This is a genomic window from Sagittula sp. P11 (genome assembly GCF_002814095.1).
Taxonomy (GTDB): Bacteria; Pseudomonadota; Alphaproteobacteria; order Rhodobacterales; family Rhodobacteraceae; genus Sagittula.
Genome location: NZ_CP021915.1, coordinates 170,946 through 227,724, shown reverse-complemented (window position 1 = coordinate 227,724; position 56,779 = coordinate 170,946). Strand labels below are relative to the sequence as shown.

General features: G+C 60.8%; 55 protein-coding genes (2 of these 55 only partly in view). 36 read left to right on the top strand and 19 right to left on the bottom strand.

The genetic code is table 11. The annotated features are described in order from the left end of the window. From CDO87_RS24745 to CDO87_RS24695, 11 genes are all read left to right on the top strand, one after another. Positions 1 to 1,300 carry the 3' portion of a long-chain fatty acid--CoA ligase gene (locus CDO87_RS24745; protein ID WP_100931417.1) on the top strand. Its footprint begins 620 nt before the window's first position, so the window shows 1,300 of its 1,920 coding nt (coding positions 621–1,920); the start codon falls outside the window, past its left edge; its stop codon occupies positions 1,298 to 1,300. After that, positions 1,301 to 2,188, top strand: a complete 888-nt coding sequence (locus CDO87_RS24740; RefSeq protein ID WP_100931416.1) for a branched-chain amino acid ABC transporter permease — start codon at positions 1,301 to 1,303, stop codon at positions 2,186 to 2,188. It begins immediately after the preceding gene. Positions 2,189 to 2,191: 3 nt separating this feature from the next. Beyond that, positions 2,192 to 3,265: a branched-chain amino acid ABC transporter permease gene (locus CDO87_RS24735; protein ID WP_100931415.1), complete on the top strand. Its 1,074-nt coding sequence runs from the start codon at positions 2,192 to 2,194 to the stop codon at positions 3,263 to 3,265. A gap of 10 nt (positions 3,266 to 3,275) precedes the next feature. Further along, positions 3,276 to 4,085: an ABC transporter ATP-binding protein gene (locus CDO87_RS24730; protein WP_100931425.1), complete on the top strand. Its 810-nt coding sequence runs from the start codon at positions 3,276 to 3,278 to the stop codon at positions 4,083 to 4,085. A gap of 33 nt (positions 4,086 to 4,118) precedes the next feature. Beyond that, positions 4,119 to 5,357: an ABC transporter substrate-binding protein gene (locus CDO87_RS24725; protein ID WP_338054574.1), complete on the top strand. Its 1,239-nt coding sequence runs from the start codon at positions 4,119 to 4,121 to the stop codon at positions 5,355 to 5,357. 97 nt (positions 5,358 to 5,454) lie between these two features. Further along, positions 5,455 to 6,705 carry an ABC transporter substrate-binding protein gene (locus CDO87_RS24720; protein WP_088652428.1) on the top strand — a complete coding sequence of 417 codons (1,251 nt, stop codon included), beginning with the start codon at positions 5,455 to 5,457 and terminating at the stop codon, positions 6,703 to 6,705. Positions 6,706 to 6,783: 78 nt separating this feature from the next. Further along, positions 6,784 to 7,560: an enoyl-CoA hydratase/isomerase family protein gene (locus CDO87_RS24715; RefSeq protein WP_088652427.1), complete on the top strand. Its 777-nt coding sequence runs from the start codon at positions 6,784 to 6,786 to the stop codon at positions 7,558 to 7,560. An 11-nt stretch (positions 7,561 to 7,571) separates the two neighbouring features. Then, entirely contained in the window at positions 7,572 to 8,354 is a 783-nt protein-coding gene (locus CDO87_RS24710) for an enoyl-CoA hydratase/isomerase family protein (RefSeq protein ID WP_100931413.1), read from the top strand. A 42-nt stretch (positions 8,355 to 8,396) separates the two neighbouring features. Then, complete coding sequence (locus CDO87_RS24705; RefSeq protein WP_100931412.1) at positions 8,397 to 9,155, top strand: electron transfer flavoprotein subunit beta/FixA family protein; 759 nt, start codon at positions 8,397 to 8,399, stop codon at positions 9,153 to 9,155. Then, positions 9,155 to 10,081 carry an electron transfer flavoprotein subunit alpha/FixB family protein gene (locus tag CDO87_RS24700; protein ID WP_100931411.1) on the top strand — a complete coding sequence of 309 codons (927 nt, stop codon included), beginning with the start codon at positions 9,155 to 9,157 and terminating at the stop codon, positions 10,079 to 10,081. Before CDO87_RS24705 ends, CDO87_RS24700 begins: the two co-directional genes overlap by 1 nt. A 207-nt stretch (positions 10,082 to 10,288) precedes the next feature. Next, positions 10,289 to 11,446 (top strand): acyl-CoA dehydrogenase family protein, encoded by a 1,158-nt coding sequence (locus CDO87_RS24695; protein WP_027264312.1) that lies wholly within the window; start codon positions 10,289 to 10,291, stop codon positions 11,444 to 11,446. 23 nt (positions 11,447 to 11,469) lie between these two features. Here the strand turns inward: CDO87_RS24695 and CDO87_RS24690 are convergent, their stop codons facing one another. Continuing rightward, entirely contained in the window at positions 11,470 to 12,636 is a 1,167-nt protein-coding gene (locus tag CDO87_RS24690; protein ID WP_027264313.1) for a CaiB/BaiF CoA-transferase family protein, read from the bottom strand. A gap of 16 nt (positions 12,637 to 12,652) precedes the next feature. Continuing rightward, positions 12,653 to 13,798: a CaiB/BaiF CoA-transferase family protein gene (locus CDO87_RS24685; protein WP_027264314.1), complete on the bottom strand. Its 1,146-nt coding sequence runs from the start codon at positions 13,796 to 13,798 to the stop codon at positions 12,653 to 12,655. A gap of 104 nt (positions 13,799 to 13,902) precedes the next feature. Here CDO87_RS24685 and CDO87_RS24680 point away from each other — a divergent pair, with 104 nt between their 5' ends. The 10 genes from CDO87_RS24680 (at position 13,903) to CDO87_RS24635 (ending at position 23,011) form a co-directional block, all read left to right on the top strand. Beyond that, entirely contained in the window at positions 13,903 to 14,280 is a 378-nt protein-coding gene (locus tag CDO87_RS24680; protein ID WP_027264315.1) for a Zn-ribbon domain-containing OB-fold protein, read from the top strand. 3 nt (positions 14,281 to 14,283) lie between these two features. After that, positions 14,284 to 15,435 carry a thiolase gene (locus CDO87_RS24675; RefSeq protein ID WP_027264316.1) on the top strand — a complete coding sequence of 384 codons (1,152 nt, stop codon included), beginning with the start codon at positions 14,284 to 14,286 and terminating at the stop codon, positions 15,433 to 15,435. 23 nt (positions 15,436 to 15,458) lie between these two features. After that, on the top strand, positions 15,459 to 16,316 hold the full coding sequence (locus CDO87_RS24670) for a MaoC/PaaZ C-terminal domain-containing protein (RefSeq protein WP_027264317.1): 858 nt from the start codon (positions 15,459 to 15,461) through the stop codon (positions 16,314 to 16,316). A 10-nt stretch (positions 16,317 to 16,326) separates the two neighbouring features. Continuing rightward, positions 16,327 to 17,463 (top strand): CaiB/BaiF CoA-transferase family protein, encoded by a 1,137-nt coding sequence (locus tag CDO87_RS24665; protein WP_027264318.1) that lies wholly within the window; start codon positions 16,327 to 16,329, stop codon positions 17,461 to 17,463. Between the two features lie 62 nt (positions 17,464 to 17,525). After that, on the top strand, positions 17,526 to 18,245 hold the full coding sequence (locus CDO87_RS24660; protein ID WP_027264319.1) for a transglutaminase family protein: 720 nt from the start codon (positions 17,526 to 17,528) through the stop codon (positions 18,243 to 18,245). Beyond that, positions 18,242 to 18,691 carry a MaoC family dehydratase gene (locus CDO87_RS24655; RefSeq protein ID WP_027264320.1) on the top strand — a complete coding sequence of 150 codons (450 nt, stop codon included), beginning with the start codon at positions 18,242 to 18,244 and terminating at the stop codon, positions 18,689 to 18,691. Before CDO87_RS24660 ends, CDO87_RS24655 begins: the two co-directional genes overlap by 4 nt. Further along, positions 18,678 to 19,802, top strand: a complete 1,125-nt coding sequence (locus tag CDO87_RS24650) for an acyl-CoA dehydrogenase family protein (RefSeq protein WP_027264321.1) — start codon at positions 18,678 to 18,680, stop codon at positions 19,800 to 19,802. The genes CDO87_RS24655 and CDO87_RS24650 overlap by 14 nt, the downstream gene beginning before the upstream one ends. After that, positions 19,799 to 20,950: an acyl-CoA dehydrogenase family protein gene (locus tag CDO87_RS24645; RefSeq protein WP_027264322.1), complete on the top strand. Its 1,152-nt coding sequence runs from the start codon at positions 19,799 to 19,801 to the stop codon at positions 20,948 to 20,950. Before CDO87_RS24650 ends, CDO87_RS24645 begins: the two co-directional genes overlap by 4 nt. A gap of 27 nt (positions 20,951 to 20,977) precedes the next feature. Further along, positions 20,978 to 21,787, top strand: a complete 810-nt coding sequence (locus CDO87_RS24640) for an enoyl-CoA hydratase/isomerase family protein (protein ID WP_027264323.1) — start codon at positions 20,978 to 20,980, stop codon at positions 21,785 to 21,787. A 27-nt stretch (positions 21,788 to 21,814) separates the two neighbouring features. Next, positions 21,815 to 23,011 (top strand): phenylacetate--CoA ligase family protein, encoded by a 1,197-nt coding sequence (locus CDO87_RS24635; RefSeq protein WP_223228105.1) that lies wholly within the window; start codon positions 21,815 to 21,817, stop codon positions 23,009 to 23,011. Between the two features lie 71 nt (positions 23,012 to 23,082). Here CDO87_RS24635 and CDO87_RS24630 read toward each other — a convergent pair whose 3' ends face one another. Continuing rightward, a complete protein-coding gene (locus tag CDO87_RS24630; RefSeq protein ID WP_027264325.1) occupies positions 23,083 to 24,048 on the bottom strand; it encodes a nitronate monooxygenase family protein in 966 nt (321 codons plus the stop codon). Between the two features lie 229 nt (positions 24,049 to 24,277). On the opposite strand from CDO87_RS24630, the gene CDO87_RS24625 reads away from it, so the two are divergent. The 8 genes from CDO87_RS24625 to CDO87_RS24590 all read left to right on the top strand — a co-directional run bounded on the left by CDO87_RS24625 (position 24,278) and on the right by CDO87_RS24590 (position 32,452). Then, positions 24,278 to 25,042, top strand: coding sequence for an enoyl-CoA hydratase/isomerase family protein (locus CDO87_RS24625; RefSeq protein WP_027264326.1), 765 nt, complete (start codon positions 24,278 to 24,280; stop codon positions 25,040 to 25,042). Then, entirely contained in the window at positions 25,039 to 26,229 is a 1,191-nt protein-coding gene (locus tag CDO87_RS24620; protein WP_027264327.1) for a CaiB/BaiF CoA-transferase family protein, read from the top strand. Before CDO87_RS24625 ends, CDO87_RS24620 begins: the two co-directional genes overlap by 4 nt. 1 nt (position 26,230) lies before the next feature. Then, the gene (locus CDO87_RS24615) at positions 26,231 to 27,406 is read left to right on the top strand and encodes an acyl-CoA dehydrogenase family protein (protein WP_027264328.1); all 1,176 of its coding nucleotides are present in this window, start codon (positions 26,231 to 26,233) and stop codon (positions 27,404 to 27,406) included. A gap of 17 nt (positions 27,407 to 27,423) precedes the next feature. Further along, positions 27,424 to 28,566, top strand: coding sequence for an acyl-CoA dehydrogenase family protein (locus CDO87_RS24610; protein WP_027264329.1), 1,143 nt, complete (start codon positions 27,424 to 27,426; stop codon positions 28,564 to 28,566). 28 nt (positions 28,567 to 28,594) lie between these two features. After that, positions 28,595 to 29,371 carry an enoyl-CoA hydratase/isomerase family protein gene (locus CDO87_RS24605; RefSeq protein ID WP_027264330.1) on the top strand — a complete coding sequence of 259 codons (777 nt, stop codon included), beginning with the start codon at positions 28,595 to 28,597 and terminating at the stop codon, positions 29,369 to 29,371. Positions 29,372 to 29,487: 116 nt separating this feature from the next. After that, the gene (locus tag CDO87_RS24600; RefSeq protein ID WP_254698503.1) at positions 29,488 to 29,934 is read left to right on the top strand and encodes a TRAP transporter small permease; all 447 of its coding nucleotides are present in this window, start codon (positions 29,488 to 29,490) and stop codon (positions 29,932 to 29,934) included. Between the two features lie 10 nt (positions 29,935 to 29,944). Further along, on the top strand, positions 29,945 to 31,252 hold the full coding sequence (locus CDO87_RS24595; RefSeq protein WP_027264332.1) for a TRAP transporter large permease: 1,308 nt from the start codon (positions 29,945 to 29,947) through the stop codon (positions 31,250 to 31,252). 66 nt (positions 31,253 to 31,318) lie between these two features. Further along, a complete protein-coding gene (locus CDO87_RS24590) occupies positions 31,319 to 32,452 on the top strand; it encodes a C4-dicarboxylate TRAP transporter substrate-binding protein (RefSeq protein ID WP_027264333.1) in 1,134 nt (377 codons plus the stop codon). Between the two features lie 68 nt (positions 32,453 to 32,520). On the opposite strand, the gene CDO87_RS24585 is transcribed toward CDO87_RS24590, so the two are convergent. The 8 genes from CDO87_RS24585 to CDO87_RS24550 form a co-directional block, all read right to left on the bottom strand. Then, entirely contained in the window at positions 32,521 to 33,666 is a 1,146-nt protein-coding gene (locus CDO87_RS24585) for a thiolase (RefSeq protein ID WP_027264334.1), read from the bottom strand. After that, complete coding sequence (locus tag CDO87_RS24580; protein WP_027264335.1) at positions 33,663 to 34,058, bottom strand: Zn-ribbon domain-containing OB-fold protein; 396 nt, start codon at positions 34,056 to 34,058, stop codon at positions 33,663 to 33,665. Before CDO87_RS24580 ends, CDO87_RS24585 begins: the two co-directional genes overlap by 4 nt. Position 34,059: 1 nt before the next feature. Beyond that, positions 34,060 to 34,836 (bottom strand): SDR family NAD(P)-dependent oxidoreductase, encoded by a 777-nt coding sequence (locus tag CDO87_RS24575; RefSeq protein WP_027264336.1) that lies wholly within the window; start codon positions 34,834 to 34,836, stop codon positions 34,060 to 34,062. 60 nt (positions 34,837 to 34,896) lie between these two features. After that, positions 34,897 to 35,310, bottom strand: coding sequence for a PaaI family thioesterase (locus tag CDO87_RS24570; RefSeq protein ID WP_036051569.1), 414 nt, complete (start codon positions 35,308 to 35,310; stop codon positions 34,897 to 34,899). A gap of 1 nt (position 35,311) precedes the next feature. Further along, entirely contained in the window at positions 35,312 to 37,279 is a 1,968-nt protein-coding gene (locus tag CDO87_RS24565; protein WP_027264338.1) for a TRAP transporter fused permease subunit, read from the bottom strand. Between the two features lie 68 nt (positions 37,280 to 37,347). Then, entirely contained in the window at positions 37,348 to 38,493 is a 1,146-nt protein-coding gene (locus tag CDO87_RS24560; protein ID WP_027264339.1) for a TAXI family TRAP transporter solute-binding subunit, read from the bottom strand. A gap of 49 nt (positions 38,494 to 38,542) precedes the next feature. Then, a complete protein-coding gene (locus CDO87_RS24555) occupies positions 38,543 to 39,769 on the bottom strand; it encodes an acyl-CoA dehydrogenase family protein (protein WP_027264340.1) in 1,227 nt (408 codons plus the stop codon). A 16-nt stretch (positions 39,770 to 39,785) separates the two neighbouring features. Continuing rightward, complete coding sequence (locus tag CDO87_RS24550) at positions 39,786 to 40,898, bottom strand: acyl-CoA dehydrogenase family protein (RefSeq protein ID WP_027264341.1); 1,113 nt, start codon at positions 40,896 to 40,898, stop codon at positions 39,786 to 39,788. A gap of 320 nt (positions 40,899 to 41,218) precedes the next feature. On the opposite strand from CDO87_RS24550, the gene CDO87_RS24545 reads away from it, so the two are divergent. After that, a complete protein-coding gene (locus CDO87_RS24545; protein WP_036051571.1) occupies positions 41,219 to 41,701 on the top strand; it encodes a MaoC family dehydratase in 483 nt (160 codons plus the stop codon). Between the two features lie 34 nt (positions 41,702 to 41,735). Further along, entirely contained in the window at positions 41,736 to 42,554 is an 819-nt protein-coding gene (locus CDO87_RS24540; RefSeq protein ID WP_071974435.1) for an IclR family transcriptional regulator, read from the top strand. 40 nt (positions 42,555 to 42,594) lie between these two features. Here the strand turns inward: CDO87_RS24540 and CDO87_RS24535 are convergent, their stop codons facing one another. The 3 genes from CDO87_RS24535 to CDO87_RS24525 are packed head-to-tail and all read right to left on the bottom strand — an operon-like array spanning position 42,595 to position 46,228. After that, entirely contained in the window at positions 42,595 to 43,743 is a 1,149-nt protein-coding gene (locus CDO87_RS24535) for an acyl-CoA dehydrogenase family protein (RefSeq protein WP_027264344.1), read from the bottom strand. Next, positions 43,740 to 44,738: an acyl-CoA dehydrogenase family protein gene (locus CDO87_RS24530; RefSeq protein WP_238367134.1), complete on the bottom strand. Its 999-nt coding sequence runs from the start codon at positions 44,736 to 44,738 to the stop codon at positions 43,740 to 43,742. Before CDO87_RS24530 ends, CDO87_RS24535 begins: the two co-directional genes overlap by 4 nt. A gap of 59 nt (positions 44,739 to 44,797) precedes the next feature. Beyond that, positions 44,798 to 46,228: an MmgE/PrpD family protein gene (locus CDO87_RS24525; protein WP_027264346.1), complete on the bottom strand. Its 1,431-nt coding sequence runs from the start codon at positions 46,226 to 46,228 to the stop codon at positions 44,798 to 44,800. A 509-nt stretch (positions 46,229 to 46,737) separates the two neighbouring features. Here CDO87_RS24525 and CDO87_RS24520 point away from each other — a divergent pair. From CDO87_RS24520 to CDO87_RS24500, 5 genes are all read left to right on the top strand, one after another. Then, the gene (locus CDO87_RS24520; protein WP_027264347.1) at positions 46,738 to 48,165 is read left to right on the top strand and encodes a hypothetical protein; all 1,428 of its coding nucleotides are present in this window, start codon (positions 46,738 to 46,740) and stop codon (positions 48,163 to 48,165) included. 146 nt (positions 48,166 to 48,311) lie between these two features. Beyond that, on the top strand, positions 48,312 to 49,250 hold the full coding sequence (locus tag CDO87_RS24515) for a CoA transferase subunit A (RefSeq protein WP_027264348.1): 939 nt from the start codon (positions 48,312 to 48,314) through the stop codon (positions 49,248 to 49,250). Further along, on the top strand, positions 49,247 to 50,014 hold the full coding sequence (locus CDO87_RS24510; RefSeq protein WP_027264349.1) for a CoA-transferase: 768 nt from the start codon (positions 49,247 to 49,249) through the stop codon (positions 50,012 to 50,014). The genes CDO87_RS24515 and CDO87_RS24510 overlap by 4 nt, the downstream gene beginning before the upstream one ends. Positions 50,015 to 50,059: 45 nt before the next feature. Next, positions 50,060 to 51,031: a TAXI family TRAP transporter solute-binding subunit gene (locus CDO87_RS24505; protein ID WP_027264350.1), complete on the top strand. Its 972-nt coding sequence runs from the start codon at positions 50,060 to 50,062 to the stop codon at positions 51,029 to 51,031. 89 nt (positions 51,032 to 51,120) lie between these two features. Then, positions 51,121 to 53,064 (top strand): TRAP transporter fused permease subunit, encoded by a 1,944-nt coding sequence (locus CDO87_RS24500; RefSeq protein ID WP_223228103.1) that lies wholly within the window; start codon positions 51,121 to 51,123, stop codon positions 53,062 to 53,064. 83 nt (positions 53,065 to 53,147) lie between these two features. Here CDO87_RS24500 and CDO87_RS24495 read toward each other — a convergent pair whose 3' ends face one another. The 5 genes in view from CDO87_RS24495 to CDO87_RS24475 are tightly spaced (at most 59 nt apart) and all read right to left on the bottom strand, a layout consistent with a single transcriptional unit that may run on beyond the window. Next, positions 53,148 to 53,552 (bottom strand): Zn-ribbon domain-containing OB-fold protein, encoded by a 405-nt coding sequence (locus tag CDO87_RS24495; RefSeq protein WP_027264352.1) that lies wholly within the window; start codon positions 53,550 to 53,552, stop codon positions 53,148 to 53,150. 4 nt (positions 53,553 to 53,556) lie between these two features. Beyond that, positions 53,557 to 54,729, bottom strand: a complete 1,173-nt coding sequence (locus tag CDO87_RS24490) for an acetyl-CoA acetyltransferase (protein ID WP_027264353.1) — start codon at positions 54,727 to 54,729, stop codon at positions 53,557 to 53,559. A 47-nt stretch (positions 54,730 to 54,776) separates the two neighbouring features. Then, positions 54,777 to 55,919: an acyl-CoA dehydrogenase family protein gene (locus CDO87_RS24485; RefSeq protein WP_027264354.1), complete on the bottom strand. Its 1,143-nt coding sequence runs from the start codon at positions 55,917 to 55,919 to the stop codon at positions 54,777 to 54,779. Continuing rightward, on the bottom strand, positions 55,916 to 56,353 hold the full coding sequence (locus CDO87_RS24480) for a MaoC/PaaZ C-terminal domain-containing protein (RefSeq protein WP_051372686.1): 438 nt from the start codon (positions 56,351 to 56,353) through the stop codon (positions 55,916 to 55,918). Before CDO87_RS24480 ends, CDO87_RS24485 begins: the two co-directional genes overlap by 4 nt. A gap of 59 nt (positions 56,354 to 56,412) precedes the next feature. Next, positions 56,413 to 56,779, bottom strand: the 3' portion of a protein-coding gene (locus tag CDO87_RS24475) for an acetate--CoA ligase family protein (protein ID WP_027264356.1). 305 nt of this gene lie beyond the right edge of the window; the window shows 367 of its 672 coding nt (coding positions 306–672); its start codon lies off the right edge, out of view; its stop codon occupies positions 56,413 to 56,415.

Sequence of the window (56,779 nt, the reverse complement as noted above, 5' to 3'; positions counted from 1 at the left end):
CATCGTACTGAGTCAGAAGAACGTTCTTGCTGCTGCTCGGAATGGACATGCGGCGGGTGCCTTCGACGAAAATGAGGAGATCCTCGCGTACTTGCCGATGGCCTGGGTGGGAGACTACGCCATAACCGTTGCCGCGGCACTCCTTTGGCGTTTCACCGTGAATGTGCCTGAGCGCCAGGAAACGGTCGTGCGCGACATGCGCGAGATCGCTCCGACCTTCTATCTGGCGGCGCCGAGAAGCTGGGACCAAATGCTGACGACAATCCAGGTGGGTATCGAGAATTCGACCCCTTTCAAGAAATGGCTGTATCATTTCTTCATGGATCGGGCCATCGCCGCTGAGACACGCAAGCTGAACGGAAAAAGCGGTGGTATATTGGAGCCTTTGGGCCGACTTTTGGGTGAGGCAATTGTTTTCGGTCCGATCAAGGACCAGTTCGGAATGAGCCGCCTCAAGAACGCGTTCACCGGCGGCGAAGCGATCGGCGAAGACACCTTTGTTTTCTACCGAGCCTTGGGAATCAAATTGCGCCAACTCTACGGCCAAACCGAAAACAGCGCGATCAATGCAATTCAGTCTCCGGGTGAAGTGCGCCTTCATACGGTTGGCAAACCCGCGCCCGGCGTCGAGGTGACCATCGCCGAGGACGGGGAGATCTTGGTGCGCTCGGACAGCGTGTTCGAAGGGTATTTCAACAAACCCGAAGCGACCGCCGAAGCGCTTGAGGGCGGGTGGCTGCATACCGGCGATGCCGGCTATCTGGAAGACGACGGACACCTGGTTGTTCTGGGCCGTGTCTCCGAGGTCATGCACACCGCCGACGGTGAACGTTACGTTCCAAACTACATCGAGAACCGGTTGAAATTCAGCCCGTATATCAAGGATGCGGCCGTGATTGGCGCCGGGCTGAAGGAACTGACGGCGATGGTCTGCGTGGATTTCGAGGCCGTGGGGCACTGGGCCGAAGTGAACGGCGTACCTTACGTGTCATATGCCGATCTTTCTCAGCGTGAAGAGGTCGCGACGTTGCTTCGCGAGGCGTTCCAACGGGTCAACAAGGCCGTCACCGAGCCATTGCGCCTGCAACGCTTTGTCAGTCTGCCGAAAGAATTCGACCCGGACGATGGTGAAATCACACGGACACGAAAACTGCGGAGGAAGGTCGTTCAGGAACGCTATGCCGACGTGATCGCGGCGCTCTACGACGGTTCAAAAGAGGTCCATGTAAGCGCGCAGGTGACTTACGAGACCGGGGAAGTAGGGAAGGTCGAAAGAAGCCTTCCCATCAGGGAGGTATAAATGGACTGGGTCTTTCTATCAGAGCTTGCGATCAACGGAGCCTTGACGGGTCTGCTGTATTCGCTATTCGCCATCGGCCTTGTGCTGATTTACAAGGCATCTTCGGTGCCCAATCTGGCGCAGGGCGGGTTGACCATGGTCGGGGCCTATGTGGTCTTGGCGCTGGCGCGCGATGTGGGTTTACCCTTGTGGCTGGCCATCCCTCTGGCTGCGGTTGTCATGTTCGGCCTTGGGTTCGGCATTGAGCGTGTTGCTCTGCGCCGTCTCGCAGGTCGGCCGGTCGTCATGATCTTGATGCTGACACTCGGCCTCGACATTTTCCTGCGGGGTACAACGCTTGCGATTTGGGGCGGGACGTCACGTTCGATGGAGTTGGGCGTCAGCTATGATCCACTGTTTTTGGGCGACATCTTCATCAGCCGCATCCATCTGGTTGGTGCCGGTGTTGCGCTCGCCTTGTTTGTCGCATTCATGCTGTTTTTCCGAACCCGGACCGGGATCAAGTTGCGGGCGATCGCGGATGATTACATGGCTTCGTGGTCGGTAGGTATCTCGGTTGAGCGCGGCGTTGGGTTGTCCTGGGCATTGGCATCCGTTGTTGCCGTCGCCGCTGGCGTCATCTGGGGTGAGATTCAGGGTGTCGATCAGGCGCTGTCGCTGTTGCTTCTCAAAGGACTGACGGTTGCCGTTCTCGGTGGTCTCGACAGTATCCTTGGCGCCGTAATCGCAGGCATCATCCTAGGTGTCGTCGAAAACATTGGCGCTGATTTCCTCGATCCGCTTGTCGGAGGCGGAAGCCGTGAGCTTATCGTCGCTGCCGTGCTCATTCTCACGGTCATGATCCGTCCGCACGGACTATTCGGTCGTCACGACATCGAAAGGGTGTAAGGGATGTTTTACAGACTTTCCGGCGTCCATCACGCCGACTACGTTTCGGACAGCCGTATCTTCAAGGTGCCTGCCGACAGAAATCTGACAGCATTCATCTTTCTGATCGGTCTTGCCGCGCCGTTCATCATTCCGTCGCTTTACCTGAACAGCTACTTGCTTCCCTGGCTGATCTGGACGGCCGCCGCTTTGGGGCTGAACCTGGTGACAGGTTGGGCGGGGCAGCTTCACCTGGGCTATGCCGCGGTCATGGCTGTCGGCGCCTATTCGGCGATCCATGCCGCGCGTTTCGGGGTGCCGTGGGAATTCGCCCTGATCATCGGCGGGTTGACGTCATCCGTGATCGGCAGCCTGTTTGCTTTTGCCGCTTTGCGGGTCAAGGGACTGTATCTCGCCCTTACCACTCTTGCGATGCAATTCGTGATGGACTGGGTTCTGACCCACTCTCCGGCGATCTCGGGGGGCTCACACGCGTCGCTCCAGTCACCGACATTGGCGCTGCTCGGGCAAGAGATTACCACTGATACTGGCTTCTACTATGTCGCCTTCGGCTGGTGTGTGTTGGTGACGATCTTCATGCTTAATCTCAAGCGTACTGGACTCGGTCGCGCCTTGGTCGCTGTCCGGGAAAAAGACTTTGCGGCCGCGATCCTGGGTGTGAACAGTTTCTACTACAAAATCCTCGCATTCGCGACTTCTTCGTTCATCGCAGGCGTCAGCGGTGCGTTGCTTGTTGCCACCTTTTTCTTTCTCGCCGCACCCGAGCAATTCTCGGTTGCCGTTTCGATCCAGGTTCTTGCGATGGTGATTGTTGGCGGCCTTGGCAGCATTATCGGTTCCTATTTCGGTGTTGCCCTGATCCTTCTTGTTCCGGGTATCGTGAATGGTCTCGTCGTCACGCTGAGTGACGGGCTTGGCATGCAGATCGATGTTGAAACACTCGCTCACATCCCGAACGCAGTCTATGGCGCACTGATCGTCATTATCCTTCTGATCGAACCACTCGGTTTGGGAAAACTCTACGGCAACATCAGAGACTATCTGATGGTTTGGCCCTTCGATCAGTTCAAGAAATAGGGGAATGCCGATGCAAGAAAAAGTTGAAGCCCAGAACATTCTATCCATGAACAGCGTCGAAGTACTGTACGACAATGTAATACTGGCGATCAAAGGTGTTTCGGTCCAAGTCCCAAAGGGCGAGATGATCGCACTCTTGGGATCGAACGGAGCTGGAAAAAGTACCACGTTGAAAGCGATCAGCGGTCTTTTGAAGGCCGAGCGCGGACGCATCAGCCGAGGTGAGATAACGTTCCAGGGAACGGACATTACCGAAGCGCCCGCGCAAAAACGCGTCGAGATGGGCATCTGTCATGTCATCGAAGGGCGGCGGGTCTTTGAACATCTGACCCCCGACGAGAACCTGACCGCCGCCGCGCCGCGCGGAATGTCCCGATCGACGCTGAATGCGGAAAAGGACAAGATTTACGCCTATTTTCCACGGCTTGCCGAACGCAAAAATTCCCAAGCAGGCTATTTGTCGGGTGGTGAGCAACAGATGCTTGCCATTGGGCGGGCCCTCGTGACCCAGCCGAAGCTTTTGATGCTTGATGAACCAAGCCTCGGGCTTGCTCCGTTCCTGGTCGAGGAAATCTTCGGCATCCTGCAAAAGATCAATAAGGATGAGGGCCTGTCCGTCCTGCTGGTGGAACAGAACGCCCTGGCAGCTCTGGAGATCGTTTCGCAAGGGTATCTTATCGAAAACGGCCGCGTCGTTATGCACGGCACGGCCGAGGCGCTCAAATCCAACTCCGACATTCAGGAGTTCTATCTAGGCGGCGGAGAGACCGATTTTCACAACGTCAAGCACTACAGCCGACGCAAACGTTGGCTGAGCTAACGTACTATTCGAAAACTGTTCAGGGAGGAAAAAATGAAGAGACTTACCAAAGCGCTGGCAGTATTTTCAATGGTTGGCGGGGCGCTGTTCGGCACCCAGGCGCTGGCCGAGCCATTCAAGATCGGCATCTGCTACGATCTCAGCAAGGCCTATACCTTTGCCACGCCGCAGGTTTCGCAGGCCGCGATGGACCTTGCCAAGCTCATCAACATGAAGGGCGGCATCGGTGGGGAACCGGTCGAAGTCATCGTGCGTGACCACGGGAACGAACCGCAGCGCGGAATCGAGTGCTACTCGAAACTCAGCCGCGAGGGCGTCTTTGTTTTCGATACCCTGTCCACTCCGGTCTCTCTGGCTATCCTGCCGCGGGCCATGGAAGACGGGCGTATCCTGATGCAGTCGCTTGTCGGCCGAGGCGATGCCGTCGACGGCACCGTTTTCGAATGGGTCTATCCGATCGGACCGACCTATTGGGGACAGGCGGCCAATGATGTTGCCTACATAAAGCAATTGCATGATGGCGACTTGTCGGACGTGAAGGTGGGGTTTGTGTATTTCGATTATCCTTTCGGACAGGAGCCGATCGAGATTCTCAAAACCTTGTCCGAAAAAGAGGGTTTCAAGCTTGAGCTTTACCCTGTGCCACTGCCTGGCAGTGACCAGGCCGGTGTGTGGTCCAAGGTGCGCCGGGACAACCCAGATCATGTGATTGTCTGGATGCTTGGCGGTGCGCATGTGGTTGCGTCGAAGGAAATGCAGCGCAATCGCATCCCGATGGACAAATACATTTCCGTCAACTGGCTGAACGAAGTCGATATCGCCAATATTGGCGACGAGGCCGCCAAGGGTATCAAGCGCGGTACCAATGTTGTGGGCGGTCAGGACGTCGCGCTGTATCAGGAGATCATGACCGAGCTCTACGACAAGGGCGAGGGTTCGGGCCCGATTGAGAAGACCCAGGACGTTTTCTACAACACCGGTCTGGCCATGTATTCAATCATGTTCGAAGCCGCGCGCAAGGCGGCAGAACTCGAAGGCCTTCCGATTACCGCAAAGTCCTACAAAGCGGGACTGGAGTCGCTTGAGGGATTCGACGCGAACGGGCTGATGGCCCCCATTACGGTGACGGCCGAAGATCATGGCGGCGGTGGCAAGACCCGGATCGAGATGTGGGACGGGGAGACTTGGGTGCCGCAAACCGACTGGATCTCTGAGTACACGGACGTCGTGTGGGACGTGGTGAAAGAAAGTTCGTCACAATACGAGCAGTGAAAGACTGGTAGCAGGAAGGGCGACGCTACGCGGGGCGGCAGCGGCGTTTACGAAACGGTATCACCGCCCCAAACCAAACCAACGGGAGAGAGAAAACATGAAAGTCAAACAGCACATTAAGGCAGTAGTCCTTGCTACTGCGCTGGCAGCAAGCGCGACTGTGGCCGCAGCGCAGGACAAGGAGCCGATCCGCTTCGGACTCTGCTTCGACCTTAGCAAATCCTACACTTTCATTTCGCCGCAGGTGGCTCAGGCCGCCCAGGATCTGGCGATGTACACCAACGAAAATGGCGGTATCGAAGGGCATCCGGTAGAAATCATCGTTCGCGATCACGGCAACGAACCGCAGCGCGGTGTGGAATGCTATGAGCAGCTCAAGCGCGAAGGTGTGTTCCTATTCAATTTTCTGTCCACGCCGGTCACGAACGCGGTTCTGCCGCGTGCCATGAAGGACGGCAACGTTCTGATGCAGTCCTTCGTTGGCCGTGGCGATGCAGTTGACGGGGAAGTGTTCGAATGGGTTTTCCCGGTCGGTCCGACGTACTGGCAGCAGGCGGCAAATAACGTTGCCTTCATCAAGGGCCAGATGGGCGGTGACCTGAGCAAGGCGAAGATCGGGTTCATCTATCTGGATTATCCCTTCGGTCAGGAACCAATCGAGATCCTGAAAACGCTTTCCGAGAAGGAAGGGTTCGAACTGGAGCTTTATCCCGTGCCGCTTCCCGGTTCGGATCAGGCCGGTGCCTGGAGCAATATCCGCCGTGATAAGCCAGATTACGTGATCAGCTGGCTTCTGGCTGGCGGGCATGTGGTTGCCTCGAAGGAAATGCGCCGCAACCGGTTCCCGATCGACCGTTACCTGTCGGTCAACTGGCTCAACGAGGTCGATATCGCCAACATTGGCGCACAAGAGGCAAAAGGCATTTTGCGCGGAACCAACGTGGCCGGTGGCCAGGAAGTTCCGATCGTCAAGACGATGCTGGAAACCTACTATGCCAATGGCAAGGGCAGCGGACCCGAGAATCTGGTGCGAGACGTGTACTATAACATGGGTATGGCGATTTATTCGGTCGGTTTTGAAGCCGCGCGTATCGCGATTGCCGAAAACGGTTGGCCGATCACACCGGAAAGCATGAAGAATGCCTATGAATCGATCGAGAACTTCGATGGAAACGGCACCATGGCCCCGGTTACAGTGACCGACAAAGATCATGGTGGTGGTGGCAAGACTCGGGTCGAGCAGTGGAATGGCGAAACCTGGGTTCCGCAGACCGACTGGAGCGCCGACTATCTCGACGTTGTGTGGGATGTCATCAAGCACAGCTCCGCGACTTTCAAAGTCGAGTAGGACACAGCTTCCCCGCGGTAAACATATCGCGGGGAAGCTTTACGCACCCAAGTTGTTCAGAGAAACGAAGCAGGTATCATGAGTCCCATTAACGTGAAGATTGAAGATGGCATTGCGACCGTCTGTATCAACCGGCCAGAACGCAAGAACGCGCTTTCTGTGGCGGCGACGAACGGGCTGACCGACGCCTGGGAGAAGATCGAGGCGGACGACAGCGTTCGCGTGGCCATTCTGACGTCGGCCGATTGCGGCGTTTTCAGCGCCGGATTGGATCTGAAGGAAGCTACACAAATCGCACGCGACGAGGGCGTCGATATTCTGACCAAGATGCGCGACCCGTTTCACGAGACCATGCGCGCCTGCAAAAAACCGATCATCGCGGCGATGACGGGGTCGCTGATGGCGGGCGGAATGATGCTGACGCTGAATTGCGATCTGAGGGTCGGTCTCAAGGGAACCAAGGTCGGCATTACCGAAGTAAAGATCGGTCGTGGATCGCCTTGGGCATCGCCAGCATTGTCCATGCTGCCGCAGCCCATCCTTATGGAAATTGTTCTGACCGGCGATTTGATGCCGATCGAGCGCCTGCACGAATACGGGTTCACCAACTATATCGAAGACACTCCCGATGCTGTCCGCGCACGGGCCTTCGACCTTGCCAAACGCATTGCCAGCGCGGCCCCGCTTTCGGTGATTGCGGCCAAAGGCGGCGTTCGCGCGACCATGGACCTGGGCTGTGCGGGTGGCCTGAAAGAGGGCAAGCGCCTGCACGAGGTGGTTTACGCCAGCAACGACGCGATTGAAGGCCCAAAGGCCTTTGCTGAAAAGCGAGCACCCGTCTGGACCGGGACCTGATGGAGACTTGAATGACTGAGCTTATTCGCCTGGACAGGGAAGGCCCTGTCGGAATCCTGCGTTTTCTTCAGCCGACAAAACGCAACCCTTACAGCATCGGGTTCGTCGAAGAACTGGTGGCGCTCCTGCGCGAAGCCGAACGGGACGCTACGATCCGTGCCGTTGTCATGACCGGCGGCGATCATTTCAGCAGCGGCGGCGATCTTGTCGGGTTTCAGTCCGAGATCGCCAAAGGCGCGCGGGCGACGTCGGAAATGGTGGACCTGGTTCACGATGGCGGACGCGCGGCCTATCTGTTTCGCAAACCTCTGATTTCTGCGGTATGCGGCGTGGCTTTTGGCGCGGGCCTCAGCCTGGCCTTGTCGGCGGACATTGTCGTTGCCGCCGAAGATGCCCGGCTGTGCGAAGTATTTGCACGCGTCGGCGGTTGTCCCGACACGGGATCAAGCTGGCTGCTTCAGCAGCGCGCCGGTGCGGGCGTGGCCCGGATGCTTGTGCTCACGGGCCGTGAAATCGACGGGCGCACCGCTAGGGACCTGCGCGTTGTCGAAGAATGCGTGCCGGCCAACCAGGTCGAGGTACGGGCGTTGGAAATTGCCCGCGAGATTGCAACGCACCCGATGTTTGGCGTTCAGACCGCCAAGCGTGTGATGCGCGCCGCAGCCGAGTGCAGCTATCTCGAGGCGCTGGATATCGAGCGCGATGCCCAAAGCGTTTTGCTGTGCGCGCATGACTTTCCCGAGGCGATGAAAGCGTTTTCGGAAAAAAGAGCTCCAGAATTCAAAGACCGTTAGCTCGGTTGAAACCTTATCGCAAAACTCAAGGAGACCACGCCAATGAAGGTACTCGTGCCGGTGAAACGCGTGATCGACTACAACGTGAAGGTCCGCGTCAAGGCGGATGGCAGCGGTGTCGATCTCGCCAACGTCAAGATGTCGATGAACCCGTTCGACGAGATCGCCGTCGAAGAGGCGATCCGCCTGAAGGAAAAGGGCGCTGCCGAAGAGGTCGTCGCCGTCTCGATCGGCGTCAAGCAGGCGCAGGAAACCCTGCGCACCGCGCTGGCCATGGGCGCCGACCGCGCCATCCTGGTGGTTGCCGCCGATGACGTGCACCAGGACATCGAGCCGCTGGCGGTGGCCAAGATCCTGGCCAAGGTCGTCGAAGAGGAAGAGCCCGGCCTGGTGATCTGCGGCAAGCAGGCCATCGACAACGACATGAACGCAACCGGCCAGATGCTGTCGGCGATCCTCGGTTGGAGCCAGGCGACCTTTGCCTCGGAAGTGGGCATCGATGGCGACAGCGCCGTCGTCACCCGCGAGGTCGATGGCGGCCTGCAGACCATCAAGGTCAAGATGCCGACCGTCGTTTCCGTCGACCTGCGCCTGAACGAACCGCGCTATGCGTCGCTGCCCAACATCATGAAGGCCAAGAAAAAGCCGCTGGATGAAAAGACGGCCGCCGACTATGGCGTCGACGTCACCCCGCGCCTGACCGTGGTCAAGACGTCCGAGCCGGCCGAACGCGCCGCCGGTGAAATGGTTGGCTCGGTCGACGAGCTGGTTGCGAAACTCAAGGAAAAGGGGGCGGTGTGATGGCTGTTCTTCTTCTTGCCGAAGTCAACAATGGTGAACTATCGATGGACGCGACCGCAAAGGCGGTCACCGCGTCCAAGGCCCTGGGCGACGTGACGGTTCTGTGCGCCGGCGCGTCTGCCGCCGACGCCGCGAAAGAAGCCGCGACAATCGACGGCGCGGCCAAGGTGCTGGTCGCCGAAGACCCCGCGCTGGGTCATCGCCTGGCGGAATCGACCGCCGACCTGATCGTGTCGCTGGCAGGCGACTACGATCACATCGTGGCACCCGCCACCACCGACGCCAAGAACGTGCTGCCCCGCGTGGCCGCGCTGCTGGACGTGATGATGCTGACCGATGTCTCCGGCGTGGTCGATGCCGACACGTTCGAGCGCCCGATCTATGCAGGTAACGCGATCCAGACGGTGAAATCGGGCGACGCAAAAAAGGTCGTGTCCTTCCGCACCGCCAGCTTCGACGCGGCCGGCACCGGTGGCTCGGCCGCCGTGGAAACCGTGGGCGGCGCATCCGTTTCGGGCCTGTCGGAATGGGTCGAAGACAAGGTCGCCGAAAGCGACCGTCCCGAACTGACCTCGGCCGGTATCGTGGTTTCGGGCGGCCGTGGCGTCGGCTCGGAAGACGATTTTGCGCTGATCGAGAAACTGGCCGACAAGCTGGGCGCCGCCGTTGGCGCATCCCGCGCCGCCGTCGACTCGGGCTTTGCACCGAACGACTGGCAGGTCGGCCAGACCGGCAAGGTGGTCGCGCCTGACCTGTATATCGCCGTCGGCATTTCGGGCGCGATCCAGCACCTTGCGGGCATGAAGGACAGCAAGATCATCGTCGCCATCAACAAGGACGAAGAGGCACCGATCTTCCAGGTCGCCGATTACGGCCTGGTCGCCGACCTGTTCGAAGCCGTGCCCGAACTGACCGAAAAGTTGTAAGTCATTGCAAAAATTATAAAAAGGCCCGCCTGATTTGTCGGGCCTTTTTGTACGAGCCGAATGGGCGGCGAGCGGATCGGACGGACTAGGATGCGCGCGGTCCTAAGCCTTGTGACGCCTCGTCAGAACGGCTCCGGTTCATTGTCAAGAAGCAAAACACTTGTTAGATTTTGGCTCAACACAAGCTTGAATCGATAGGAAAAATTCATGTCTCTGATCAAGAACTCCCCTAGCTGGGCAGTGGATGAACACAAGATGTTCGCCGATAGTACACGCAGGCTTTTCGATGCAGAGATGGCTCCGAAGATTGAAAAATGGGCGGAGCAGGGAATTGTTGACCGCGACTTCTGGAAAACAGTCGGTCAGCAGGGTGTCATGGGTGGCTCGATTGCCGAAGAATATGGTGGGTTCGGTGGCGGCATCGGGTTCGACGCGATTACCGTCTACGAGCAGGGGCGCACCGGTGATACGGGTTGGGGCTATGGGATTCAGTCCATCGTAATCCATTATCTCAACGCATATGGCAGTGAGGAACAGAAGAAAAAGTGGTTGCCGAAACTGGTCAGCGGCGACAGCGTTGCGGCGATTGCCATGACCGAGCCTGGAACGGGCTCTGACCTCCAGAACGTACAAACCTATGCGGAAAAGGATGGCAACCACTACAAGATCAACGGTTCGAAGATCTTTATCACAAACGGGCACACGGCGGATCTCGTTGTTATCGTGGCAAAGACCGATCGCAACGCCGGCGCTAAGGGCGTTTCATTGATCGTTCTGGAAACCGAGGGCACCGAGGGCTTTCGCCGGGGACGGAACCTGAAGAAACTGGGTATGAAAGGTTCGGATACTGCTGAGCTGTTCTTCGAGGATGTGCGCGTGCCCACGGCGAACCTGCTTGGTCCGGAAGAGGGGCAGGGGTTCTACCAGCTGATGAAGCAGCTGCCTTGGGAGCGGCTGATGATCGGCATTACCGCCCTCGGTTTTATTGATTTTGCGATCGATGAAACGGTGAAATATGTTCAGGACCGCAAGGCATTTGGAAGCCGGATCATGGACTTCCAGAATACACGCTTCAAACTGGCGGAATGCAAAACCAAGGCCGAATTGCTACGTTCTTTCGTAAATGACGGGATCGCGCGTCTTGAAGCGGGCGAACTTGATGCGGCCACGGCTTCGATGGCGAAATGGTGGGGCAGCCAGACGCAGAACGAGGTCATGCATGAATGCCTGCAACTTCACGGCGGTTACGGTTTCATGATGGAATACCCCATCGCGCGACTTTATGCCGACAGCAGGGTCCAGATGATCTATGGCGGCACCAACGAGATCATGAAGGAACTGATCGCACGTTCGCTGGATGTTTGATCCGTCGGGTGCCGGGTCGGAGACTAGTCGCCCCCCGGACCGATGATCTCGTCGTTGTGTTCGCCCAGTCCGGGGGCGGGGCGCAGGTCATGCCGCGCCGGTGTCGCCGAGAATCGAATGGGCGGGCGTGTCATCCAGATCGTACCTTCGGTGGGGTGTTCGACCTTCTGAAAGAAACCGGTTACGGAAAGGTGCGGATCGTTCGGCAGATCCGACAGGGTGTTCACCGGCATGGCGGGAATGTCGGCCTGCTCCATCAGGGCCAGCCAGTCGGCGGTTGTCCGCGTCAGCGCAATCCGAGCAACCATGTCGTAAAGGGCGCCGATGTTACGGCTGCGGGTGTCCATGTCGGTGACCCAGACGTGGTTGATCATGTCGTCGCGCCCGACCGTCTTGAAAAACCGCGCCCATTGGGCGTTGGTATAGGGCAGGATCGTGATGAACCCGTCCGCCGTCTGGAGCGGGCGGCGGTGCGGCACCAACATGCGGGCATATCCGAAATTCCTCGGCACCTCGTCGAATGTCGCGCCGTCCATGTGTTCGGCCAGCAGAAACGCCGTCAGCGTTTCGAACATCGGCACCTCGACATGCTGTGCCTGGCCCGTGCGTTCCCGATGAAACAGGGCTGCCATGACGGCATAAGCCGTGGTAACACCGCCAAGCTTGTCGGCAAGAATGGTCGGGGAATAATCGGGTTTTGCCTCTGGATCGCGAAGGGTGGGCAGGCTGGCCAAACCCGAAACCGCCTGGACGATGTCATCAAAGGCCGGTTTCGAAGCGTAAGGCCCGTCCTGCCCGTATCCGGTTGCAGAAACCGTGATCAGGCTCGGGTTCTCGTTCCGTAAGGTTTCCGGATCCAAAGACAATCTGGCAAGCGCCGCGGGCCGGATGCTTGAAATCATCACATCGGCATCGACCAGCAACTTGCGCAGACGGTCGCGATCGGCTTGCGTTTTCAGGTCGAGTACGACGCTGCGCTTGTTGCGGTTGGCCCCTAGAAACGCAGCGCCCATCAACCTGTGCCGCGATGGCTGAACCTGGCGCAGAAGATCGCCCTCGGGCGCTTCCACCTTGATCACATCCGCTCCCAGATCTCCCAGCATCTGCGTGGCCAGAGGACCGAAGATGATCGACGTCAGGTCGATGATCCTGACGCTTTGCAGGATTGCGGTGTTCTTTGCATTGGTCATGGGTTGATTTCCTGTTCTAGGAACGAGAACCGAATTCCGCGCGAATGGCCGCTCCATCGGCGTCCAATGCGGGGGACGGTCCGATCGCGGCTTCGGTGCTGCCGCGTCGTATCGGGGGCATTGCGATGCTGACAGGTCCCGAGGGCGTGCCGATGGTCGCCCGATCAAGTTGCGGGTGATCCGACAGCGCGGCAACGTCGTTCACCGCCGCCGATGCAATGCCCGCGCCATCGAGCAGCTTCAACAATTCGGCACGTTCGTGCGCGCCGAACACGGTCTTGATAAGCTCTTCGAGTTCCGATTTGTGCGCGATCCTGGCTGAATTATCATGGAATCGCGGATCATCGGCCAAGGCCGGGTCGCCGAGAATCTGTACGCAGAACCGGTTCCATTCGCGGCTGTTCTGGACCGAGATGACGACCTGTTCACCGCCTCGGCAGTGGAATGCGCCGTAGGGGCATATGACAGAGTGACCAAGCCCGGTTCTGGGCGTGGGCTGATTGGCATAGTCGTGAAAAAGAAGCGGAACCGCCATCCAGTCCGCCATGACGTCGAACATGGCCACCGAGAGGCCGCTGCCCTTGCCGGTTCGATCACGCCCGACCAGCGCTTCGCAGATCCCGGCATGGGCTGTCATGCCGGTGGCGATATCGCAGACCGACACGCCGACCCGCCCCGGTCCATCCGGCGTGCCGGTCACCGATGCCAGGCCGCTTTCGCATTGCACCAGAAGATCATAGGCCTTGGCGTTGCGCATCGGGCCGTCCTCTCCGTAGCCGGTGATGTCGCAGGTCACCAGACGCGGAAACCTCTCTCGCAGACTTGCGGAATCGAGCCCGAGCTTGGCCAGCGCGCCGGGCAGCAGGTTCTGAATAAACACATCCGCGTTTTCCAGCATCCTGAGCAGGATTTCACGGTCTTCGTCGGCTTTAATGTCCAAGGCGACCGATTCTTTGCCTCGGTTCAGCCATGTGAAATAGGCGCTTTCACCGTTGGCGGCGGTATCGTAGGCGCGGGCGAAATCGCCGGCTCCCTTGCGTTCGATCTTGATCACACGCGCGCCGGCATCGGCCAGCCGCGAGGAGCAAAAAGGCGCGGCGACTGCCTGTTCCAGCGCAACGACGAGTTTGCCGGAAAGGGGGGCTAAATCTGAACCTGGCATGAGTTTCTCTCAATTGATCCTGAAAGGTTGACTAAATCTAACAATTGTTAGAAACATAATCAATACGATTAGACAAAGACTGGATCGCTTGAAGGAGAACGCCGGTGCAGGACGCCAAACGACCAGACCAGTTTTTCCAACGCGCGCTGGCAGAGGGAGAGATCCTGCTGCCCAAGTGCGACGACTGCGGGGGATATCACTTTTTCCCGAGAGTCCTGTGTCCCCATTGTCATGGCAGCGCGATTTCTTGGAAGAAGGCTAGCGGCAAGGGACGGGTCCACACCACAACAGTTGTGCGCCGAAAGCCCGAACGGGGCGGCGATTACAACGTATGCGTCGTCGAGCTGGATGAGGGTGTCCGGATGATGAGCCGGGTCGAGGGCATTGCTCCGGGTGAGGTCGCCATCGACATGCCGGTAACCGCCTTCGTGGGCGAGGCCGAGGGTGTTCCGGCCGTGCTTTTCAAGCCGTCGGAGGGATAAGCCATGACCACTGAACTTCGGGGGAAATCCGCCATCGTAGGTACCGGTCATGCCGGTTTCGGAGAAGCCCATGGCCTGACGGCCTATGATGTCATGGCGCAATCTGCGCTTGCGGCGCTTGGCGATGCCGGGCTGAAACTGTCCGACGTCGACGGGCTGTTTTGCACCATGATGGAAGACAGCATGCCGGCGCTTATGGCGGCGGAGTATCTGGGCATCCAGCCCCGTTTCATTGATGGCACGATGTCGGGCGGTTCGTCTTTCGTAAACTACCTGACGTCCGCGACCATGGCGCTGGACGCCGGTCTGTGTGATGTCGCGCTGATTGTTTATGGCTCCAACCAGCGCACCGCGTCGGGCAGACTCGTGACCGCTTCACGTCCGCCGGCCTACGAGGCGCCGTATAATCCGCGCTATCCGATCTCGGCCTATGCGATGGCGGCGGCGCGGCACATGCATGAATATGGCACCACCCGCGAACAGCTGGCCGACGTGGCCGTTGCTGCGCGGGCCTGGGCGCAGCACAACCCCGAAGCGTTCGAGCGCGGCCCGCTGACCCGCGAGGACGTGTTGGGTGCGCGCATGGTGGGCGATCCATTGACCGTGCGCGACTGTTGTCTTGTCACCGACGGCGGCGGCGCGATCGTAATGGTCCGCGCGGACCGCGCCCGGGATTTCCCGAAGGCGCCTGTCTATGTGCTGGGCAGTGCTGCGGCAAGCTCGCACCGGCAGATTTCGCAGATGAAGGATTTCACCGTGACCGCAGCCCGCGACTCGGGCGCGCGCGCCTTTGCGACGGCCGGCGTGACCCCTGCGGATATCCAGGCGGTCGAGCTCTATGATGCCTTCACCATCAATACCATCCTGTTTCTTGAAGATCTGGGGTTCTGCGCCAAGGGCGATGGCGGGGCCTTTGTCCAGGGCGGGCGCATCGCGCCTGGCGGGGCCTTGCCGGTGAACACGAATGGCGGAGGCCTGTCCTGTGTGCACCCCGGGATGTACGGTATCTTCACAGTGATCGAGGCTGCTCGTCAGATCCGTGGCGACGCGCCGGGCATTCAGTTGAAGGATATTGATCTGGCGCTGGCGCATGGCAACGGCGGTGTGCTGTCCAGTCAGGTCACGGCCATACTTGGATCGCAAAACACGCTCTGACGGCAACTAAGGGAGGAAAGATCATGCCACTGGATTTCGAAGCACTTTCGAATTGGGATTTCGAAGAGATCAAGCAGACTCTGACCGAGCGGGATACCATCCTTTACGCACTCGGGCTGGGGTTCGGCGAAGATCCGACAGACAAGAAAGAACTGGCCTTTGTCTATGAGGACGGTCTGAAGGCGGTTCCCTCGATGGCGGTCATTTTGGGGTATCCCGGCTTCTGGCTGCGCGATCCCAAGACCGGCGTAAACTGGCAAAAAGTGCTGCACGGAGAACAGTGGCTCGACATCTACAAGCCGCTGCCGACACATGGCCGGATTGTCGGCCGCAGCCAGATCGACTTCATCTCGGACAAGGGCGAGGGCAAGGGCGCTGTGATCTATCAAAGCCGCGAGATCATCGACGCGGACAGCGGCGACAAGCTGGCACGCGTCGCGATGTCGGCCTTCGCCCGGGGCGACGGCGGATTCGGCGGCGAGAACAGGCCCGGCCCGACGCCGGCGGTGCTGCCGGACCGGGTGCCCGATCACATATGTGATATCGAGACGCTTCCGCGCCAGGCGCTGATCTACCGGCTCAGCGGCGACATGAACCCGCTGCATGCCGACCCCGATGTCGCGCGGTCGGTCGGGTTCGACCGCCCGATCCTGCACGGTTTGGCGACCTATGGTCTGGCCGCCCGGGCGATTCTCAAGACGTTGCTGGACTATGATTCTGCCCGGCTTGTCGGTCTGGATGTTCGGTTCTCGGCTCCGGTCTATCCCGGCGAAACCGTGCGGTTCGAAATCTGGGAAGAGGACGGCGAGGCCCGGTTTCGAGCGTCTATTCCTGCACGCGACGTGGTTGTTCTGAACAACGGCGCGGCGCGCTTTGCCTGAGGCAGTGAAGATGGCTCAACCGCTCAAGGATATCCTGGTGCTGGATTTCAGCACACTTCTTCCCGGTCCGATGGCGACGCTCATGCTGTCCGAGGCTGGCGCCGAAGTGATCAAGTTCGAACGGCCCGGAGCCGGCGAGGACGCGCGCCACACGGAGCCAAAGATCGACGGAGAGAGCATCGGATTTGCTGTGTTGAACCACGGCAAGCGATCGGTGGCCATCGACCTCAAGTCAAGGGGCGCAGTGGAACGTCTGCGCCCCTTGATCGAGAAGGCCGATGTTCTGGTAGAGCAGTTTCGTCCCGGCGTGATGGACCGGCTGGGGCTTGGTTATGAAGCGGTGCGAAAGATCAATCCCGGTCTCATCTATTGTTCGATCACCGGCTATGGCCAGACCGGACCAAAGGCCAGCGCCGCCGGCCACGATCTCAACTACGTCGGTGATGCGGGTATCCTGTCGCTCAGTCGCGGACCGGATGACCAGCCAACAGCCCCGTTCGGGCTGGTCGCCGATATCGGAGGCGGAACCTATCCTGCGGTGATGAATATCCTGCTGGCCCTGATTGCGCGGCAGGCAAGCGGGCAGGGGACGCATCTGGATATCGCAATGGCCGAGGGGGCGTTCGCCTTTGCCTATTGGGCCCATGCCGAAGGTGTGATTGCCGGGCAGAACATCGAAAGCGGTGGCAGCCGTCTGACGGGTGGCCTGGCCCGGTATCGGCTTTATACGGCTGCGGACGGGCGTCAGATCGCCGTCGGCGCGTTGGAAGAAAAGTTCTGGCAGTCGTTCTGCGATGTCATTGGTTTGCCTGTGGCCCTTCGCGATGACTGGTCCGATCCAAATGCCTGTGCCGCAGAGGTTGCACGTCGTCTGAGGGAACACCCCTCGACCCATTGGGAGCCTTTGCTGGCTGCGGCAGATTGCTGCTGTTCGGTCGTGAAGACGCCCGCCGAGGCGGCGCGTGACCCGCATTTCAAAGCGCGTGACGTGTTCGGGCGGACCGTAAAAATCTCCGGCCGGGACGCGCCCGCTTTGCCGCTGCCAATTGCCCCGGAGTTCCGTTCTTCCGGAAATTCGGTCGGAGTTGCAGCCACTCTGGGCGAAGACAATCCGCGTTATGGCGTGGACCAACCGAAAACAGAGTAAATCCCGTTGACGGGCAGGATTTGAATCGGTAATCTAACATTTGTTAGAAAAAGGGGGGGCCAATGGACAAGTCTGACGATGACCTGCCGACTGAAGCTGAGCGTTATGTCATGCCATCGCGCTTTGTGGAAAGCGATAGCGTGGAAGTGCAGGGTTTCGTGACATCGGCTTTGCGTGATCTTCCTGTGGACGCAACCAATCGAGACAAGGCGATCCGCCTGTTCGAAGCGGTGCGCGACGATATTCGCTATGATCCCTATTGTTTTGCGCTGGATGAGGACTCTTACCGTGCCAGCCGTATCGCTGGCGCGGAAGCGGCGTTTTGCGTTCCCAAGGCAATTCTTCTGGCGGCTTGTTTGCGTGCTGTGGGTATCCCCGCCGCTCTGGGGTTCGCGGATGTGCGCAACCACCTGAATACACCCAAGTTGCAGGAGTTGATGGGGACCGATCTCTTTATCTACCACGGCTATGTTCAGCTGTGGTTGGGGAATGAGGCCTACAAGGTGACACCTGCATTCAACATGGAACTGTGTGAAAGATTCGGGGTCAAACCCCTGGTCTTCGACGGCTATCACGACGCGCTCTTTCATGAGTTCGACGAACAGAATCACCGGCACATGGAATATGTGAACGACCGTGGTCTCTATTTCGACGCGCCGATGGGTGAGTTCCTGATGGCGTTCAAGGAAACCTATCCGAAGCTGGAAGAATTCAACCGCATCCGGATATCCAAGGATGCGAGCGGATACGATGACGGTTTCGCAAAGGAGGGTGCCTCTTGAGGTATCTGGAAGACTTCTCGCCGGGCCAAGTCTATCGCTTTCGCAGCGCTCCGATGAGCGCGGATTCGATAAAGGCCTTTGCCAAGGAATGGGATCCGCAGCGGCTGCACACCGATGAAGACTATGCAACCGCCATACATGGCAGCCTGATCGCCTCGGGCTTTCAGACCATGCTTGAGGTGTTCAAGCCGGTCATGACCGAGATGATGGTCGATGTTGCCAATATCGGCGGCATGGGCTTTGACAATTTGCGCTGGCTGCGGCCTGTGCACCCGAACGAACCCCTTGATGTCGAACTGACGGTCAACTCGGTCACACCGTCAAAAAGCAAGCCCGACAGAGGTGTTTTGCACTATACGCTCAGCGCCAAAAACCCCGAGGGCGAGGTCGTTTTTTCGACCGACACCCCTGTGATGATCCAGCGAAAACAAAATGACACAAACTGAGTTCCTTTCCAGCGAACAAGAAGACCTTCGCCTGTTGCGCGAGAGCGTGCGCACGTTGTTTGAACGGGCGGGCGGAAGTGACAGAGCCCGACAACTCCGTGATGCCGGGGGCGGTTTCGATCCGGAGATGGTCCGGGAACTGGCCGAGGCCGGTGTTTTCGGCGTGGCGGTGCCCGAAGATCAGGGCGGGCTTGGCATGGGCCTAGCCGCCGGGGGTGTCATCGCCGAGGAAGTCGGCCGTGTGTTTGCCCCGGAACCGGTCGTGTCGACGATAGGTCTGAGCCTCGGCCTTCTGCGCCGCCTTTGTCCGGATCATCCGAAGATGGCACAGCTCATCGGCGGCGAAATTTCATTGGCGGTTGCCTGGCAGGAACGCGGCCCCGACGGGGCGCCTGCCGATGCGACCTGCCGATACGCGGACGGAAAGCTGACCGGTGGCAAGGCCTGGGTCGTCGGTGCGATCGGTTCGCACGGGTTCCTTGTCGTGGCCGAACAGGATGATGGTCCGGTTCTGGTTCTGGCTGAGGCAGACGCGCAGGGGCTTGTCATCGACAAGCGGACGCAGGCGGATGGCAGCTCTCTGGGCGAGCTTTCGTTTTCGGGAACTCCGGCCGCGGAATTGGCCAGCAGCGGTGCGGTTCTCACTGCACTGGCCGAGGCTGTCGCCGATGCAACGGCGCTTGCCGCGGCCGAGCTTGTCGGCGTGAGCGAGCGCGCCTTCGAGATCACGCTCGACTACATCAAGACGCGGGAGCAGTTCGACAAGCCGATCGGATCATTCCAGGTCATCCAGCACCGTGCCGTCGACCTCAACGTGATGTGCGAGGTCGCGCAGGCCGGAGTGCGGGAGGCGCTTGCGCAGATGGACAGCGAAACCGATCCAAAAGTCCGGGCGCGGCTTGCCAGCCGGGCCAAGGCTCGCGCGGTCACCGCCGCCAAGAAGATCACGCGCGACGCCATCCAGCTGCACGGGGCCGTCGGTTATACCGACGAGTTCGACATCGGGCTTTATCTGAACCGAGCGCTGGTTCTGTCCGCTTGGCTGGGCGATGACGCCTACCACAGACGGCTTTGGTTCGAGGCGCGAGAACAGGAAGGAGCCGCACAATGACCGACTGGAACGCAATGAGCGATGCGGATTTCCGCAAGGAAGTGCGCGCGTTCTTCGAGGCGGAATATCCCGAAGAGCTGCGCCACCTGCCGCACCGACCGAAGTTCGCCGAGATCGAACATTGGCACCGCAAGCTTCACGCCAAGGGCTGGGTTGCGCCAGCCTGGCCCGCTGAATTCGGCGGTATGGGCCTAAACGCTGCTAAGCTGCTGATCTTTTATGAAGAGCAGCAGCGCTGGGGCGTCAATCGCGGTCGCGACATGGGCGTGCAGATGGTCGGGCCCCTGATCATCAAATTCGGCACCCAGGACCAGAAAGACTATTGGCTGCCACGTATTCTGAGCTGCGAGGACATCTGGTGCCAGGGCTATTCCGAGCCCGGTGCCGGGTCCGATCTTGCCAATCTGCGCACACGCGCGGAAATTGACGGCGACGATTTCGTCATTAACGGCCAGAAGATCTGGACGACGATGGCGCATGATGCCACGCACATCTTCATGCTGGTGCGCACCGATCCCGATGCGCCGAAGAAACAGCAGGGCATCAGTTTCCTTCTTGCTCCGATGGATCAGCCGGGGATCGAGGTGCGCACGATCACCACCCTTTCGGGTGAGACCGAATTTTGCGAGGTGTTCTTCGACAATGCCCGCACTCCCCGGGAAAACCTGGTCGGCGAACTGAACAAGGGCTGGACGATGGCCAAGGCGCTTTTGAGCTTCGAGCGCATCTTCATCGGCTCGCCAAGTCTGGCCCAGAACGCTCTGGGACAGCTTGAAAGCTTTGCCCGTGGCCGTGGCGCGTTTGACGATCCGGTGTTCCGTGACCGCTTTGCCCAAGCGGCACTGGATGTGGAAGATCATGCCGCGCTTTATGCCCGTTTTGCAGATCAGCTCAAACGTGGCGAGACGCTCGGTGCGGATGTGTCCATGCTGAAGATCTGGGTGACTGAATGCTTCCAGCGCATCACCGAGCTGATGATCGAAGCAGCCGGTCCCGATGGCGGCTCCATCGGGCCGCTTCAGGTTGGCAATGTTAGCGTCGACGTTTTGTCGAGCTTCTACAAGGCCAGACCTACCACGATCTACGGTGGATCGAACGAAATCCAAAGAAACATCCTGTCCAAGGCCGTCCTGGGACTGCCTGGCTGAACCCATACCCTGAGGAGGAAAAGACCTATGTCGGAGCGTTACGCAAAGTACGACAAACTGAAATTTGACTACCCGGCGGATCGCGTCCTGCGCATCACGTTCGACCGGCCCGAGACATTCAACTCGGTCGATGCCGAAACCCACACCCAGATGACGGACATGTGGATCGACATCGACCGCGACCCCGACATCAACGCGGTCATCGTGACCGGCGCGGGCAAGGCGTTTTCGGCGGGCGGCGATTTCAGCCTGATTGAGAAGATGATCGGCGACTCGCACGAGATCATGAAGACGTGGAAAGAAGCCAAGGATCTCGTCTACAACATCATCAACTGCAACAAGCCGATCATTTCCGCGATCAATGGCCCTGCGGCAGGCGCGGGCCTTGTGGTTGCCATCCTGGCCGACATCTCGATCGCCGGGAAACGGGCAAAGATTGTCGATGGTCATCCGCGTCTGGGCGTTGCCGCTGGCGATGTCGCGGCGATTATCTGGCCGCTGCTGACCTCGATGGCCAAGGCGAAATACTATCTGATGACCTGCAAGCCGGTGTCGGGCGAAGAGGCCGAGCGCATCGGTCTGGTGTCAATGTGCGTCGAGGATGACGAGCTTCAGCAGATCGCTTTGGACACGGCTGTCGAACTGGCCAACGGCTCGCAAAGCGCGATCCGCTGGACCAAGTATTCGCTGAACAACTGGCTGCGCCAGGCCGGGCCGATCTTTGATGCGTCGACCGCGCTGGAGATGCTTGGTTTTATGAGCGAGGACGTCAAGGAAGGTGTGTTGTCGCACCGCGAGAAGCGCGCGCCAAACTTCCGCAAGGACTGCCCGCTTTAACGCCCGATTGGACGAGGAGGCATGGAAATGTCTGATGATATCTACAAAGATATAGCGCAAGCCTATGCCGCTGCGGCCGAAAAAGCTCCTGGCCTGAAATCGCGATTTACGGCTGCCGGATTCGATCCGGCAGCCGTCACATCGGTGGCGGACCTCTCGCGACTTCCAGTGATGAAAAAAGAAGAGCTTCTGAAGATCCAGCGCGAGAACCCGCCTTTCGGCGGATTCCTTGCCTCGGATCTGAAGGATATTGGACGGATCTACGTGTCCCCTGGCCCAATTTTCGAGCCGGCCCTTTCGGGCGAGGGAGGTCATGGCCTGGACCTGCTTTTCAAGGCGGCAGGCGTGGGGCCGGGGGATATCATCCTGAACACCTGGATGTATCATCTTGTGCCCGCAGGCTTGCTGTTCGACGAAGCGGCACAGGCCGCAGGTGCCACGGTGATTCCCGGCGGCGTGGGCAATACCGAGCTTCAGGCGCAGATCATCGTCGAAACCGGCGTGACTTCGATCTGCGCCTCGACCGCGTTTTTCCTGACGCTGGCGGACAAGGTGATCGAAACCTATGGCCGCGACGCATGGAAGGTGAAGACAGCCTTCCTCGGCGGTGAGATGGGCGACTGGATGGCCAAGCGCCGCCGGATCGAGGCCGAATACGGCGTGTCCACCTGGGCCGCCTATGCCACCGCCGATCTAGGCCTTGTCGCCTATGAGGATGGCGGCGAAGGCTATCTGGTTCATCCCGACCGCGTGGTGCAGATCTGCGATCCGGTCAGCGGCGAACAGGTCGCCCATGGCGAACCGGGCGAGGTTGTCGTGACCGCGCGCGATGCCACCTGGCCGATGATCCGGTTCGGCACCGGCGACAGCGCCTTTGCCCTGGAAAGCAACGCGGATGGCACCGTCAGCCGGATTTCAGCATTGCAGGGACGGGTCGGGGCAGCGGTCAAAGTGCGCGAGATTTTCGTTTATCCGCGCGTGGTTGAAGAAGTTGTCATCGGCACGCCGGGCGCAAAGGCCGCGCAGGCCGTGGTAACGCGCGAGAACGATCGCGACATGATCCGCCTCTCGCTTGTGCTGGAAGACGGTGCCGACGCTTCTGCTGCGGAAGCAGCCGCCGCCAAAAACTTCAAACTGCATACACGAATTCGTGTCGACGAAGTGAACATTGTTTCGGAACTACCCGAAAATGCAGAACTGATCGTCAACCAAAAGGACCGCTAAGATCGGGTCTCGATCATTCGCGACAACCGCAGAAACAGATGGGCGGCCGGGCAACCGGCCGCCCTCTTTCGTCAGGAACAGAGCGCATCTTTGGCGACCTGGTATTCCCGGTCGAGACGGTCGACGTAGTCCGCCGTGGTCATCACCTCTTTCACCGCTCCGATCCCCTGACCGCTGCCCCAGATGTCACGCCAGGCCTTGGGGCGAATGTCGCCGGTGGCCAGATCGAGTTTGTTGCCGATCCCGGCCAGGTTGTCCGGATCGAGACCGACCGCCCGCACCGACGGTTTCAGATAGTTGGCATGCACGCCGCTGAAATAGTCGGTATAGACAATATCATCGGCCCCGCCTTCGACGATCATTTGCTTGTACTCCTCCGACGCGACCGCCTCGGTCATGGCAATGAAGGGGGATCCGATATACCCAAAATCCGCACCCATGGCCTGCGCCGCCAGAATTGAGCGCCCGGTCGCGATGGACCCGGACAGGGCAAGCGGACCATCGAACCATTCCCGGATTTCCTGAACCAGCGCAAAGGGTGACAAGGCCCCGGCGTGGCCGCCAGCGCCGGCGCAGACCGCGATCAGGCCGTCGGCGCCCTTGTCGATCGCTTTCCTGGCGTATTTGTTGTTGATTACATCGTGCAGTACAGTGCCGCCGCACTCATGTGCCGCCTGGTTGACGTCTTCCCGTGCGCCCATTGATGTGATCCAGACAGGCACTTTCCAGCGCGCACATATTTCGACGTCCCGCTCAATCCGATCATTCGATCGATGGACGATCTGGTTGACCGCGAATGGCGCGGCGGGCCGATCGGGATTGGCCTGATTGTGCGCGTCAAGCTCTTCAGTGATGCGCTTGAGCCAGGCTTCAAGCAGCGGCGGTTCACCTTCGGACTCGCGTGCGTTCAGCGCCGGAAAGCTGCCGATGACGCCGGCTTTGCACTGGGCGACGACAAGATCCGGCCCGGACACCAGGAACATGGGCGAGCAGATCACAGGCAGGCGCAAGCGGCCGAGAGGGGTGTCGGAGTACATTGTCTATTTCTTCTTTGCTGTTTCAACAGGGGGTGCCGAGGCCCGTAGCCGTGACGGGCGCGCATGGGAAGGGAAGCCGAAAAAACGTGCCAGCAGACCGCAAGGAAATACACAGAACGGGTGAATTTTACACATGTCTGATTTTCCGCACCGGACTATTGCCCGTCGCTCAATGCCACTCCTATCGTGTTCCATGCTAGCCCATTCCTGGGAGGAGGAAGCGGTGCCATTGCTCTACAGCCGCTCGGAAAGCGTTGGTCGGATGACTTTCGATTTTCCCGAGAAGAAGAATGCCCTTGATCAAGACGCACGCAAAGAGATGGAACGCATCGTCACCCAGGTGCGCGACGATGACCGCGTGCGCGCGCTGTTGATCACGGGTGCCGGGGGCGCGTTTTGCGCCGGAGGCGATATCAGCACCTTCGCCGGTTCTTCGCCTGTGGCCATGCGGGACCGCATGAAACAACAGCACCGCGTAACCCGGATGCTATATGATCTTGAAAAGCCGGTCGTCGCGGCGGTTGCCGGGCCGGCCTTTGGCGTGGGGTTCAACATTGCGCTTCTGGCTGACGTGATCCTGGCCGCGCCCTCGGCCCGCTTTTGCCAGGCCTATGCGCGCGTGGCGATCGTGCCCGACGGTGGCGGGCTTTACTTGCTGGCGCGGACGGTCGGGACGCAGCGGGCGAAGGCGATGTTCCTGACGGCCCAGGTGATCGATGCCCAAGAGGCGCACGACCTTGGGATCGTCCACGCAATCCACGAAGAAGACGCGCTCGACGCAGAGGCCGATGCGCTGGCCGTGCGTCTGGCCGAAGGGCCGACCCGAGCCTTTGGGCTGGGCAAGTCGATGCTGAACCGTGGCATGGATTGCGATTTCGCGACCTATCTCGAGATCGAGGCAACCGCCGAAGCCCATATCATGCAGACCGCAGATCACCGCGAGGCGGTCGCCTCTTTCAAGGAAAAGCGCCCGCCGGGCTTTGTCGGATCATGAACGCGGCGCCCGATTGTGGCCCGCTGGCCGGTCTTCGGGTGATCGACCTCGGGCAGGTCTACCTTGGGCCCTATTGCGGTCTGATGTTCGCGCTCATGGGGGCCGAGGTCATCAAGGTCGAGCCGCCCGGCGGCGACAGTATCCGCGGCATCGCGGGCGGGCGCGAGAACCCCGCAGCGATGATGCTCAATTCCAGCAAACAGAGCGTGACGCTTGATCTGGGGTCCGAGGGCGGGCGCAGCGCCCTGCTGGCGCTGGCAGATTCGGCCGATGTTCTAATCGAGAATTTCCGTCCCGGTACGATGGAGAAACTGGGGCTGGGGTGGGAAACACTCTGTGCCCGCAATCCGCGCCTGGTCATGGGGTCAGGAAAGGGTTACGCGGCCGATTCCGTCTATCGCGATGCGCCGGCGATGGATTTTCCTATTCAGGCCCTGACCGGGCTGATGTCGGTGACCGGGTTTCCCGATGGTCCGCCGGTGAAATGCGGCGCAGCGATCACCGATTTTCTGGGCGGTATCCACCTTTTTGGTGGCATTATGGCGGCGTTGCATGCGCGCGGCGCGACAGGGCGCGGGGACTTTGTCCAGATCGCGATGCAGGACGTCACGCACCACGCGCTGGCGTCGAATATCGCAAGCTATCTGCTGGCGCCTGACGGGTTCGCCGACCGGGCCGGCAACAGTCAGGCCGTGCTCAAGGTCGCACCCTACGACCTGTTTCCGGCGCGCGACGGGCAGGTGGCCATCATGTGCCTGAATGATCGCCACTGGCAGCAGCTGACCCGGGCCATGGGTCGCCCTGATCTGGCCGAAGATCCCGAACTGGCCGCGGGACCCGCGCGCTGCGCGCGGCGTGCCCAAGTCGATGGCTGGGTGACGGCGTGGACCTCAAGTCAGACCCGCGCCGAGATTTTCGCGGCCCTGAGCAGCGCACATGTGCCGGGCGCCCCGGTGCGCACGCTCGCTGAGGTGGTGTCGGACGATGACATGCGCGCCCGCGGCATGATCCATGACCTTCCGCATCCAGACCTGGGCACGGTCCCTGTTCCAGGGCTGCCGATGCGTTTCGCGGCTCACCCACAGGTCGCCCCTATCCCCGCACCAACCGTAGGCGCCGATACGGCGCGCATCCTGGCCGCGCTGGAACAGGACCTGCCCTCTGCTCAATCAAAGGACACCTACTGACATGTTCAAGCTCGATCCGGAATTGGAGGATTTTCGCAACGAGGCACGCAAGCTGGCTGAGCGCGAGTTTGCTCCCAGGGCCGCCCATTGGGACGAAGCCGAAGAGTTTCCAGCCGCGAACCGCGACAAGCTGGCCGAACTTGGCTATCTGGGAATGTTCATCCCTGAAGAATACGGCGGCTCCGGCGCGCCAGTGATCCAGGGCACGGTGTTTCTGGAAGAAATGGCGCGGGTCTGTTTCAACACGGCGCTGGTCTCGCAACTCTACCTGAACGGCCCATCCCGGGCAATCAGCGTTCTGGGCAGCGACGAGCAGAAAAAGCGGTTCCTGCCAGACATGGCGGCCGGCAAGAAATTCATCGCAATCGCCATCAGCGAGCCAGAGGCGGGGTCGGCGGTGACAGACCTGCGCACCACGGCCACAAGGGACGGCGACGGATGGGTGCTGAATGGCAACAAATGCTGGTCCACGGGCGCCCATGTGGCCGATTATGCGCTGGTCTTCTGCCGTTTCGGCAAGGCCAGCGGGGCGAAGGGGATTGGTGCCTTTGTCGTCGATCTGAAGAAGCCGGGCGCGCGGATCGGCCACATATCGCTGAAGATGGGTGGCCGGGGGCTGACCGAGGCCGAGATTATCCTTGAAAACTACAAGGCCGGTCCCGAGGATGTGCTGGTCGAAGGGGACCCGGAAAGCTCGCGCTCCTTCGCGCTGTTGATGAGCAGTTTCGGACCCGAGCGGGTGGGCAACGCAGCGATGTGCGTGGGGCTGGCGCAGGGCGCTTTCGATGCTGCAAAGTCGTATTCCGAGATTCGCCATCAGTTCGGGCGCCCGATCAAGGAATTCCAGGGCCTGCAATGGAAAATCGCCGACATGGCCACACAGATCCATGCTGCGCGTCTGATGGTCTATCGGGCCGCGACCAACCCCGCGCCGAACGGCTTTCCCGATCCGATGGATGCGACCATGGCCAAGCTTTACGCCAACGAAATGGCGCAGAGGGTCACGAACGAAGCGCTGCAGATCCACGGTCACAATGGTTACACGCGCGAATACCCGCTGGAACGTATGGTGCGTGACGCGCGCGGCTTCGCGCTTGGCGGTGGCACCGTCGAAATCCTGCGCAATACGATCGCCGCCATGGTCTATGGCCACAGCTTCGACCAGCGGCGGGGGTAGGGCGGATGCATCCCTCGTTGCTAACGACAGAACAGGTCGCTCTCAAGGATGCCGCGCGCAAACTGGCGCTCGGGGAATTCCGGGACCGCGCCGCACGCTGGGACCGCGACGGCATCTACCCCGAGGAAAACCACCATCGCCTGGGCGCGCTTGGCTATCTGGGCATGACCATTCCCGAAGAATACGGCGGTGGCGGTACGCCGCTGGTGGATTGCTATCTCGTGATCGAAGAACTGGCCAAGGTGGATTTCAATACCGCGCTGATCGTTCACGATCAGAACGTCTCGCCCCGGATCATCGCCACCTGCGGCAGCGAGGCGTTGAAGCAGGCTTTCCTGCCCCGCTTCGCCGCGGGCGAGATCGAATGCGCGATCTCCTGGTCCGAGCCCGAGGCCGGGTCGGACGCCACCGCGGTGACGACATCGCTGCGCCCGGACGGGGACGGGTTTGTGCTGAACGGCGGCAAGATCTTTACCACTTTCGGCGACAGGGCCGATTACCTTCTGGTCTATGCTCGGTTCTGCGAAAGCAAAGGCGCGCGAGGCATCGGAACCGTTTTGGTGCACCGCAAAAGCCCCGGCGTTTCGGTCCATATTCTTGAACAGAAGATGGGCGCGCGCGGCTGCAACGAATGCGAGATCCATTTCGACGATGTGCGGGTGCCGTCCGAAAACGTCGTGACCGAAGGGCTGGCCGGCAACTCCAGCGGCTTTGTCCGCCCGCTGGGTGTCTATAACGCCACGCGCGTCGGCATGGGGATACTGGCGCTTGGTGTCGCCGAGGGGGCGTTCGACCTTGCACGCGACTACATGAAGACCCGCCGGCAATTCGGCAAGGCGCTGTCCGAGATGCAGGGGCTGCAATGGATGATGTCGGACATGAAGGTGCAGATCGAGGCCGCGCGGTCGTTGTGTTATACGGCGCTGTCGCTGATCGACCGCGGCCAGCCCGATCCAACATTGTCTTCGATCGCCAAGGTTCAGGCCACCGAAATGGCACAGCGCGTCACCCATGACGCCATGCAGATGTTCGGTGGCTACGGCTATTTCGGTTCGCTTCCGTTGGAGCGGATGGTGAGGGATGTGCGGATGCTGACGATCACCGGGGGAACGACCCAGATACATAAGAACGGGATTGCTCGGGCGCTGTTCACTGACTGACGAATCTTCGCCAAAGGGAGGGGTGGTCATGACAAGCGATATCACTGTGGAACACTCAGAAGGTCTGGCCGTCGTGTCGTTGAACCGGCCCGACAAGCTGAATGCGCTGACCCTCGACATGCGCGTCGAACTCCTGGACGCGTTTCGCGATATCCAAACTGACCCGCGGATTCGCGCCGTATTACTGCGGGCCGAGGGCCGCGCTTTTTGTGCGGGTGCGGATATTTCGACCATGGGCAAGGACGATGTCTGGGGTGATCGGGCGCGCTTGTACAGGGCGCACCAGATGATCCTTTCCATATTCAATTGCGAGAAGCCTGTGGTTGCCGCGGTGCGCGGTCCGGCGGTCGGGATCGGTCTGAGCATGGCGCTCGCCTGCGACGTTATCCTGCTCTCCGAGACGGCAAGATTCGGTCAGGTTTTTCGCAAGATCGGGCTGGCCCCCGATGGCGGCGCGGCGTTTTTCCTTCAGAATCTGATCGGTCGGCAACGTGCGACGGACCTTGCCTTCTCAGCGCGGATGGTGCCGGCGGATGAAGCCCTGAGCCTGGGATTGGCAAGCCAGGTTCATCCCGATGATGCCCTCGACCGGGCGGCCCTGGACTATGCGACAGACCTGGCCGCGGGGCCAACCTTTGCCCTGGCCGGTACCAAGCGGCTGATGCGCGCCGCGATGCAACCGTCTCTGGAGAGCTTTCTTGAAACAGAAGCCATCATTCAGGGGCAAATCATCAAGAGCGCGGATCACGCCGAAGGCATCGACGCCTTTCTGAGCAAGAGAAAACCGGTTTTCCGTGGCGTATGACCAAGCGGATTGGCCCTTTTTACGACAGGGAAGAGATAGTGATGGAAACAGTCATTGCACGACTTGGCAGGGTGTCGCGGATTATCACCTATATTGCGACTGCCCTGGCGGCCCTGATGATGGTCCACGTCACGCTCGATGTCATCCTGAGCCAGTTCATCGCCGAGCCCCTGCCGGGCACGGTGGATTACGTGTCGTATTATTACATGGTCGGGCTGGTCTTTCTGCCGCTTCCCTTCGTCGAATACACCAACGAGCACATCAAGGTCGACCTGATCCACGATCTGCTCCCGACGGGGGCGAGGACCGCTCTCGACATGCTGGCTCTGGCGCTGTCTGCGGTGTTCTACGGGCTGCTCACCTGGCAGACCTGGATCGATGCCGTCGAAAAATACCTCATCGGCGAGCAATCCATGGGCATGGCGGCGGTGACCGTCTGGCCCGGTCGCTTCTGTCTGCCTCTTGGTGCGGGGCTGATGGTTCTGCTCTTGCTGGCCAAGCTGATCCAGAGGCCTTTCACCGACGCTGGCATGGCCGGCCCCAATCACGACATGTACGAATAGGAGTGGAACGGTGAGCTTTTTCCAGATCGGCCTTTGCGGCATCGTTTCTGTCATCCTGCTGGTCTTGCTGCGCGTTCCGATCGCGGTCGCGCTGGGTATCGTGTCCTTCTTCGGGTTCTGGGCGATGCTGGGAAGCGGCGCGGCTTTCGGCCTGCTGACGGCGGTGCCCTATGATTTTGCCGCGCACTGGACCCTCAGTTCGATCCCGATGTTCCTGTTGATGGGATACGTCTGTTACCAGACCGACATCACGCGCGGGATCTTCAAGGCCGCCCGGGTCTGGCTGTCATTCCTGCCGGGCGGGCTGGCGGTCGCCAGCGTGGGCGGCGCGGCGCTGTTTTCGGCGGCGGCCGGCTCCAGCCTGGCCTGCGCCGCGGCAATGGGCCGGATCGCGGTGCCGGAAATGCTGAAGCGCGACTACGATCCCGGGCTGAGTACCGCCGTGGTTGCCGCAGCCGGCACCATGGGGTCGCTCATCCCGCCGAGCATCCTTCTGATCATCTACGGTATTTTTGCCGAGGTCGCGATCAGCAAGCTGTTTCTGGCCGCGATCGTGCCGGGCGTACTGACGATGCTGGGGTACTGGGCCGTGATCATCGTTCGTGTGTGGATCAATCCCGCGCTCGCGCCGTCGCTCGACGAAAGCGCGACATGGTCCGAACGGCTGGAGGCCCTGAGCGAGACATGGCCCGTGATCTTGCTGGTGGTGGGCGTTTTCGGCGGTCTGTTCACCGGGATATTCACACCCACGCAGGCCGGGGCTGTCGGGGCGGCGTTGTCCTTCGTGATTGCGGCGGCGCGCGGCACCCTGAACTGGAAAGTTTCCAGGATCGCGCTGATGGACACTGCAAAAATGACTGCGGCGATCTTCATCATCGCGGTCGGTGCCAACCTGTTTTCGAGGTTTCTGGCGATCAGCGGTATCCCCGAAGCGATGACCGACCTGGTGATTGATATGGGGGCCAGCTATGTGATGCTGGTTTTCGGCACGGCCGTGATCTTTTGTCTGCTGGGCATGATCCTCGATCCGCTGGGCATCCTGCTGCTGACGCTGCCGATCCTTCTGCCGATCTACGAGGCGAACCATATCAGCCTGATCTGGCTGGGCGTGCTTGCAACCAAGCTGGTCGAGATGGCTCTGATCACCCCACCGGTGGGGCTGAACGTGTTCGTGATCAAGGGCATCGTCGGTGATGCGGTCCCGATTTCACTGATTTTCAAGGGTGTTTTGTGGTTTTTGGCTGCGGATGTGGTGGTCCTGATCATCATGGTCGCCTTTCCCGAACTGATCATGTTCCTGCCAGAGCTCGGCAACTGATTTGGCCATCCCGGCCGTGACGAACCCCGCGCAATAGCGGGGTCTTGAAAAAGAGGAGGAGACCACATGAAACTGACCAATGCGTTTGCCGCGCTGGCGGCGACGACCGTTCTAGCGGCGACACCGGCCCTGGCCGAAAAGCGGGTGACTATATCCAACTGGACGTCACCCAATCACGCGACATCGCGTGGCCATGCCGCCTTTGCCGAAATGACCGAATCTGAATTTCCGGATGCCTTCGACTTCAAGCTGTTTGCCGGCGGCGCCTTGCTTGGCCCCAAGCCAACACTGTCCGGCCTGCGCGACGGCGTCGCCGATGTAGGTCTGCTGGCGTTGACCTATTTCAGGTCGGAAATGCCCTATGCGCAGCTCGTCGCCGATCTCGCTCTTTTGGGCGAGGACCACTATGCCATGGCCGGCGCGACCAGCGAATTCGTGATGCTGCACTGCCAGCCGTGCAAGGACGAGTTCGCAAAGAACGGCATGGTGGCGCTGAGCGGGATCAGCACTGCGCCTTATGTATTGCTGACCACCAAGCCGATCGTCGAAATCAGCGATATGCAAGGGGTCAAGCTGCGCACGGGCGGGTCGGTCTGGGACCGCTGGGCGACACGCCTTGGGGCAGAGCCGGTAAACGTGCCGTCGAGCGAGATGTACGACACGATGAGCCACGGTGTCGTCACCGCTGCGGTGCAGCCGGTCGGTGCGCTCAAGGGGCACAGTCTGATCGAGGTTGCCAAGCACCTGACGGAGTTGCCGTTGGGCACCTATCATTCCGGTTCGATCTTTGCCGCCGGCCCGAAATTCTGGATCTCACTTTCGCCGGAGCAACGCGAGCAATTCGTCAAGAACATACCCGAGGCCGTGGCGCAGACCGAGGTGTACTACGAAACCGACGATCTCGACGTGCTGAAAGAGGCGGGTGGGCTTGGCCTGCAGGTACACCAGCCGTCGCCTGAGTTTCTTCAGGATCTCATTGATTTCCGCACCGCCGATCTTGAAGAGATCGCCCGCATCTCGCGCGAGGAACGCGGCATCGAAGATCCGGAACCGCTGATCGCAACCTATCGCGAGCTGATCGAGAAATGGCACGGTCTGGTTGAGCCGCTGCAACCGATCCGGGACAATCATCAGCCTTATGCAGACCTTCTGCGTCAGGAGATTTATTCCAAGATCGACTTCGCAACCTACCCGAACTGAGCCGTTTCAGGCCTGAATACACAGCGGCCCTTCGCAAGAAGGGCCGCTTCATTGCTTCCTTCGTCTGTTCAGAGGGTGGCTTCGGTGCCCAGGATATTCGTCACCTGGCTGGACAGGACACCGCCGTTGCCGTGGGCCAGGGCCAGTTCGGCACTGCCGATCTGGCGATCGCCAGCATCGCCGCGCAGTTGCCGCACCGCCTCGACCAGCGTGAAGATGCCGTACATCCCGGGATGCACGCATGACAGGCCGCCACCATTGGTATTGACCGGCAGGTGGCCGCCAGGCGCGATGCCGCCGTTCGCCACAAACGCACCGCCTTCGCCTTTCTTGCAAAAGCCCAGATCTTCTAGAAAAAGGATCACATTGATGGTGAACGCGTCGTAGAGCTGGACCACGTCGATGTCCGCGGGTTTGACACCCGCCATGTCCATGGCCGTTCGCCCTGATTGCGCAGCGCCGGTCACGGTCAGGTCCGCCATTTCGGAGATGTCGCGGTGCGTCGTGCCCTCGCCGCCGCCCAGCAAATACACCGGAGGTCTGGGGTGATCCTTGGCCGTCTCGGCCCGGCGCATCACAATCGCGCCACCGCCATCGGTCACAAGGCAGCAGTCGCGCACCCGCAGAGGGTCGGAAACCGGCCGCGAGGCGATGACATCCTCGCGCGTCAGAGGATCGCGCATGAAAGCGTCGGGGTTCTTTTGGGCCCAGGCCCGGGCCGCCACCGCCACGTCGGCCAGCTGTTCGCGCGTTGTGCCGAATTGCGTCATGTGACGGTCTGTGGCCAGCGCATAGGACGACAGCGGGAACAACGGTCGGTAGGGGGCCTCGTAGGTCGGCAGGCCAAGCGCAGTCATCAGCTTGCCCGAGGCGGTGCGCTGGTTCGATCCGTAGCAGATCAACACGGTATCAGCGAGCCGCAATTCGAGCAGCATCGCGGCCCAGAGCGTGTGCGACAGGAACGACGAGCCGCCCATGCGGTTGTTCATCGTGAACCTGGGGTTCAAGCCCAATTCCTGCGCCAGTGTAAGACCCGACAGCATATCCAGCGGCTGGCAGGTGGCAACGGCATCGACCTCGCCAAGTGCGATCCCCGCATCGGCAAGCGCGCCGTGCACCCCCTCGATTGTGATCTCCATCGAGCTTTTGCCATGGGCCTCGCCGCAGCCTGCCAGCGCTGCACCGACGATGGCGGCTTTTCCCCGTAAACTCAATTTGCTTCTCCTTCTGGCCGGAAAACCACGGCGGGGTCACCTTCGGCGCCTTCGCCGATCGACGCGGTTACTTTCAGCCCGGCGACAATCTGGTCATGCGCGATACCGTCGATGCGCGACATCATTCGTACCCCTTCCTCCAGGTCCACCAGAACCACGTTGTAATCGCCGCCTCGTTCCGGTTTTCGGCGCACGACCGTTCGCGCATAGACGGTGCCCCTCCCGGTTGGCGCGAACCATCCCAGATCCGCGCTGCCGCAGGCCGGACAGATCACGCGCGGATGGAATACATGGGTGCCGCAGCCGCCACATTTCTGAATCTCGAAGACGCCCTCGGCCAGCTTCGCGGCGAAGACGGCGTCCGGCCCTGGGCCTTGTCCAATGCCGGCCATCTCAGAACCCGATGTGGAAGCCACCGTTCACGCTCAGGTGCTGGCCGGTGATATAGGATGCCGCGTTGGACAACAGGAAACAGACGGGCTGCGCGACTTCTTCAGGGGTGCTCATCCGTCCCATCGGAATCTGCGCCATATACCTGTCGGCGAATTTTTCAGAGCGGATGGTCTCAGTCATTGGTGTCTCGACCATTCCGAAACAGACTGAATTGACGTTGATGCGGTAACGGCCCCATTCACGCGCGGCGCTCATTGTCAGGCCCAGAACCCCGGATTTTGCCGCGCCATAATTGATCTGACCGATGGTGCCGCGACGCCCGGCATCGGATGAGATATTCACGATGGCACGGCGCGCGGCGCTTTCGGGGTCTTTTTCGACCCGGTCCTTGTAATAGGTCCCCACGGCCTGAAGGCAGGCGAAGACACCGGTGAGGTTCACGTCGATGACCTGTTGCCAGGTGGCCCGGTCCATCTTGTGGATCATCGCGGCGCGCACGATCCCGGCGTTGTTCACAAGCCCGTTGATGTCGCCGAATTCGTCGAAGGCGAATTTCACGAGCTTCCCGGGAAAGTCCGGGTCGGCCACATTCCCCACGATGGCGCGGGCATTGCCACCGATCTGTTCGGCGGTTTCCTTGACGCCGTCCTCGTTCAGATCGTTCACCACGACCTTGGCGCCCAGCTCTGCCGACAGCGCCGCCACACCGCGGCCGATACCCTGTCCGGCGCCTGTGACGATAACCACTTGATTGTCCAATGCCATCGGGTTGATCATTTCTGTCTCCTTTTGTCCTTCGTTTGTTTGGTCTCGCTCACCATCGGTTCACTCAGGTGGTCACGACGGTGGTGCGAGCCGCTTGATCACGGCATCGCCATGGGCCAGATGGTGCCCGTCCTGATTGAAGATCTCGCCCTGTACAAAAACCAGTTTGCGTCCGCCCCCGACAATGCGCGCGCGGGCCGTCAGCGTGTCTCCTTCGGTCGCCGGGGCGACGAAACTGGTGGTAAGCGAAAGCGTAAGGCAGCGATGACCTGGGCGGCCATCCCCCGCGTAGGCCGCGCAAAAGGTGACCGCGTTGTCCAGCATGGTCGCGTAGACACCGCCATGCACCGAAAAAGCGCCGTTCAGGTGATCGCGTCCGATGGCCAACCGCAGCTCGGCTTTGCCATCGGACCACGAGACGAAGCGCACGCCGAGCAATGCGTTGAACGGGGCGGGGATGTCCGGTCTGCCGTCTTGTGCGCTCATATTACGCTGTCTCCTGCTTGGCCGAGACCATCACCAAAGCGACAGCCACTGCCGCCATAGCGGCACCTGCGCCCACCGCGCCGAGGATCGGAACCGCCAGACCCGCGTTCGAGGGAAAGGCGAAGGCCAGACCGGCAATACCAAGAAGGACGCGGGCGATTGTTCCTGGCAGTCCGGTTTCGATCCGCCCGACGCCAAACAGATACCCCTGAATACCGGCGCAGATCAGCAGAATGCCGAGACCGGCGCGCAGAACCGTAAGCAGGCTTTCGAGTGGACCGGCTTGCAGGATGAACGCCGGATCAAGGACGAAGAAGAAGGGAATTATATAGACGATGCTTCCAAGCTTCATCGCTTCGAAGGCCGTCGCAAAGGGTTTGGCCTGGGCGATGGCCGCCGCGGCGAAAGCCGCGAGCGCGACGGGGGGGGTGATATAGCTCAGCATGCTCCAGTAAAGGATAAATAAATGGACGCCGATCGGATCGAGCCCGCCGGCGACCAGGGCGGGTGCCAGCGACACCGCCAGAATCACATAGGCGGCGGTCACGGTCATGCCCATTCCAAGAATGAAACTGGTCAAAGCCCCCAGCAGCAGAAGCAGAAAGATGTTGCCGCCCGCGATGAACAGCAGATCGTTCGAGATCGTCCCGGACATCCCGGTCACCGCCAGTCCGCCGACGATCAGCCCGACCGCCGCAAGAATGGCAACAAGTTCGACGAACAACTGTCCCGTGGCGATCAGAAAATTCATCAGCTCCTTTCGCCCCCAGCGTGATTTTGAGAGCAGCTGGTTCAGGACAAGAAGCAGCGCGGTCGCATAGAATGGAGCGATCGCCTCGCGCTTGAGGTAGAGCAACATCCAGATCAGCAGCCCGAAGACGGCGAGAAAGTACCAGCCTTCGCGCAGCACCTTGCCGATCCTGGGAAGGTCGGCGCGCGGAACGCCTTTCAGTCCGTTGCGCGCCGAGTATGCGTCGATTTGTGCGAACAGGCCGAAAAAGTAGAACAGCGAAGGAAGCACCGCCGCCACAACGATGTTGGTGTAGTCGGTCGCCAGGAATGTCGCCATGACAAAGGCCGTGGCGCCCATGATAGGGGGCATCAGCACCGCCCCCGTCGACGCCGCCGCTTCGATCCCCGCCGCATAAGTGGGCCTGAACCCCACCTTTTTCATCGCTGGAATGGTAATTGATCCGGTCGTCAGCACATTGGTGATCACGCTGCCGCTCATCGAACCGGTCAGCCCGCTGGTCAGAACTCCTACCTTGGCCGGCCCGCCCCGGACATTTCCGAGCGCGGCAAAGGCGATGTCGATAAAAAACGGACCTGCGCCGGTATGTTGCATCGCAACGCCGAAGATCATGAACCCCACGACAAGATTGACAAAGCTGCGCATCGGTATGCCCAGCACACTTTCGCCGCTCATCGCGTGGAAGATCGCCGTTTCGACGGGCGAGCGCTGGAAGCCCTGGATCGGGCCGGGCGCATAGTTGGCGATCATGGGGTAGATGGAAAATACCAGGATTACCGCGAACAGCGTCCAGCCGCCGGTGCGGCGCGCGGCCACGAGCAGCAGGAACCAGAAGGCGAAGCTGGCGATCACGGCATTAAGAGGAGCGGCGAAATCCCACCCTTTGTTCACCACGCTGCGCCCGTAGTAGGCAAAGAAGGCGCAGGTGATCAGGGCCAGCAGGGCCAGAAAGTAATCCCACCATCGCGTCGATCCGTAAGGATCTGACTTTGAACAGGGAAAGACAAGGAACACCAGTGGCAGCGTCAGCAGAAGCATCACGTAGAGGTAGTGAATTTCAAGCAACCGGACGTTCATGAAGAAGCCCAGATTGAACAGATGGTTGACCGACGCCGCGGTCAAAAGCAGCGCCGAGACGACGAGCGACCAGCGAACAAACGCGGGCAGGGTGCCCATACCGGTCGGTTGCGCCGGCGCTTCCTGTGTTTCCTGTGCCATGCCCGTATTCCAGTTTTGTGCTGCGTTGCTTTGTGCAAGGCGCCTGTGGGGCGCCGCGCTGTGTCGCATCAGCGGAAAAAGACTTCGTGGCCGGCCGCTTCCAGTGCGTCGGCACGGGCTTTCATCCATGCAGCGGCAAATTCTTCTTCACCCTCTGGAGCGTCCCCGACAAATGTGCCCCAGGCCCGCAAGAGCACCTCTTGCCGTTCCACCAATTTGTCCTGGTTTGCCTGGGCTTCCGGTGTCCACAGACCCTTTTCCTTGAAGTAGGCAACGCTGCCATCGCTCCATGGCATCACCCAAGACAGGATCTGGCGATCAATCGCATACGCATTGGCACCGGGGGCGGCATCCTTGTAATCGTCGAACCCTGCGTCAAGCGCGGCTACGATGTTGCGCACCTCGGTGGAATCCTGATCGGAGTTAGTGACCAGGATCGGATAGGGGTACTGCGCCATGGGCAGTGGGGAGGCAGGGTCGATGCCCGGCCCCACAGACACCATATGCGGTGTCACGAAGGGCGTTACGCTGGTGTAGCGTTCCCATGCTTCTGTCTGGTCCGCGGGTGTTTCAAGCCATTTCAGGCCGCGCGGGCTTGACTCGATCTGGTAGTTTACGGTGGTCGTCGTCAGTGCAAAGGCGGCATCCACACGGTCTTCGAGAATGCCCTGGAGCGTGTTCACATAGCCCGAGAATTCCACTGCCTCCACGTCGTCCCATGTCAGGTCCGCAAAGGCCAGCAGCCCCTCCATGTTGACATCGATCGCCGGCGAACTGACGGCGCGACCGACCCGTTTGCCCTTGAGGTCCGTAATCGTCTCGATGCCGGCATCGGCCGCGACGGCGACACCCAGACCGTAGTCGCCGACAGCCTGAAGCACCGCGCGGATCGGCTGCGGGCCCCATTCAGGCGCAGCAAAAAGGAAAACCCCTTCGGCAGCGAAATAGGAGGCGATGCCGCACAGGCAATAATCGACCGTCCCGTTTTTGAGCGGCGTCATCCGCGAGACGTCGTTTCGCCCCGGAAGCACGCGGACCGTCGATCCGTATTTGCTGCGCATCATGTTGCCGATGGCTATGGAATGCGCATGACCGGCCGATCCCGTGTCATAGGCCGACCAAGCGATCACGTCAGGCAGATCGATGTCTTGCGCGCCAGCCGAGGTGGCCATTGCCAGGCATGCGGCAGCGATCCCGGTTATCTTGAACTTCATGATATTCTCCTCCTTGTTGGTCGTTGGTCCCGGGTGGCGCCCATTCAGATCAAAGCTCTGAAAACGCGACATCCTTGTCGACGCGTATTTCAGGCGGCAGCCCGAGAATGCGTTCGCCAATGATCGTGCGCTGGATCTCGTCCGATCCCCCCGCGATCCGGTTGCCCGGCGCGGTCAGGTATTCGTTTCGCCAGCGCGCCACGTCATCCCCGACCTTGGCTGATATGCCCGCCGAAGTTCCCGCCAGATCCATCCCGAAAGCGCCCATTTCCTGCCGCAGCTTGCCCAGCAACAGCTTGCCGATCGAGCCCTCTTCACCCGGTGCCTGGCCGCGCGAAAGCGACGTCATGACCCGGTAAGAGGTGAATTCCAGTCCGCGTTGACGCGCGATGAAATCGGCAATGCGCGCGCGCACCTCGTCGTCCTCGATGGCCGGGCGACCGTTCCGTTCGACACGGGTAGCCAGATCAATCAATTCCTCGGCCCGCGCACCGCCACTGGCCCGGCCGACGGAAATACTGAACCGTTCGTTCATGAGTGTGGTCAGCGCCACTTTCCACCCTTCGGATACACCGCCCAAGCGGGCGCTGTCTGGCACGCGCAGGTTGTCGATGAACACTTCGTTGAAACTGGAGCTGCCCGAAATCTGGCGAATAGGACGGGTTTCGATGGCCGGGTCGGACATGTCCACAAGGAACATGGTCATTCCCTTGTGCTTGGGCACCTGTGGATCGGTGCGCGCCAGCAGGATGCCGTGAGTGGAATAATGCGCCCCCGAGGTCCAAACCTTCTGACCGGAGATCACCCATTCGTCGTCTTCGCGGCGTGCACGGGTGCGGATACCGGCCAAATCGGACCCGGCGGCGGGTTCGGAAAAAAGTTGGCACCAGATGTCTTCGCCCGTGAGAGCCCGGGGCAGGAATCTTGTTTTCTGGTCTTCGGTGCCGTGGATCATGACCGTAGGCCCGACCAGCCCGATCCCGATCAGAAAGACGTTGGGCGGGACGGCGTAGCGCCCTTCCTCTTGATTCCAGATCACTTGCTCGATCGGAGTGGCGTCACGCCCACCGAAAGCACGGGGCCATGTCAGCCCCGCCCAGCCTGCGTCGGCCTTTCGTGCCTGCCAGTCGCGCGCACGGGCAACTTCGTCGGCGTCGCGGGCCATGAAATGGTCCTGGGCCTTTTCGCTTCCATTGCGGCGGGTCGCGGTGGCATCAAGCCAGTCGCGCGCCTTGGCGCGGAACGCGGCTTCTTCCGGGCTGTCGCTGAAATCCATCTGCACTTTGTCCTTGTCAGTTCGCGGCCCTTTGGCCGTCCGCCAGATTGCAAAGCAGCCGCTCGCGCCACAAATCGGCCAGGCCGAGTTCGGCCTTCAACTGCCATCCTCGCCGCAGAAACAAATGCGGGTCGGCCGCCCAGGTGAACCCGATCCCACCGTGAAGCTGCACCGATTCCTCAGTGGTGAATTGCACTGCATCGAGAGCCGCGAGGCGTGCTACCGCCGCCGCTTCGGACAGCCGTTCATCCCCGCTCGCCAGCGCCCAGGCGCCGAAAAAAGCATTGGACCGTGCCAGCTCGATCTTGGCGAACATGTCCGCGAGCCGGTGCTTGACCGCCTGAAAACTGCCGATCTGGCGTCCGAACGCCTGCCGCTCGCAGGCATAGTCTCTGGTCAGGAAAAGCGCCCGCTCGGCCAGGCCGATCTGTTCGAAGGCGGCCAACACTGCGGCGCCGTCCAGAAGAGTCCGGATCGCTGCGGGATCGGACCCGGGAAGCAGTTCAACCGGCGTGTCGTGAAAGACGATCTCGGACGTCGGACGGGTGCGGTCGATCGCATCCAGCGCGCTGATCGACACCGAGGGGTCCGAAAGATCCGCCAGATAAAGGCGCGCGGTGCCGCCTTCGTCCAGGGCGGCGACGATCGCGAATGACGCATCGGATGCGAACGAAACTGGCGATTTCCGTCCCGAAAGGCGATCCTGCAGCACTTTTGCCGAGACCCGTTCCGGTGCAGACCCTCCATCCTCGGCAAGCGCGACGGTAACGATCATGCGGCCTTCGGCGATCCGGGGAAGCAGATTTTCCCTTTGGCTTTGCGTGCCCAAGTCCTGAATCGCGGGGATCGCCAGGCCAAGAACCGGGCCAAAAGGTATGGCGGCCAGGCTACGGCCGATCTCTTCGGCGACAATGGCCAGTTCGATCGCCCCCATCGCCGCCCCCCCGTAGTCTTCGGCAATTGCAAGGCCCAGCCATCCGCCGTCCGCCAAGGCGGTCCAGGTTGCGGAATCGAACCCGTCGGCAGCCTCAAGACAGTCATGCGCCACCGCGAGAGTGGCGTGATCGCTCAGCATTCGTGCCAGCGTGTCGCGTATGGCATCGTGTTCGTCGGAAAAGCCGAAATTCATGCTGGTCCTCTTCGGGTCATGGCATTTGGCGCCTGTTCACAAAAAGGTAAGGTACGCGTTCGGTATGTCCCAAACGCTATCCGGCACCAGCCGCGTAAAACCACATATGTGCTGTGGCGTGGAAAAAGGGGCCACTGGAGCGAAGAATGCGATTCATCAAGAATGTGCTCAATCGACGTGAAAGCCGCAAAAACGAGGCAGTCGATTGATTGCTGCGGAGCTTGCCGCCTAACGTGAAGGAACCGGGGCGTGTTCCGGGCGCAGGACAGATGTGGCCGAACCCTCTCAGAAAATGGAACTGATCAAGGGAATTGTGCGAAATGGAAACTGTAGGACTCGGGTTTTGTTATGAAGATTTGCCAGTGGGGCGCAGGTTTCGGACCATTGGCCGCACCGTCACCGAAACCGATATCACGAATTTTGTAAGTGTTACCGGCATGCTTGAGGTCTTGTTCATCAATCGTGACTTCCGAGAGAAGGAATCCAATATCCCCGGTTTCGCCGCGCCCGGTGCGCTGGTCTATACCTTTATGGAAGGGCTCTTGACCCAATCCACAATGCAACATACCGGCTTTGCCTTTCTGGACATGGAACTGAAGGTCATGGGGCCCACATTTGCCGGGGACACCATCCATTGTGAGGTCGAGGTAACAGAATCGCGCCGGTCGAAGAGCCGTCCGAACCGCGGATTGGTGCGGACGCGAAACAAGGTGTTCAAGCAAACCGGAGAACAGGTATTGGAGTATACGCCGTTGCGGATGATCAAGGCCCGCATGACGGATAAAGAGCCAGGAAAGGCATAGGCCTGTTCCGGATAGCGGCACTGGAGACATGACTATGAAAACCGCGCAATCTGGCCCAGCCGAAGCCGCCGGGCGCACATCGGAAGGGCCCCGGTCCTTGACGCGTATCCTTGCGTTGTTCGATCTTTTGGCGCGCTGCAAACGTCACATGTCTCTTTCGGAACTCAGCATCGCGATTGATTGCCCCAAGAGCAGTTTGCTGGTGCTGCTTCGGCCCCTCACCGAGAAGGGGTATCTGATGCGCGAGGAAGACAATTACTTTCTGGGTCCGAGGATTTTTCAGTTCGCCCAGTCAATTCTGACCAACCACCCGTTCGAATCGGTCCTGCGCGGGGTGATGAATGATGTGGTTAACCAGACCGGTGAAACCATCCTGTTTGCTGTCCGGGACGGCGAGAAAGTCATTTATTCGTCGGTCATCGAAAGCCCCCAGCCCGTTCGGTATGTCGCCCAACAGGGGATCAACCGGCCATTGTTCTGTTCGGCATCGGGGCTGGTCATGCTGGCCTTTGACACGCAGCAGGAACTGGACGATTATTTTCGGCGCACTGAATTAAAGCCGCTGACGCCTAATTCGATCACCGATGAAAATGAACTGCGCGGGTTAATTTCGGAGATTCGCAAAACCGGGTATTCCAGTACAGCTGGAACCGCGCATGTAGATGCAGCGGGGTTCGGGGTTCCGGTCTTTCGCGCCGACGGACACTTGGCAGGAGCATTGGTGATTGGTGCTCCTCTGGAGCGCGCCAAGCGTAACAAGAAGCGATATGTTGCCGCTGCCAAAACGGCCGCTGAACAGCTCTCCCGAGCACTCGGCTATCGTTCGGAGGTTGGGGAAACCGGCCGGCACTAGACGTGTGCCGCCCGCCGTTGTTGTCATTCCGCAGGCGGGATCATCTCAGTCCGAGTCCCCGCGCAATGATACCGCGAAGAATTTCGCGTGTGCCGCCGCGCAACGAAAACGACGGAACGGCGAGTTCGGTATACGCCAGAACAGCCGCATAGCTATCGCTCCCGCCAGGCACCGCCGGGCGCGACACAAGACTTCGGGCCAGGCGCGGAATGTCCTGTTCGAAAAGCGCTCCCAGATCCTTGACAATGGCAGCCTGAAGTGACGGGTTCTCTCCTTCGTTCAACATTCCGGCCACCGATCGTGACATCTGCCGCAGCACCATCAGATGCGCGGACAAACGGCCAATCTCGGCCTGCTGCGCTTCGGTTGCGTCGTCGCGCAGCAATCGGATCAGTTCCTCGATCAGGGCAAACGACGACAGGAACCGCTCGGGGCCGCTGCGCTCGAACGCCAGTTCGCTCATGACCTGCGACCAGCCCTCGCCCTTTTCGCCCAGCAGCGCATCGGAGGGCAAAAAGGTATCGTCGAATACCACCTGGTTGAAATGATGCTCACCGCCCAAGTCGATGATCGGGGTGATCTGAATGTTGTCGGTGGCCTTGAGATCGACCAGAAATTGGCTCATCCCGCCGTGGCGGTCGTCGCTCTTGCCGGTGCGGCAGAACAGGATCATGTAATCGGCGACATGCGCATAGGTCGTCCAGACCTTCGTGCCGTTGATCCGGAACCCCCCGTCGACCTCGGTGGCCATCGTGCGCGTCGCCGCCAGGTCCGAGCCGGAATCCGGCTCGCTCATCCCGATGCAGAAACACAGTTCGCCCGCGGCGATGCGCGGCACGATCCGGCGTTTCTGATCGTCGGTGCCCTTGGCAAGTATGAGCGGACCGCTCTGCCGATCTGCGATCCAGTGCGAAATCACCGGGGCACCGGCGGCCAGTAGCTCTTCGGACACGACATACCGCTCAAGCGCGCTGCGCGCGTGGCCGCCGTATTCCTTTGGGAAGGTCATGCCGACCCAGCCGCGCTGCGCCAGCTTTCGTGAAAAATCACGGCTGAACCCATTCCACGACTGCGCGCGTTTTATGGGCGGGAAATCGGCCAGTTCGTCGGCCAGGAACGCGCGGACCTCTTGCCGGAGGTCGTCATAGTCGGCGCCGGGCGGGGGGGGAGAAAAAGCGGTGAGGGTCATGCCTGGGTCCCTTTTGCAGCGCTGTCTGTGATGAAATGCCAGAAGGTGTCGTGGGGGCTCGACAGGGCGGCCCGCCCAAGTTCCCTGGTCCAGTCAAGCTCGGTGCCGAACTCGTCACGCCAGCCCCAAATCCGTTTGGTGAAATGGTGAAGCGCGTGTTCCTGGGTATAACCGATGGCCCCGTGAATCTGGTGGGCCAGGGCCCCGACCTTCTCGGCCGCTTCTCCGGCGCGGGCCTTGGCGGCGGCAACGGCCAGCGCAAAGGCCGGTGTGTCATAGCTGCCGGCCGCCATCTCGGCGGCCGTGCGCGAGGCTGCGGTTTCTCCGGCCATTGTCGCAAGATTGTGCTGGATCGCCTGGAACCTGCCGATTGGCCGTCCGAACTGCACCCGGTCGTTGGCGTATTGAACGCTCATCTTCAGGATGGTCTCCATCGCCCCGGTGGTGGCAAGACTGCGGATAAGTGCACCAAGCCCGCGCATCCCTCCCACGGGTCGTGGCAAGGGGGTGACATCGGTCTCTGTCAGGGTATAATCGAGTTCGATGTCGTCGCGTGGCATCCCGGCAAAATCCTGCGCCGGGTCAACGATCAGATCCTTCACCGGCAGGGACAGGACGTGATCGACACCGTCCAGGACGCCAATGGTCACGATCCGGTTCGCCCAGCGGGCAAAGGGCACCAGTGTCAGATGCCCGCTCGCATGGATCTTCTTGCCGCGCCGTTCCAACCGCAGCGCTTCGCCTTCGGCGATGGTCAGCCTGCCACCGGGAAGGGCCATATTCGCGGCCGCCAGAACGGCGTTTGCGATCAGGGTTTCAGCCAGAGGCAAGGGCAGGCCATGCGCCCCGACAATACGCACAAGACCGAGCGCCTCGGCCGGTGGCACGCCGAAACCGCCTGCGTCCTCTGGCACCAGCGCCATGGTTAACCCTGCCTCCTCGATCTGCGTCCAGAGCGCCTCGGGGCATTGTCCCGAGGCGGCGTCTTCGCGCATGCGGTGGGTGACATGGTCGCGGAACAGTCGCTCTGCCATGTCATGAATCATCGATTCCATCAGACGGTCCTTTCAGACGGTGTTTGATCGGCGCTGGACATTTCCTTCACGGGCTTGTCCTGCCGCGCATGGTTTTTTTGCCCGTCGGGGGCCGACGCCTCTCGCAGTGGCGGCAGATGCAGCCGCGTGCGCAGATCCCGGCGGAACGCACTGGCAGAGGGCGCCGCGCCCCCGTCCCTGCGATATTTTCCGAGGCAATCGGCGATTTTGTCGCCGATCGCGGCAGGGGTTGCCGGATCCGAGGGAGAGCCGGGGTGCGCCGCGACCGAGGTTTCGGCCAGGGTTACGTTCCCTTTGCGCAGGCGGACATGGACCGTCCCATGGTCCACGCCAGCGTGATCCCGCCCCGCTTCCGGCATGGTTTGGATATGCACCATGTCCATAAGCCGGCGCACCGCGGGGCGATGGGGGCTGTCCCCTTCGAAATCCACCAGCCCGACCTGGCCCTGCTGCAGGGCCACGGCGAGCGTATAGGCGGCACAGAACTTGGCCTGCATTCCATCTTTGGGGTCGGTGACATGCAACGGGACCATGACGCTTTCGGGCACTGTCATTTCAATCACCGATCCTTCGGGCACCGCCTCGCCGCCGCGTTCGGCGTGAAGGTGCCGCCCGGCGGCGATCATCCTGTGGGTGAGGTAGCAGCAGGGATACAGCTTGCGGGACACCGTGCCCAGATCGATCCGCGGTTCCACCGCTGCGGGGTCGGCCGCAATCCCGTCCGGGCCGGCATAAAGGTCGAAGAAGCCGCGCGCCGCGAAGATGTCCGGGGCGCCCGTGATGCCGGCCTCGGCCATCCGGGTGGCCCGCAATCCGACAAGGGCGGCGTTTCCGGCCTGGATCGGTTTCGCCATGGCGCCGAAATTGATCTGCATTCCCCCGGCCAGCGACGCGGCCAGGGACAGGGCGTTGCGGACTGCGTCGTCGTCGAGCCCAAGCTGATGCGCGACCGCTGCCGCCGATGCCAGAACCCCGATGGTCGACGTTGCGTGCCAGCCCTTGTTGTAGTGGCCAAAACCCAGGATCTGACCGAGCGCGACATTGACGGCTGTTCCGACCGCAAGCGCGGGGGCAATGCGGCCGGCCGTGTCCGGCCGGACATCCACGGTGGCCAGCAGCGCCGACACGATTACAACACTGGGATGGGTGACGCTGACCGTATGGACATCGTCGAAATCGAGCGCATGACCGGCAACCGCGTTCAGGAACGCGGCCTGTTCGGGACTGCCACCTTCAGCAGCTCCTGCCGGGACTGCCGGTCCGCCCGCGTCAAGCGCCGCCAGCCGGCGAACCACCGGTTCATGCCACCCGCCATAGATGGCGGCTATGGTATCCTCAACGCAAAGCGCGGCCTGCTCGGCGTCTGCAACGCTCAGCCGGTGCGGCGCGGCGACGAACCGCGACAAACGGATGGTGAAATCGCTGATCATCCACTTCTTTCTCTGACACTGCATATTGCCTCATCAAGGCGGGCGCTATCAACTCTCGGCCCCACTCTTTCGCACATATGTGTTGGAGCGGGATGCTTGCGTTGTGATCCTTGCTGCCGTTGGATATTCTGGGTGCTCATCCTTCCTCTGTTTCCGTGCAGGATCGGGCGTTGGACGTGACCGTAGAACTTCGGAAAGAAGAACAGACGTGGTTGAGGGTATCGGCGTGAAAAGTCGGGCAGACAAGCACGCATGTGCGGAGAGACATTTCGAGGCATCGTTGTGTCATTGACCGCCAGACGATGTATCCTCGGAGGCCCGGAACCAAGGCGGTCAGTGCCACCACAAATCCGGGCTAGTCCGCCCTGCGCCGACAAGATGAGCACCTTGTGTGTCCTTGCCTGTGAATGGGAAATTGTCGGCATCGCATTTCCGCCGTCGTGCCATGAAAGACCGCATCTGCCGTTGCGTCACAGACACAACGAGCGCCTTCGGAAAAGGGGGGGCAGATGTCGCCTGTCGAGCGCCTGAAACGTTCCGGCAAGCGCAACAGGTTTACGGCCATTTGTCTGCTGATTTGTCTTGGCGCTGCCATCATTCAGGGTGTCTTGCCCTCCGCCGTCGCGTCCATCGCTGCCGCGCCGTTTTTCTGCATCTATCTTGCCATTTCGTCCCGCTACATCGCCCGTGTCGGATGGGTGCTGCTTTTCTTCTCGCTCGCGATCGCCCTTCTGGCGCTGGCCAATGGAATCGACCCCGGCATCTTCGTCCAGGCGGCGGGGCGCGTCGTGTTCCTGTCCGCTCTGCTGACGGCTGTCGCCTTCCTGCGCATCGCGGCCACCCAAGACCCGATTGTCGAGGTTGCCGGTGAATTCCTGACACTGCAGCCGCCGACCCGTCGCTACGCCTCTCTGGGTGCGGGCGGGCATCTGTTCGGGGTGCTTCTAAATCTCGGCGGGCTTGGGGTGATGCTGGAGATCATAATGAAAGGGCTGGCGGCGCATCGGCACGAGATGGACGAATTCGTGTTCCAGGCTCGCAAGCGCAGGATGGTGAGCGCCTGTATGCGGGGGTTTTCCTCGATCGCGTTCTGGACGCCGTTCGGAATCGCTCTCAATCTGATGATTCTCACAATACCGGGGCTCGAATGGACGACCCTGGCGCCTTACGGGATTGCTCTGGCCGGGATTCTGTTTCTTCTGGGATGGCTGTTCGACACGGTGGAATGGTGGCGCCCGCCCTCGGCGCGCGGCCGGGCACCGGCCCTGAGCGGTGACTTGCCGGACTGGAGCCCCTGGGCCGTCCTGATCGTGTCCGGGCATGTGCTTTTTTTGGGCGCCGCCGTGGTCACGCTGGACCGGTTGACCCAGTACAGTTTCCAGACCGTCCTGATCACCATCGTGCCGATCTATGCGCTGCTCTGGTCGGTTATGCGCAGCGGCAGTGGCAGCCTTGCCGGTATATCGCGCCGGTTTGTGACCCAGGCACCGGGTTTCGCGACCGAAATGAGCGTCATCGCGTCGGCGGGGTTCATCGGCCTCGTCGCGCTGGAGGTCGTTCCGGTCGAATGGATTGCCGACCATCTTGGCTGGATCGCAACGCGGCCTGTGCTGACCGTCGTGCTGTTGATCATGACGGTGTTTCTGACGGGGCTGCTGGGCGTGCATCCGATGATCTCGGTGGTCCTGCTGGCAGAGGTGGTCAACCGCGTCGGCGTGGAAGGTTTGTCGCCGCTTGCTCTGGGCCTTGCACTGGCTGGTGGCTGGAGCAGCATCATCTGCATGGGACCGGCCATCACGGCGGTGGTCTACGCCTCCTCCATCGTGGGCGAGCGGCCGCTGACCATCGGCTTGCGGTGGAACGGGATCTTCGGTGTTGCGAGCATCCTCCTCATCACGCTCATCGTTGGCGGCGGTGTCGCGGCAGGGTGGTTCTGACCGGTCTCAATTGCCTGTCAGGAACCGGGCGCAAGCATTTCCACATATGTGTTCGATCAGGCTTTGCGCTAGTCGGAAGGTGATGGACCCCATAGCGTCAACTAGGATGGGTCAGCGCAATCACTATCGGAGTGGCACGCCCAACGATGGAAGGCCAAGCGAAACCCACACGTCGCAGCAAGGTCACAGGCCTGCAAGACGCAGCCCGGCTGGCACGAGGCGCTTTGGAAGAACGCCCCGAGCTTTGTCTCGGTGGTCTGTTCAAGCAAAGCCGCCCTGTCGCACTGGTGCGCGCGTTGCTGGCCGCGGGCGCAGATGGTCTGCATGTGTATTCCTCGCCGGGCGCGGGGTATGATGTCGACCTGATGATTGCGGCAGGCGCGGTCGCACAGGTCTTTATTCCCGGCGTTACGCTGGAAAACCGGCTTTGCCCCAATTTCCGCCGCGCGGTCGAGGCAGGGCAGGTGACCGCGCACGCGCTGGATGCGCTGACCGTGGTGGGCGGGCTGATGGCGTCGGCTCATGGCGTGCCGTTCCAGCCAATCGACGCGCTGCGCGGATCGGACGTTCTGAAGCACAACCCGCTTTTGCACGAAATCGACTGCCCGTTCTCCGGCCGCCGTATTCACGCCGTCGGGCCGATCCGCCCCAGAGTGACGTTCTTGCACGCGCAGGAAGCCGACCGTTGGGGAAACCTGCGCCATCTCAGCACGATGGTCTACGCCGATCAGCTGATGGCACGCGCGTCTGACATGGTCATTGCCAGCGTGGACCGGATCGTGCCGGACGAGGTCGTTCTGGACGATCCCTCGCGGGTTACCGTGCCGTCTTATTATGTCGATGCCGTGGTCGAGGTGCCCTATGGCGCGCACCCAACCGCGAGCTTTCCCAACTATGCGATGGACGAGGACCATATCGACGCCTACGCCGATCTGGGGGATGCCGCCCGGACCGGCGACAGCACGGGGCTGGACACCTATATCGCCCGCCATGTGACCGGACCGAAAAACCAGAGCGACTACATCGAAGCGGTCGGGGGAGCCGGGTATTTCGCCGTGCTCGAAGCCGAGGCACGGAACGAATGAGTGCAGCGGTTTCCCCAATTGAACAGATGGTCGTCGTGTTGGCCCGCGATCTGGCCGACGGAGAACTGGGTGCGGCGGGTGCAGCCGCGTTGGTGCCGATGGCGGCCATTGCGCTAGCCCGCGAGCTGCATGCACCGAACCTGACGGTCGGCGGCGAGATGTTCTTCAACCCCGAGCCGGGGCGTTTGTATCCGTCGATGCTGGACGATCGTGCGCTCGGCCGCTGCGAGGCCGCCGAGACCTTTATCGAGTTGTTCGGCCACAGCCATCACGGGCTGGATTTTTTCTTTCACAGTGGCTTGCAGCACGATGTGTACGGCAACATCAACCTGCACCACGTCGGCGGCACGCTGCACGCACCAAAGATGCGCGGGCCGGGGGCAGCAAACCTGTCATACTGCCACACCTCGTCGCGGTATTACATTTGCCCCACCGTGCATACGGCGCGAAACTTTGTGGAAACGGTCGATTTCATCACAATACCCGGACATCTGTCCGGGCCTGCCGCGAAACGCGACGCCGGGCTGGTCAATGAAGGACCGCGCCTGGTGGTGACACCGCGAGCGGTTATGGATTTCGACAAGACGACGCTGCGAATGCGACTGAAATCGGTGCATGCGGGAAATACGCCCGAAGAGGTCCAGCGTCATACGGGGTTCGATCTGGCGATCAGAGGCGAGGTGCCGCAAACGCGGCCACCAACGGAGGAAGAATTGCGCGTTCTGAGAGAGCGGATCGATACATCGGGGGCCCTGCGTGCTTAAGCGACCGGGCTGACGTTACTTTAAAGGCAAAAACGGGAGGATAAAATGATCCAACGCAAGTTGACCGGATACCGGGCGGCGGTGGGTGCTATCGCGGCCATGGGCGCGATAGCCCTTGGCGGCGCGGCATCTGCCAAGGATCTCACGATGGGCACGACCAGCCCGACGTCGAGCCATTTCACCATTTCGGTTGCGATGAGCAAGGCGATCGAGACCGGCATGGAAGGCACCAATGTCAGCGTGATCGAAACCGGGGCCAGCGTGGACAATGTGCTGCGGCTGGCGCGCGACGAGATCGACCTTGGGCTTGCCACCACCGACATTCTGATCTCCGCCAGAAACGGGACCGGCAAGTTCGAAGGTAACGCAATCCCAGATACGGTTGCGCTTTATCCTTACAGCGCCTCGATCCTGCTGATCGCGGTCACCGAAGAGTCTGGTGTGACGACGCTGGACGAACTGGACGGAAAGAAGTTCAATCCCGGCATCCGCGGATCGGCGGCCGAGACGTTGACGACCGGTGTCCTGTCCATGTTCGATATCAACGCGGACCTGGTGCATGGCGCCGTTGGCGACGCGGTGGAAGGCATCAAGAACCGCCAGATCATCGGTTATAGCAAATACGGGGCCGCAAACTCTGTCGATGCAACCCTGCAAGAGTTGATGACAAGCACCAAGATGCGGTTGATCGGCTTCACCGAAGAGCAGGAGAAAGCGGCGACAGAAGCCATGGAGGGCGTCGGTTTCACGACTCTTCCCGCAGGGCTTATTCCGGGATCCGAGGAAATGCGGGTACCCAAGCTCAACGTCTTCTTCCTGACCCGCACCGGCGTCATGGATGACCAGAGCGCCTATGACATCGCTCGCAGCATCCACCAGAACATGGACCTGCTGGTCGAAGCCTGGCCGCAGCTTGCGGATTACGACATCGCCGCCGATGCCGTCGCCACAATCGAGACCGGTATACCCTATCATCCAGGTGCGGAACGTTACTGGAGAGAGGCGGCCGGAAGCTGACCGGAATCGCGGGCCGTCACGACGGCGGCCATAGGCTGATCCAGACGGGGTGCTGCGGGCACCCCGCCGTTACCGCTCTCGGAGAGAACATGACGCAGACATCGACCGCAATACCCAATTGGGAACGGCGCGGAGGGCAGGCGCTTGGAGTATTGTTGGCGGCATTCGTCGCTCTGCATTTCTACAATGCCTTATTCGGGCAGTTCGAACCGCTGGTTCAGCGGCCGATCTTTATCGGTTTCGGTATCGGCGGCGCGTTCTTTCTTTATGCGGCACGCGCCTCGCGGACCGGTGCGCGAAGCGGGATTGAACGGGCTGTGGACATCATGCTGGGACTACTGGCGTTCGCGGTTTGCCTCTACGTGATCCTGAACCGGGATCGCTTTTCGGATATCATGGTGCGCTATGGGCCGATCGACAAGGCGGCAGGTCTGATAGCTGTTCTGCTGACCCTCGAGGCCGCGCGCCGGGTGATCGGATGGTTCCTGCCGCTGCTGGCCCTTTGCACCGTGATCTATTTCTATTTCGGCTATGACCTGATCGACGGCGCCTGGCGCCCGCCGCGCGTTTCGGCACGTACCGCTGTCGAGACATTTTACAGCTCGACCACCGGCCTGTTCGGCTACCTTGCGGATATCGGGGCACGGGTCATCGTGATCTATGTGCTTCTGGGGGCGCTCCTGCTGTCGACCGGGGCAACGGATGCTTTCATGAAAATGGCAACGTGGATCGCCGGTCGAACGTATGGCGGCCCGGCAAAGGTCTGTGCCCTGTCTTCGGCGATGTTCGGGACGGTGACCGGTTCGGCAGTGGCCAACGTCATGGCGACCGGCTCGATCACCATTCCCACGATGAAGCGGCTGCGCTATCCACCGGCCTTTGCCGGGGCGGTCGAGGCCGTTGCCTCCTCCGCCGGCCAGCTTACGCCGCCGGTGATGGGGGCAGCGGCCTTCATCATGGCTGAGTTCCTGAACATTCCCTATACCGACATTGTCGTTGCGGCGATCGGTCCGGCATTTCTCTACTACCTGGCGGTATGGCTCGGGGTGGATCTCTATGCGCGTCGCACAGGGTTGCAACCGACACCGAGGAGCGAAATGCCCGAACCGGCGGAATTCCTCGCACCGGACAAGTCAATTCCCTTGTTTCTTCCCATCGCGGCGATGGTCTACTTCCTGTTCAACGGCTACACGCCGAGCTTTGCAGGTGCCGGTGCTGTTATCATACTGGTTTTGGCCTGTGTGGTGGTGCGCCCGTTCGCGCGTGACGGAAGAGAGCAGGGCGTGCTGGCCTCTTGGGCCAAGCTGGCGCGCGACCTCTATGAGGGGATGATCGAAGCAGGGCGGGCGTTGGTGATGATCGCCGCGCTGCTAGCCTGCGCCGCCATCGTCGTCAAGGTTCTGACGGCGACGGGTGCCGGGGTCAAAGTCTCGAACCTGTTGTTCTCTGTGTCCGGTCAGGGGTTGATCGTGGCCCTGTTGCTGGCGGCGGTGCTGGCGATCTTGCTGGGTATGGACGTGCCGACGACGGCCTCCTATGTGCTGGCGGCGGCAATCGCCGCGCCCAGTCTCGTGCGGCTTGGCCTACCCGAACTGACGGCTCATCTTTTTGTCTTCTACTATGCGATCCTGTCGGCCATCACGCCACCGGTCTGCGCCAGTGTCTATGCCGCCGCCGCCCTGGCAGGGGCCAATTTCTGGCGGGTGGCGGGTCGCGCGCTGATGTTGGCCGGAGCGATCTATGTGGTGCCGTTTCTCTTTGTGTTCCGGCCGGGCATACTGGCCCAGGGCGGCACGGTGCAAATCCTACTGGATATGGGCGTGGCCTGCGCCGCGGTTTTTGCCGTCAGCGTCGGCACAAGCGGCTGGTTTCGTGGAAAGGTGCCGGTCATCGGCCGGTTGCTGTTCCTGTCGGCTGCCGGCTTGCTGTTTTACGCCGCGCCTGCGGCCGACATCGTTGGTGGGCTGGCGCTGGCCGGGCTCTTGGCGTGGCGGTTTTTGCGCGGAGCACCGCAGCCCGGCCGCGCCGGGTGACCTCCGAAAAGCGAAGAGCCACCGCAGACAACCTCTGCGACGGCTCTTCCACATTCGGCCCCGAAGTGGCGGTGCCTCTGGCCTCAGGTCATTTTGAAGTAGGGAAAAGTCACTTCGTCGGTTGCCTTGACGAACGTCACTTCCACCTTGGCCCCGATATGAACCTTCTCGGGGTCGCCGGTCTGGATCCGGCTCATCATCCGGGGGCCTTCCTCCAGCTCGATCAATGCCACGACATATGGCACGTCATCCGCGAAAGTCGGCCCTGCCGGACGGCGCGCGATGGTGAAGGTATGCACCTTGCCGCGTCCGCTCACGGTGTTGAAGCGCAGATTGTCGGAATGGCAATACGGGCAAATAGAGCGGGGATAGAAATGATGTTTGCCGCAATCGCCGCAAAGCGGGATGTCGAGGCGGCCCTCGCGCGTGGCCTCCCAATAGGGGGCACTGTCATGGTCGATCACCGGAAGCGGTTTTTCAATGCTCATCGTCTTAGCCCTTCTGCAAAATCACGGTCGCACCTGAGGAAAGCGTACCCCCGGTACCATGCACCAGAGCGGTCTCGGCGCCCTTGACCTGGCGCTCGCCGCCTTCGCCGCGAAGCTGCCGGACGGCCTCGATCAGCAGGAACATTCCGAACATGCCCGGATGCAGCGCCGAGAGGCCGCCGCCGCTGGTGTTCATTGGGAACGCCCCGCCTGGTGCCGTGCGCTGGCCCGACACGAAATCCCCGCCTTCGCCGATCTTGCAGAAGCCGAGAGCCTCGAGCGAGAGCAGCACGGTGATGGTAAAGCTGTCATAGATCTCGACCAGGTCGATATCCGAATGGCTCACCCCGGCCATTTTTATTGCGCGTTCCCCGGCCTTTTGCGCGGGAAGCAGGCGGGCGAGGTCCGGCATTTCGCCGATGGCCCAGTGGGTATGCGCCTCGCCATAGCCCTTGACCGCGACGGGACGGGTGTTGAGGTCCTTGGCCCGCTCGGCGGTGGTCATGACGAGGGCGCCGGCCCCGTCGGTGACGAGACAGCAATCGAGCAGATGCAGCGGCTCCGAGATCATCGTGCTGGACAGCACGTCGTCAATGGACAGCGGATCGCGACGCGTCGCCTCGGGGTTCAACTGTGCCCATTTCCGCGTCGCGACGGCGATTTCGGCCAGATTCTCGGACGTGGTGCCAAATTCATGCATATGGCGCTGTGCGGCCATCGCATAGCCGCCCACAGGCGTGGGCATTCCGTAAGGCGTTTCATGCTGCATGGACAGGACTGAAGGCCGACCCCCTAGATTGCGGCTGCGCAGGGATTTCTGGTCCGAGCTGTAGACAATCAGCGCAACCTCGCAATAGCCTTCGCGAAGAGCCATGGCGGCATGTGCGATATGGGCCTCGAATGCCGAACCGCCAATATTCGTGCCATCGACGAATGTCGGCATGATGCCCAGATATTCGCCCAGCGTCACCGTGGCCAGTTGGCCGGGGCCGGGGACCCCCCACATGCCGGCCGTCAGAAGACCGTCGACATCGCTCAACTTCAGTCCTGCTTCTTCGACGGCGGCTTTTGCCACAAATGCGGCATGACCAAGGACCGAAGCCTTGGTGACGAACTTGCCGTCCTTCAGCGGCGCGTCGGCGATGCCGACGACCACCGGTTCTCGTCCGTTCTTCATATGCTCTTTCTCCTTCTTGTCGGGCTGTCCCGGTGCGCCCCGAACTGTTAGCCCGGGCGCATGGTCTTGGCGATGAGCGTACGCTGAATCTGCGAGGTTCCGCCGCCGATGGTGCTTTGCATCCCTTCGCGGAAATACCGCTCCATATCTGCTTCGGGCAGCATCGAGTGGCCACCCAGGATCTGCATTCCGTTGCGCGTCACCGTCTGCAGCGTCTCGGAGGCATAGAGCTTTGCCATCGAGACCTCTCGCGTGCAGGGCGTCTTGGCTGCGGCCAGGCTGGCGGCGCGATAAACCAACAGCCGGGCGGCATCGACCTGGGTCTGCATGTCGGCCAGCATGTGGCGGATCACCTGAAAGTCGAAGATCGGCTTGTCGAACTGAATCCGTTCGTGGGCGTAGCGCAGAGCATCGTCTACGGCTGTCTGGGCATTGCCCACATAGGCGGCGGCCACGGCCACGCGTTCCAGTTCCAGATGGTCGGTGATGATCTTCCAGCCATCGTTTTCCGTGCCCAGCAGCGCATCGGCCGGCAGTTTCACGTCGTCCACGAAAATCTCGGTGGTGCCGGTTGCGCGGCGCGCCATGGTCGGCAGCTTGCGGATGTCCAGACCTTCGGTGTCATTGGGGATCAGGAAAACCGACAGCCCCTTGTGTTTGGGCGCGTCGGGGTCGGTCCGGGTCAGCATTGCAAGGATTGCGTTATCGGCCGCAGCGCCCGAGCACCACAGTTTCTGCCCGTTGACGACCCAGCCGTTGCCGTCGCGCCGCGCGCGGGTCTTTGTCGATGCCGCATCCGACCCCGCGCCCGGTTCGGAAATCGAGATCGAAAAGCGGATGTCGCCATTGAGGAAGGGCTGGATGTACCGCTCTTTTTGCTCGGGCGTGCCGAATTTCTCGACATTCATCGCGGTGAACGTCGCCACCATCAACCCGGTCGAGAAGTCAAAGCCGTATTTGGCCAACCCTTCGCACATCAGGGCATAATCCATGATGTCACCGCCAAGACCGCCGCTCTCTTCTGAAAACAGGATGCCGAGCCAGCCCTGCTTGGCCACTTTTTCATAGGCTTCGTAGGGGTATTTGCGCTCGCGGTCGCAATTGCGGATATAATCGCGGCCGATCTCTTCGTCGACGAAACGCTCGACGGTGGCGCGCCACATCTCTTGCTCGGGTGTCAGAAAGTTCATGCGCTCTGTCCTTGTGTCTTGTCGTGCGCCGCACGGATTTTGGCCGGTTCTCCGGGGCGATCCAGACGCGACTTGCGGATCAGCAGGCTGAACTCGCAGCGCAGGACCGTTTCGTCCCGCTGGTTGATGCCTTCCAGTTTGCTGGTCACGACGCCGTGCCTTTCGTCATGGTCCTTCAGGTCGATGATTTCGGTGCGGGCCCAAAGGGTGTCGTTGATAAAAGTGGGCCGCAAAAAGCGTAGCTTGTCACAGCCATAGAAAGCGGCCAGCACGGAACTGTCGAAGGGGATCATCGCATTGACGATCGAGAACACGAGGCTGCCCTGCACGAGGCGCTGGCCATACAGAGACGATTTGGCGTGCTCGACGTTGGAGTGAAGTTCCAGCCAGTTCCCGGTCAACATGCAGAAATTGACGACATCGGTTTCGGTCATCGTCCGACCGCTCGAAATGCCGGTCTGGCCAAGTGACAACTCTCCAAAAGGGTGACGTATCACGTTGATTTCTCCTGTCCGTCCGCCTTTGATGACAAAACGATCAAGGCATCGGCGGCGACCAATCCCTTCCCGTCGGCCCGAACCATCACAGGGTTGATTTCAATTTCCGAGATCAGATCGGCGTTCTCGGCAAAGAAAACAGATATGCGTGAAATCAGGTCTGCCAGGGCATCTTTGTCGGCCGGTTCTGCGCCGCGTAGTCCAGTCAGCAACCGCGCCCCCGGACCCGATCGCAGCATGGCCGCGGCAGTTTGCGGGGTGGCGGGCGCAAGCCTGATTTCGGCGGCATCAATCAGTTCTACAAGGATGCCGCCAGGACCGGCCAGAACGATCGGACCAAAGGTGTCGTCGCGTTTGCAGCCG

Bases quoted from the DNA above. Each gene is read 5' to 3' on its own strand.
- CDO87_RS24505 (WP_027264350.1), top strand. From the start codon at position 50,060: ATGATCCAACGCAAGTTGACCGGATACCGGGCGGCGGTGGGTGCTATC.
- CDO87_RS24570 (WP_036051569.1), bottom strand. From the start codon at position 35,310: ATGAGCGCACAAGACGGCAGACCGGACATCCCCGCCCCGTTCAACGCA.
- CDO87_RS24600 (WP_254698503.1), top strand. From the start codon at position 29,488: ATGATGGTCCACGTCACGCTCGATGTCATCCTGAGCCAGTTCATCGCC.
- CDO87_RS24515 (WP_027264348.1), top strand. From the start codon at position 48,312: ATGGAAGGCCAAGCGAAACCCACACGTCGCAGCAAGGTCACAGGCCTG.
- CDO87_RS24485 (WP_027264354.1), bottom strand. From the start codon at position 55,919: ATGAACTTTCTGACACCCGAGCAAGAGATGTGGCGCGCCACCGTCGAG.
- CDO87_RS24540 (WP_071974435.1), top strand. From the start codon at position 41,736: ATGAAAACCGCGCAATCTGGCCCAGCCGAAGCCGCCGGGCGCACATCG.
- CDO87_RS24520 (WP_027264347.1), top strand. From the start codon at position 46,738: ATGTCGCCTGTCGAGCGCCTGAAACGTTCCGGCAAGCGCAACAGGTTT.
- CDO87_RS24565 (WP_027264338.1), bottom strand. From the start codon at position 37,279: ATGGCACAGGAAACACAGGAAGCGCCGGCGCAACCGACCGGTATGGGC.
- CDO87_RS24555 (WP_027264340.1), bottom strand. From the start codon at position 39,769: ATGGATTTCAGCGACAGCCCGGAAGAAGCCGCGTTCCGCGCCAAGGCG.
- CDO87_RS24605 (WP_027264330.1), top strand. From the start codon at position 28,595: ATGACAAGCGATATCACTGTGGAACACTCAGAAGGTCTGGCCGTCGTG.
- CDO87_RS24710 (WP_100931413.1), top strand. From the start codon at position 7,572: ATGACTGAGCTTATTCGCCTGGACAGGGAAGGCCCTGTCGGAATCCTG.
- CDO87_RS24670 (WP_027264317.1), top strand. From the start codon at position 15,459: ATGCCACTGGATTTCGAAGCACTTTCGAATTGGGATTTCGAAGAGATC.
- CDO87_RS24700 (WP_100931411.1), top strand. From the start codon at position 9,155: ATGGCTGTTCTTCTTCTTGCCGAAGTCAACAATGGTGAACTATCGATG.
- CDO87_RS24630 (WP_027264325.1), bottom strand. From the start codon at position 24,048: ATGTACTCCGACACCCCTCTCGGCCGCTTGCGCCTGCCTGTGATCTGC.
- CDO87_RS24590 (WP_027264333.1), top strand. From the start codon at position 31,319: ATGAAACTGACCAATGCGTTTGCCGCGCTGGCGGCGACGACCGTTCTA.
- CDO87_RS24640 (WP_027264323.1), top strand. From the start codon at position 20,978: ATGTCGGAGCGTTACGCAAAGTACGACAAACTGAAATTTGACTACCCG.
- CDO87_RS24660 (WP_027264319.1), top strand. From the start codon at position 17,526: ATGGACAAGTCTGACGATGACCTGCCGACTGAAGCTGAGCGTTATGTC.
- CDO87_RS24490 (WP_027264353.1), bottom strand. From the start codon at position 54,729: ATGAAGAACGGACGAGAACCGGTGGTCGTCGGCATCGCCGACGCGCCG.
- CDO87_RS24730 (WP_100931425.1), top strand. From the start codon at position 3,276: ATGCAAGAAAAAGTTGAAGCCCAGAACATTCTATCCATGAACAGCGTC.
- CDO87_RS24725 (WP_338054574.1), top strand. From the start codon at position 4,119: ATGAAGAGACTTACCAAAGCGCTGGCAGTATTTTCAATGGTTGGCGGG.
- CDO87_RS24535 (WP_027264344.1), bottom strand. From the start codon at position 43,743: ATGACCCTCACCGCTTTTTCTCCCCCCCCGCCCGGCGCCGACTATGAC.
- CDO87_RS24665 (WP_027264318.1), top strand. From the start codon at position 16,327: ATGGCTCAACCGCTCAAGGATATCCTGGTGCTGGATTTCAGCACACTT.
- CDO87_RS24480 (WP_051372686.1), bottom strand. From the start codon at position 56,353: ATGACCGAAACCGATGTCGTCAATTTCTGCATGTTGACCGGGAACTGG.
- CDO87_RS24650 (WP_027264321.1), top strand. From the start codon at position 18,678: ATGACACAAACTGAGTTCCTTTCCAGCGAACAAGAAGACCTTCGCCTG.
- CDO87_RS24690 (WP_027264313.1), bottom strand. From the start codon at position 12,636: ATGACCAATGCAAAGAACACCGCAATCCTGCAAAGCGTCAGGATCATC.
- CDO87_RS24510 (WP_027264349.1), top strand. From the start codon at position 49,247: ATGAGTGCAGCGGTTTCCCCAATTGAACAGATGGTCGTCGTGTTGGCC.
- CDO87_RS24735 (WP_100931415.1), top strand. From the start codon at position 2,192: ATGTTTTACAGACTTTCCGGCGTCCATCACGCCGACTACGTTTCGGAC.
- CDO87_RS24615 (WP_027264328.1), top strand. From the start codon at position 26,231: ATGTTCAAGCTCGATCCGGAATTGGAGGATTTTCGCAACGAGGCACGC.
- CDO87_RS24530 (WP_238367134.1), bottom strand. From the start codon at position 44,738: ATGCGCGAAGACGCCGCCTCGGGACAATGCCCCGAGGCGCTCTGGACG.
- CDO87_RS24620 (WP_027264327.1), top strand. From the start codon at position 25,039: ATGAACGCGGCGCCCGATTGTGGCCCGCTGGCCGGTCTTCGGGTGATC.
- CDO87_RS24740 (WP_100931416.1), top strand. From the start codon at position 1,301: ATGGACTGGGTCTTTCTATCAGAGCTTGCGATCAACGGAGCCTTGACG.
- CDO87_RS24500 (WP_223228103.1), top strand. From the start codon at position 51,121: ATGACGCAGACATCGACCGCAATACCCAATTGGGAACGGCGCGGAGGG.
- CDO87_RS24675 (WP_027264316.1), top strand. From the start codon at position 14,284: ATGACCACTGAACTTCGGGGGAAATCCGCCATCGTAGGTACCGGTCAT.
- CDO87_RS24580 (WP_027264335.1), bottom strand. From the start codon at position 34,058: ATGGCCGGCATTGGACAAGGCCCAGGGCCGGACGCCGTCTTCGCCGCG.
- CDO87_RS24495 (WP_027264352.1), bottom strand. From the start codon at position 53,552: ATGAGCATTGAAAAACCGCTTCCGGTGATCGACCATGACAGTGCCCCC.
- CDO87_RS24560 (WP_027264339.1), bottom strand. From the start codon at position 38,493: ATGAAGTTCAAGATAACCGGGATCGCTGCCGCATGCCTGGCAATGGCC.
- CDO87_RS24720 (WP_088652428.1), top strand. From the start codon at position 5,455: ATGAAAGTCAAACAGCACATTAAGGCAGTAGTCCTTGCTACTGCGCTG.
- CDO87_RS24685 (WP_027264314.1), bottom strand. From the start codon at position 13,798: ATGCCAGGTTCAGATTTAGCCCCCCTTTCCGGCAAACTCGTCGTTGCG.
- CDO87_RS24645 (WP_027264322.1), top strand. From the start codon at position 19,799: ATGACCGACTGGAACGCAATGAGCGATGCGGATTTCCGCAAGGAAGTG.
- CDO87_RS24550 (WP_027264341.1), bottom strand. From the start codon at position 40,898: ATGAATTTCGGCTTTTCCGACGAACACGATGCCATACGCGACACGCTG.
- CDO87_RS24715 (WP_088652427.1), top strand. From the start codon at position 6,784: ATGAGTCCCATTAACGTGAAGATTGAAGATGGCATTGCGACCGTCTGT.
- CDO87_RS24705 (WP_100931412.1), top strand. From the start codon at position 8,397: ATGAAGGTACTCGTGCCGGTGAAACGCGTGATCGACTACAACGTGAAG.
- CDO87_RS24575 (WP_027264336.1), bottom strand. From the start codon at position 34,836: ATGATCAACCCGATGGCATTGGACAATCAAGTGGTTATCGTCACAGGC.
- CDO87_RS24545 (WP_036051571.1), top strand. From the start codon at position 41,219: ATGGAAACTGTAGGACTCGGGTTTTGTTATGAAGATTTGCCAGTGGGG.
- CDO87_RS24525 (WP_027264346.1), bottom strand. From the start codon at position 46,228: ATGATCAGCGATTTCACCATCCGTTTGTCGCGGTTCGTCGCCGCGCCG.
- CDO87_RS24635 (WP_223228105.1), top strand. From the start codon at position 21,815: ATGTCTGATGATATCTACAAAGATATAGCGCAAGCCTATGCCGCTGCG.
- CDO87_RS24695 (WP_027264312.1), top strand. From the start codon at position 10,289: ATGTCTCTGATCAAGAACTCCCCTAGCTGGGCAGTGGATGAACACAAG.